Genomic DNA, 55447 nt, shown 5'->3' on the forward strand with positions numbered 1-55447 from the left:
CCGCCGGCACCGCATCCTGTCCGTGGGCCGGCTGGTGCCGCGGAAAGGCGTTGACCTGGTGATCCGGGCCCTGCCGTACCTGCGCGAGGCAGGGTTCGACGACGTCGAGCTGCTGATTGTGGGCGGCGGCGGGGATTCGGGGGCACTGCACGCCGACCCGGAGGTCCGGCGCCTGCTGGACCTGGCCGCCGAGCTGGGAGTCTCGGACCAGGTGTCCCTCCAGGGCCAGGTTTCCCGGGGCGAGATGCCGGGGATCTTCCGCAGCGCCGATGCCGTGGTGTGCGCGCCCTGGTACGAGCCCTTCGGCATCGTCCCCCTGGAGGCCATGGCCTGCGGCGTTCCCGTGGTGGCCGCCGCCGTGGGTGGCCTGCGGGACACGGTGGTGGACCACACCACCGGGCTGCATGTGCCGCCGCGTGACCCGGAAGCCATCGCGTCGGCGCTCACCTTGCTGCTCGGGAACCCGTCCCTGCGCGCTGAGCTCGGCAAGGCTGGCCAGCAACGTGCCCGGACCCGGTATTCCTGGGACCGCGTGGCCGCCGAAACCGAAAAGGCCTACCAGCTGGCAGTGGCGGAGGCCCCGGCCGGCGTGGTTCCCATGGAAGGAGCAGTGCTGTGACTGCTGAATGGTCCTTGAAGGAAGCCGACCTGCGGGCACTGGCCACCCCGCCTGCCCTGCCCGCTGCGATGCCTGGTGCCGCCTTTGTGGACCCGGCCAGCGCCGACGCCGTCCGCATCCACCTGGACAACGTGCTTCCGGCCCTGGATTCCCTGCGCAGCCAGTCCGGCAGGCTCGCCGCCTGGGGCGTGGAGCTGGCCCAGCGCCTGCTCCGCGGCCAGCGGCTCCTCGCTGCCGGCAACGGCGGTTCGGCTGCCGAGGCGCAGCACCTCACCGCCGAACTGGTGGGCCGGTTCGACGGCGAGCGCGTCCCGTTCTCAGCGATCTCCCTGCACGCCGAGTCCTCGGCCGTTACCGCAATCGCCAACGATTACGGCTACGACGACGTCTTTGCCCGGCAGGTGCGGGCTCATGCCCGCTCCGGGGACGTGCTGATGCTGCTGTCCACCAGCGGCAAGAGCCCCAACCTGCTGCGCGCTGCCGAGGTGGCATCCCGCCTCAACGTGACCACCTGGGCACTGACCGGCGCGGGGCCCAACCCCCTGGCCGACGCCTGCGATGAGGCCGTGATGATCGACGCCCTCAACGCCAATGCTCAGGAGGGGCACCTGATCGCGCTGCACGCACTGTGCCGTGCCTTTGACATGGAGGTAGGCCGCCGCAGCCCCGCCGTTCCCGCCGGAGTTCCGACATCGGGAATGCCCAAAGCCGGGCTGCCGGCAACCGGACTGCCCCAGGGAGGTGGCCGGCCATGAGGATCGTGGTGGTGGGCGACGTCATGCTGGATGTGGACCTCTCCGGGGAGGCCACACGGCTCAGCCCGGACGCCCCGGTGCCGGTAGTGGATGTCTCGGACGTCCGGCGTCGCGCAGGGGGCGCCGGGCTGGTGGCCCGGATGCTGGCTGAGGACGGCTGGCCCGTCACGCTGGTGACGGTGCTGGGCGACGACGACGCCGGGCGGCAGCTCCAGGAGCATCTCGCCGGAGTGCGCCTGGTGGCAGGGCCCAGCGGCTACCCGTCGCCGGTCAAGACCAGGGTCAGGGCCGGATCCCATCCCGTGGTCCGCTTTGACCAGGGATGCGAAAAGACGCCTGTTCCCGAGGTCAGCCCCGCCATGCTCCGTGCTGTGGAAGAGGCCGGCGTGATTATCGTCGCCGACTACGGCAGGGGAGTGGCGGCCAACCCCCGCCTGCGGGATCTCCTGGCCCGGCTTGCCGATGAGGTTCCCATCATCTGGGACCCGCACCCTGCCGGGCCGGATCCCGTCCCCGGCGTCGCCGTGGTCACGCCGAACCTGTCCGAAGCCGTCAGGGCCGCCCAGTCCCGGGCGCCGAAAGATGCTCGGACCGTAACGAACAAGCCCGAAGCGCGCAGGCCCGAAGCACACAAGGACCAGGCGCCGCAGGACCAGGCGCCGCAGGACCAGGCCGTCGAGGCCGGCCGGATCCTGTTGGACCACTGGCGCAGCAAGGCAGTCCTGGTCACCAAGGGCGAACAGGGCGCAGTCCTGCTGCGGGACAACAATGCAACACCGCACCCTGTTCCTGCCCCGCGGGTGGAGGCGGGCGATCCGTGCGGAGCCGGCGACCGCCTGGCGGCCGGGCTGGCCGTGCACCTCCTGGCCGGCCGGTCCCTCGAGGAAGCCGCCGAACTGGCAGTCCACGAGGCAGCGGATTTCCTGGCCGCGGGCGGCGTCTCAGCACTCCCGGACCGCACCACAGAGCCTGCCGGCCGGAACAACGAATCCCCGGCGGCAGCCGGGCGCCGCTCCACCGAACCGTTGCTGCTTGCCCGTTCGGTCCGGCAGGGCGGTGGCACGGTGGTGGCCACCGGCGGCTGCTTCGACCTGCTGCACGCCGGGCACGTCCGGTCCCTGACCGCGGCCCGCGAGCTGGGGGACTGCCTGATCGTCTGCCTGAACTCGGATGATTCGGTGAGGCGGCTCAAGGGCCCCGAACGTCCCATCATCGGCCAGCACGACAGGGCCGAGCTGCTGCTCGCCATGGAATGCGTGGACGCGGTGCTGGTTTTCGACGAAGACACCCCGGAAGCCGCCCTAGAGCGGCTGCGCCCGGACATCTGGGTCAAGGGCGGCGATTACAAGGGCGCCCGGCTCCCCGAAACGGAACTCGTGGAAAGCTGGGGCGGCCGCTGCCTCACCGTCCCCTACCACCCGGCACGTTCCACCACCGGACTGGCCGACGCGCTCGCCAAGGTGAGCTGACCTTTTTCCCATCCCGATCGACTTGTATTCCCCATCGAAAGGAACACCATGACTTCAGATTCCACAACACTTGGCCGCGTCCTCGTGACGGGAGGTGCCTCGGGATTGGGCGCCGCCGTCGTCGACGCCGTCCTGCAGGCGGGCGGCACTCCGGTGGTGCTGGACCGCGACATCAGCAGCGTGTCTGCCGTGAAGGCCTTTGAAGTGGACGTTGCCGACCGCCTGGCCGTGGAAAAGGCGGTGCGGGAAGCGGCCGAAACCATGGGTGGCCTGGACGCGGTGGTGACCGCGGCCGGCATCGACCGGTGCGGCAAGCTCGCCGACGTCGAAGCCACGGAATGGGAAAAAGTCATCGGGGTGAACCTGATGGGCACCGTGTCCGTGGTGCGCGCCGCCCTGCCCTACCTCAAGACCAGCCACGGCCGGGTTGTCACCGTAGCCTCCACGCTGGGCAAACGGGCGGTGGCCGACGCAACGGCGTACTGCGCCTCGAAGTTCGGTGTGGTGGGCTTCAGCCACGCGCTCGCCGCGGAGACCGGCGGCGAAATCGGCGTCACCACCATGATCCCCGGCGGCATGAAGACGCGCTTCTTTGACGACCGCACCGAGCAGTACAAGCCGCAGGACGATTCCCGCCTCAACGACCCCGGCAACGTGGCCCAGGCCATTCTGTTCGCGCTGCGGCAGCCCACCGGGTGCGAGGTCCGCGAGATGCTGATCTGCCACGAGGAAGAGGGCTCCTGGCCCTAAGCCCGCAAACGGACTAGAACGGAATCGTCGGGAGGAAAACCATGCCTACAACCGCCACCGAAGTGACCACAAGACGGGACCCAGCAGAAGGCTCCGGCATCACCATCCGCGACCCGCGCACCGGCGAGGTGCTGTGGACCGTACCGGAAGCAGAACCCGGTGCGGTGCACCATGCCGTGGAGGTGGCCCGCCGCGCCGCCGGCGAATGGGCCGCCACGGCACCGGCCGAGCGGGGCGCCGCGCTCCGCACAGCGGCCAAGGCGCTCGAGGCAGCAGCGCAGGAACTGGCGGGGCTCAACGCCAGTGAGACGGGCCGTCCGGTAGGGGAAGCGCTGGCGGGAATCGCCGCCGGTGTGTCCACCCTTGAGCAGTACGCTGAACTGGGCCCCGTCCACCGCGGCCACAGCCTCCGCGGCAACCGGCTTGCCTCTGACTACACGGTGGCCGAACCGCGGGGCGTGGCAGTCCTCCTGACTCCGTGGAATGATCCGGTTGCGGTGGCCTGCGGCCTGATAGGCGCGGCACTGGTCACGGGCAACACGGTCATCCACAAACCCAGCGAGCGGTGCCCGCGCCTGGGTGAAGCGCTGGATGAAGTCCTGGCGCCGGCCTTCCCGCCGGGCGTTTTCCTGACCATTTCGGGCGGAGCGGACGTTGGTGCCCTTCTGTCCGAGGCGGACGTGGATGTGCTGGCGCACGTCGGTTCCAGTGCCTCCGGTGCCCGGATTGCCAGGGCGGGTGCGCTGACGGGTGCCCACGTCATCCGCGAAAACGGCGGCAACGATCCCCTGCTGGTGGACCGCGACGTGGATCCCGTCTGGGCAGCTGAACAGGCTGCCATCGGCGCCTTCAGCAACAGCGGGCAGATCTGCACCTCCGTGGAACGGATCTACGTCCACCAGGACATCGCCGCCGAATTCTGCGCCGCCCTTGAAGCCGAAGCGGCAGCGCGGAACAGCAACGGATCGGTGGCACCGCTGGTGGACCTGCGCATGCGGGACGAGGTGCACGCCCACGTCACGGCCGCCATCAACCAGGGCGCGCAGGCGGTGGAGGGTGGTGTCCTGCCGGACGGTCCGGGCTCCTTCTACCCGGCCACGGTGCTGCTCGGCTGCACGGAGGGGATGCAGGTGATGACGGAGGAGACGTTCGGTCCTGTCGCCCCGGTGCAGGTGGTCGAAACGTTCGACGACGGCCTGCGCCTGGCGTGCAGCGGAAAGTACGGCCTCGCGGCCACAGTCCTGAGCGGCAACATTGCCCATATCCAGCAGGCTGTGGCGTCCCTGCCCGTGGGAACGGTCAAGGTCAACGAAGTGTTCGGCGGCGCCCCCGGCGGCGCTGCCCAGCCGCGCGGCGAGAGCGGCCACGGGTTCGGTTACGGTCCCGAACTGCTGGATGAGTTCAGCCAGGTCAAGGTGGTGCACATCGCGGCGCCGCCCGCCGGTGCCATGCGTTACGCCGGACCGGCTACGGAAGAACGGGCCGCTGAAGAACGCGCCGCTGAAGGGCAGGACCAGCCATGAGCATCTCTCCCGACGCCGTGGACCTCTCCACCCAGCGGGCCCTGTCCGAGTGGCTGCCCGGACGGCTCGCGGCTGAAGAACCGCGCATCCTGGTGATCGGCGACGTGATGCTGGACGGCTGGTGGAGCGGCAGCATCGAGCGGCTGTGCCGGGAGGCCCCGGCCCCGGTGGTGGACCTCCAGGCCCGCGACTCCGCGCCCGGCGGCGCCGCCAACACCGCCATGAACCTGGCCGCCCTGGGCGCCCGGGTTTCCGTGGCCGGGATCATCGGAACAGACGACGCCGGGGTGGACCTGAAAAACCAGCTCGTGGCCGCCGGCATCGACGTCCGGCACCTGCACTCCCACCCGGACATGGTGACCACCACCAAGATCCGGATCAGCAGCGGCGGACAGGTGATGCTCCGCCTCGACGACTCAGCCAAGACCGTCCCGGCCGACGCACTGGCCGCGCTCGCCGCCTCGGTGCGTGCCGCCGTCGAACGCCAGGACGCCGTGCTCGTGTGCGACTACGGCACCGGAGTGCTGGCAGACCCGGTGCGTGCCGGACTGGTGGAGGCGCTCGCCGCCGCGGAACAGGGGGACCGGGAAACGCGCCGGCAGATGGTGGTGGTCGATGCGCACGACCCCCGCCCCTGGGCGCCGCTGCATCCGGACCTGGTCACGCCCAACGCGCAGGAAACCGCGCGGCTGCTGGACCGCCGGCTCCCTGAAGGCCAGGAACGGGTGGACGCCGTGGGCGGGCAGGCGGACGCGCTGCTGGCGGCCACCGGTGCCCGGGCCGTGGTGGTCACGCTGGACCGCGACGGTACTGTGCTCCTGACCCCCGACGGCGTGCGGCACCGGACGTGGGCGCGGCCTGCTGCCGAGAAGCAGGCATCCGGCGCGGGGGACACGTTCGTGGCGGCACTCACGCTGGCCCGCTCAGCCGGCCTGCCGCTCACGGCCAGCCTGGACCTGGCGCAGTCCGCAGCGGACGTTGTGGTGCACCAGCCAGGCACATCGGTTTGCAGCACGGAACAGCTCAGCCGCTATTTGCGGGCATTCGCGGACACGGCGCTGGGCGCGGACGAACTGGAACGCCAGCTCACAGTGCACAGGGCACAGGGCCAGCAGATCGTACTCACCAACGGCTGCTTCGACGTACTGCACAGCGGCCACACCCGCTACCTCAACCAGGCCAAGCAGCTGGGCGACATCCTGGTGGTGGCCCTCAACAGCGACGATTCCGTCCGCCGGCTCAAGGGCGCGGGCCGGCCCATCAACGGCGTTGCCGACCGGGCAGCCGTGGTGGCCGCCCTCAGCTGCGTGGACTACGTGACGGTCTTCGATACCCCCACCGCTGCGCCGCTGATCAAGCAGCTCCGGCCCGAGGTCTACGCCAAGGGCGGGGACTACACCCCCGAGATGCTGGCCGAGACCCCGGCGGTGGAGGAGTACGGCGGCCGGGTGGCAATCCTGGACTACGTGGCGGAGCGCTCCACCACCGCCGTAGTGAAGCGCATCCGCGAAGGCGAAGGAGCGGTGCCTACCAACTAGGGTTGAAGCATGACTGAAGCGGGGCACGGGTAATGGCGAAACGCGGAAGGTCAGGAGGCCGGGGCGGCCGTTCGACGGCGGGAGTCGTGGACGTGCCGAAGGGAACCAGGCCGGACGGTCCCGTGGAGGGCGTCTATTACATCGACACCGGCGACTGCGAGCTGATCGCGGACCAGGACAACTCCACCGGCTGGCTCCTGAAGATCAACGGCGTCATGAGCTCGCACATCGACCTCGCGGACCCGCTGTTCCTGGACTTCGAGTACATGCGCTGGATGGCGGCGCTCATCGAGTCGCGCTGGCAGCCGTCGTCCGCCTCTCCTGCCGGGCCCCCGCGGCTGCGCGGCCTCCACCTGGGCGGCGGCGCCTGCTCCCTGGCGCGCTACTTTGCCGCCGTCTACCCGGACGCGCGGCAAGTGGTGGTGGAGCTCGACGGGAAGCTCGCGGAATACGTGCGCGGCTGGTTCGACCTGCCCAAAGCGCCCCTGCTGCGGCTGCGGGTGGGGGAGGCCCGCGAGGTGACCGAGACCCTCACGGCGGACACCCGGGACTTCATCATCCGGGACGTCTTTGCCGGCGCCCTGACCCCGCGCTCCCTGACCACCACGGAATTCAACCAGCATGTGCGGCGTGTCCTGGCACCGGGCGGACTCTATCTGGTGAACTCCGGCGATGCGCCGGACCTGAAGAACGCCCGCGAGGACGCCGCCACCATCGCGGCCGCGTTCGAACACACCGTGATCATCGCGGACCCCGCCATGCTGAAGGGCCGGCGCTACGGAAACATGGTGATGGCCGGCAGCGACGTTCCCTTCGGGGACGACCCCCAGCTTGCCCGCCGGCTCCTCGGCGGCGCCGTTCCCGCGCACCTGTGGAACGACACCCAGGTCCGCGCCTTCGCCGCCGGATCCCCGGTCCGCCACGATCCCGCGGCACCATCGATTGCTCCATAAACGCCGTTTTCGAGCCCCAAAAAGGCCGTTACGGAGCACTCGATGAGGTTTTGCCCCTCCCCATAAGCGCTTCGTGGTGGGCTGCCATCTGTTCCCGCAGCGCCCCCACAACAGCGGCGACGGCCGGGCGCCGCAGTGAATCCGGCCGGAGCACCATCCAGTAGGGAAGCAGTTCGGCGATCTCGGTGGGCAGCAGCCGGACCAGGTCATCGTGGAGGTCGCCCATAAAGCAGGGCAGGAAGCCGATACCCGCACCGGCCCGGGTTGCCTCCACGTGGACAAAGACGTTGGTGGATGTCAGCCCGTCCCGCATGGCCGGCACCAGCCGCCGCGGCGCATCGAGGTCGTCCACCTGCAGCATCGAGTCCACGAAGTACACCAACGGGTGCTCATTGAGTTCGGCCACCGTTGCCGGGGTACCGTGCTCGGCCAGGTAGGCCCGCGAGGCGTACATGCCCAGCATATAGTCGCCCAGCCGGACGGCCTCGGCGCGGTGCACCTGCGGCTCGCCCACCACCACCTCGATGTCCAGCCCGGAACGCTGCTGCAGTGCCCGCCGGGTCATGGTCACCACTTCCACGCTCAGTCCCGGATGCTCACGCCGCAGCCGGGCCACCGCCGGGGCGGCGATGTAGGCGCTGAAGCCGTCCGTCGCCGTCATGCGCACGACGCCGGCAATGGGGTCCGGTGCCTTGCCCGCCGGTCCCAGCGTGCCCAGCACCTCCTCCACCTGCTCGGCAACACGCACGGCCTGTTCGCCCAGTTCCGTCAGTTCCCAGCCGCCCGTTGCCCGGGCCAGGACCCGTCCGCCCAGCGCCTTCTCCAGCGCGGCGATCCGGCGGGAAACGGTGGTGTGGTTCAGGCCCAAAGCCTGGGCCGCCGTCGTAAATTTGGCGGAGCGGGAGACTGCGAGCAGGACCAGCAGGTCATCGGGGTTGGCGTTCATATCTGCAATTCTGCACACGTTTGGTGCCGGTTTGGTCATTGAAGCCGCAGGTTTGTGCAGCAATACTCAGGGTAGTCGTCAGTGCTGTGGATCACAGCACGTGTCAAGGTGGACACCAAGGAGAAACAGTGAGCGTAGAGCAACGCCCGGCAGGCAACAATGCCGGGTCCGCAGCCAAAGGGTCGGGGCTGAAGAAAATCGTCGCCGCCTCCATGGTGGGCACCGTGGTGGAGTGGTACGAATTCTTCCTCTACGCCACCGCGGCCACCCTGGTGTTCGGAAAGTACTTCTTCCCGGCTACCGGCAACGAGCTGGACGGCATCATCCAGGCCTTCATCACCTACGCCGTCGGCTTCGTGGCCCGTCCGCTCGGTGGCATCGTGTTCGGCCAGATCGGCGACAAGCTGGGCCGCAAGCCCACGCTGCAGCTGACCATCGTCATTGTGGGCGTGGCAACGTTCCTGATGGGCTGCCTGCCCGGATTCGCCGAGATCGGCTACCTGGCACCCACCCTGCTGGTGGCGCTCCGCTTCATCCAGGGCTTCGCGCTGGGCGGCGAATGGGGCGGTGCCGTGCTGCTGGTTGCCGAACACAGCCCCAACAAGTCCCGCGGCTTCTGGTCCAGCTGGCCGCAGGCGGCAGTACCCGTCGGCAACCTGCTGGCCACGCTGGTGCTGTTCATCATGTCCTCCGCCCTGAGCCCCGAGGCGTTCCTGGGCTGGGGCTGGCGCGTGGCGTTCTGGCTGTCCGCGGTGATCGTGTTTGTTGGCTACTACATCCGCACCCACGTCACCGAGGCCCCCATCTTCCTCGAGGCCAAGGCCCTGGTGGAGAAGGAGCAGGCCGTCAGCTACGGCGTGTTTGAAGTGGTCCGCAAGTACCCCAAGGGCATCCTTCAGGCCATGGGCCTGCGCTTCGCCGAGAACATCATGTACTACCTCGTGGTGAGCTTCTCCATCGTCTACCTCAAGAGCGTTCACCAGTACGACACGTCCTCGCTCCTGCTGGCCCTGCTGATCGCGCACGTCATCCACTTCCTGGTCATCCCGCAGGTGGGGCGGCTCGTGGACACGCTGGGGCGCAAGCCTGTGTACCTGATCGGTGCCATCTCCGGTGCTGCATGGCCGTTCTTCGCGTTCCCCATGTTCGACACGCGCAACGCCGTGATCATCGTCGCCGCCGTCACCATCGGCTTGTGCCTGCACGCCTTTATGTATGCCGGCCAGCCCGCCATCATGGCGGAACTGTTCCCCACCCGGATGCGGTACTCCGGTGTGTCGCTCGGTTCCCAGGTGACGTCAATTTTCGCCGGCTCGCTCGCCCCGCTGCTGGCCACGCAGTGGCTGAAGGACACCGGTTCCTGGGTGCCCACCGCCCTGTACCTGGTGGTTGCCTGCATCGTCACCTCCATTGCCGTGCTGAGCCTGAGGGAGACCAAGGGCATTGCACTGGAGGACGTGGACAAGGCCGACGCCGCCCGCGAGGGACTGCTCCCGGCGGCCCGGCGCTGAGCTGCTTGAGCCGTTGGACAGCCAGTTGACTATACATACGATGGGAAAAGTGATGGAACACGATTTGAACGGCCGGAAGGCACTGGTCACAGGCGGGGCCAGCGGCATCGGCGCCGCCTGCGTGCGGGAACTGGCCTCCCGCGGGGCAAAGGTAGTTGTGGCCGACGTCGACTCCGCCGGGGCCGCGGCCCTTGCCGATGAGGTGGGAGGCACGGCCTGGGTGGTGGATCTGCTGGACGTGGACTCGCTGGCCACCCTGAGCCTGGATTGCGACATTTTGGTGAACAACGCCGGGATCCAGCGCGTCAGCCCCATCGAGGAGTTCGAGCCCGCCCAATTCCGGCGGATCCTCACCCTGATGCTGGAGGCACCGTTCCTGCTGATCCGGGCAGCGCTGCCGCACATGTACGCCAACAACTTCGGCCGCATCATCAACGTGTCATCCGTGCACGGCATCCGGGCCTCGCCATTCAAGAGCGCCTATGTTTCGGCGAAGCACGGCCTTGAGGGGCTGAGCAAGGTGACGGCCTTGGAGGGCGGTGAGCACGGCGTGACGTCCAACTGCATCAACCCCGGCTACGTCCGCACCCCGCTGGTGGAGAAGCAGCTTGCGGACCAGGCCCAGGTGCACGGCATCCCCGAGTCTGAAGTCCTGGCCAAGGTGATGCTCACCGAGTCCGCCATCAAGCGCCTGGTGGAGCCTGAAGAGGTGGCCTCCCTGGTGGGATGGCTGGCATCCGGCCATGCCGGCATGGTCACCGGCGCCAGCTACACCATGGATGGCGGCTGGTCTGCCCGCTAGGCACTCTTTGGCAATCCGACAGCTGGACTGGCCGCCTTCAGCGGCTAGTCCAGCTTCTTGAGTTGCCGGTGGTCGTAGAAGAAAACGCCCTCGGCGGTATCCACGCCCGCGGACAAGCCCTGCAGGAACACCACCACTCCCTCGCGGCGGCCCTTGAAGGGATCGTCGGCCACCACGGCGTCGCCGATCCTGTAGGGGGACCGCGGGGCGAAGGGCCTCGCAATGCGGCTCCACGCCTGCGCCGCGACCGAGGCCAGGCTCACCGGTTTACCCATGCTCGACAGGTCCTGGACATATGCTTTCACCATGCGTACCAACTCCTTGCGGCGGCAGTGAGCCGCACACTGTCGGTGCAGGTAACCGGAACGCTCCCAGCGCGAGGACGGCCCTCCAATTCCGGCTGGCACCGTACGCCAAAGCTATTCACTATTCACATCAGTCACATCAGTAACAGGTACTCAGATTAAAAATCGGCACTACTTGCTTTCGCGCCGGCGGCTTGCCCGGCGGTCGACCCAGTCGGCAGTCAGCGTTTGCCGTTGATGATTTCGTCGGCGTTGTCGAACGCCCAGCCCACCAGCGGAACAAGCAGGCCGCTCAGCTCATAACCCTTGTCGGTCAGGCTGTAATCCACCCGCGGCGGTATGACCGGCTGGGCGTTCCTGCTGACCAGGCCGTCCCGTTCAAGCGTCTTCAGCGTCTGGGCGAGCATCTTTTCGCTGATGCCCTCGGCCCGCCGTCGTAATTCGCTCCACCGCTGCTCACCTTCGGACAGGGACAGCAGGATCAGCACGCCCCACTTGCTGGTGATGTGGTCCAGCAGGGTCCGGCTGGGGCACCCGGCCGGGAAGACGCCGTCGGCAAAGCTCATGGGCAGGGGGAGCGGACGCGTAGTTGCTTCCATGCTTCCACCTTACCGCTAGGTCAGTACCTTACTTCAAAGTGCGTACTCTCTTTTGGGAAGTAATCCGTCGGGGCGCTGGTTGTGCCTTTCGACAACCCAGTACTTCCCGAAAGGATTCATCGTGAGCATCGTTGTAACAGGAGCCACAGGACAGCTCGGCCGCTACGTCGTCGAGGCCCTGCTGGAGCGCAACGTTCCTGCAGGGGACATTGTGGCCACCGGACGTTCCATCGAGAAACTGGCGGACTTCGCTGCGCAGGGCGTCGATGTCCGCGCCATCGACTATGCCGACGCCGCCTCGGTGGCTGCTGCCCTCCAGGGTGCCCGCCGTGTGCTGCTGATCTCCGGCAGCGAGGTGGGCCAGCGGGTGGAGCAGCACCGTACTGTCATCGAGGTTGCCAAGGCTGAAGGCGTGGAGCTGTTGGCCTACACCAGCATTGCCAACGCCGACACCACCGGCATGAAGCTGGCGGCGGAGCACAAGGAGACCGAAGCCATCCTCCGCGAATCCGGCGTCCCCTTCGTCCTGCTGCGCAACGGCTGGTACCTGGAAAACTACACCGAGCAGCTGCCCGGGACCCTGGCGCAGGGTGCGATCGCGGGCAGCGCCGGAGACGGCAAGGTCAGTGGCGCGGCGAGGGTCGACTATGCCCACGCTGCCGCGGCGGTGCTGGTAGCTGAGGGCCAGGCCGGCAAGGTCTACGAGTTGGGTGGCGATGAGGCGTTCACCATGGCGGACCTCGCGGCCGAAATCACCGCAGCGACCGGCAAGGACATCAGCTACAACAACCTGCCCGCCGAGGACTACGCCGGACTGCTGAAGGGTGTTGGTGTTCCCGAGGCCTTTGCCGAGATCCTGGCTGATTCGGACCTCGGTATTGCCAGGGGTGATCTCCTGGTCAGCACAGGCGACCTGCGGACGCTGATCGGCCGCCCGGCCACGTCGCTCGCCGAAGCTGTACGGTCCGCCGCGGCTTCTGCCTAGTTTTCATGGAAAGTGCCCGGTTCCCTGGTGGGACCGGGCATTTTCTGTCTCTGGGATCGCCGGCACTGCGGCGGGCTCGGCCCTGAGGGCTGGTTCTCAGGACTTGCTGGCGGTGAGGGCGAGGGTGCCGCCGAGCCCGATCATTAAGGCACCGCCGGTCACCTCCACGGCTGAAACCCGCCCGGGCGAGCGGGCGAACCATCGCCTGGCCGTCCCTGCGGCGATGGCCCACATGCTGTCCGAGACCAGGGCGATCACCAGGAACACCGAACCGAGCAGTCCCAGCTGGAACGGGATGGCACCCGACGCGTAGTCCACGAACTGCGGCAGCACGGCAACAAAGAAAACCACGGACTTCGGGTTGGTGGCTCCAACCACTGCGCCCTCTCCCACCAGCCGCCGCCAGGGCGTGGAATGGGCTGGTTGATTTTCGGCCTCGATGCGGCTGTGGCGGTGCCTGATGGCTTGGATCCCGAGGTAAACGAGGTAAGCGGCACCGGCAAACTTCACCACGCTGAAGAGGATCACGGATTGTGCCACCACAATGCCAAGGCCCAGGGCCACTGCTGCCACCTGGACCAGTTGGCCGGTCGCATTACCCAGGACAGTGAGGACTCCGCCCTTCCAGCCGAGCGCCAGTGAGCGGCCGATCACGAACAGGACGCTCGGCCCGGGCACCGCGATCAGCATCACTGAAGCCAACGAAAACGCCAGCAGGTTGGAGAGGGGAACCATGCCTGATCTTAGCCCCGGAAGGACCGGGCGGGCTGGGTCTGGCCGCAGCCGTCGGATCGGGACCTAATCGCCGCCGCGGACCGCCGTGACCACCGGCAGCGGTGAGGTCTCGTCCACAAGTTCGGCCCGCCGTCGTCCGTCACCCTTGATCCACAGCCGGTAGGCAAGGACCAGGAGAGCCAGCCACGCGCCGCCCACGTAGAGCGCGATCCGCGTGTCCTCAAACGCGCCCAGGACGGCGATGACCAGTGCCATAAAGGCAATGGTGAGGACAGAGGCCGCCGGCCACCAGGGCGAGGGGAATTCCGACGCCGGCAGGCCGGTCCGTGCGATCTCCCGCTTCATTGCCACGTGGGACGCGAGGATCATGATCCACACCCACACGGTGGCGAAGGTGGCGATGGAGGCGATGAGGATGAAGACATCCTTGGGAATGACAGCGTTCAGGACCACGCCCACCAGAAGGATGGCCGTCATCATGACCACCGTCATCCAGGGGACCCCATGCCGGGACACCTTGCCGAAGACGGCCGGGGCGTGGCCCTGCCTGGACAGCCCGAAGAGGATCCGCCCGGCACCGAAGATGTCACTGTTGATGGCGGAAAGGGCGGCTGTAATGACGACGGCGTTGAGGATGTGCGGCGCAGCCGGGATGCCGAGTCCGCTGAAGATCTGCACGAACGGGCTGCCGTTGCTGCCGATCTCGTTCCAGGGGAAGAGGCTCATGAGGACACCCAGGGTCAGGACGTAGAAGAGCAGGACGCGCACTGGCACGGTGTTGACGGCCTTGGGGATGACCTTCTTCGGGTCTGCGGCCTCGCCGGCAGTAATGCCCAGGGTCTCGATCCCGCCGAAGGCGAACATGACCACGGCGAAGGATGCCAGGAGCCCTTCGAAGCCATGCGGGAACATGCCGCCGTGCTCAACGAGGTTTCCCAGTCCTGGCGCGACGCTGGAACCGCCGGCTTGGAAACCGAAGGCGATGATCGCCGCACCGCCCGCGATCATGGCGATAATGGCGGCCACCTTGATCAATGAAAACCAGAACTCCAGCTCCCCGAAGACCTTGACGCTGAGGAGGTTCAGGGCAGCCAGGAAGCAGATGATGGCCAGGATCCAGATCCACCGGTCCACCTGGGGGAACCAGAAGCCCATGTAGATACTGAAGGCTGTCACGTCCGCGATGGCGACAATTGCCATCTCAAAGACGTAGGTCCAGCCGGTGACAAAGCCGGCCAGGGGGCCAAGGTAACGGCTTGCATACTGTCCGAAAGAGCCGGAGACGGGGTGCCTCACGGCCATTTCGCCCAGGGCCCGCATCACCATGAACACGGCGGCGCCGCCGATGATGTAGGCCAGCAGGACGGCCGGTCCGGCTTTTTGGATGGCGGAGGCGGACCCGTAGAAGAGGCCGGTGCCGATGGCCGAGCCCAGGGCCATGAACCGGATGTGGCGGACGTTGAGTCCCCGGTTAAGGACGCTCCCGACGGCGGCTGCTGGGGTTCGCTGTCCGGCCGGACTGTCGTTCCTGGTGGGGTTTGGTGCTGCTTGCATGCAAATACCTTCTCGTCATTGGGAGGGGAACCGGTAACCAGCAGACCACTTTCGAGTGAGGGGTGATGAGCCTCACGGGAGGTTGGTGTCTTTCATCGCAGACTGGCTGGTTTTTCCCTGCGGGCTTTCTGCTCGCTGGTACAGAACTATTGACGCGGTGTCGGGTGTTCTTTAAGTTGGTGACGCCACGCGGGTGGGGGTCACCCGCCAGACAGTCATTGCCATCGAACAGGGCCGGTATTCGCCGTCGCTGGAGATGGCCTTCCAGATCGCCCACGTGCTCGGCGTATCGCTTGAGGACGTGTTCCAGTACCCGCAGCCAGAAGGAGATCAGCCATGAAAGCTATCGTGCAGGACGTTTATGGAGCGGCGGACGTGCTTCAGTTGCGGGAGATTGCGCGGCCAGTGCCGGGTGATGGTGAGGTCCTTATCCGGGTGCGGGCCGCCGGCGTCGACCAGGGGGTCTGGCACCTGATGACGGGGCTGCCTTATCTGATCAGGCTCTTCGGTTACGGACTGGGGAAGCCCAAGACGCCTGTGCGGGGCCGGGAGGTGGCCGGCGTTGTGGAGGCTGTGGGAGCCGGGGTAAGCCGGTTCACGGTGGGCGACGAAGTTTATGGAACCTGCGAGGGGTCCTTTGCGGAATACGTCTGCGCGAGGGAGGACAAGCTGGCGCGGAAGCCCGTGAACCTCTCATTCGAGGAGGCGGCGGCAGCTCCCATTTCCGGTGTTACGGCCCTTCAGGCTGTCCGCGACGCCGGCGAGGTCACCGTTGGGCAAAAGGTGCTGATCATTGGGGCGGGCGGGGGAGTGGGCTCCTTCGCCGTGCAACTGGCCAAGGCCTTCGGGGCGGAGGTCACCGGGGTCTGCAGTACCGGCAAGATGGACCTCGTCCGGTCCCTCGGGGCCGATGCAGTTATCGACTATACGAATTCTGAGATCACCAGTGGTGGAAAGCTGTACGACGTCATCCTGGATACCGCCGGCAACCGGCCGCTGTCCGTCCTCCGGCGGGTGCTCGGGCCACAGGGAACGCTGGTGATCGTTGGAGGCGAAGGGGGTGGCAAGCTGACCGGCGGCTTTGAGCGGTCGATTGGGGCGCCCTTTGCTTCGCTTTTCTCCCGGCAGAAATTCAGGGGGCTTGTCTCGAAGGAGACACACCTGGACCTGGAAGCACTCTCATCGCTCATTGAAGCCGGCAGCGTGAAGCCTGCCGTCGACAAGGTCTTCCCCCTTGAGGAAGCTCCGGCCGCTGTCAGATACCTGCACGAGGGGCGGAGCCGGGGCAAGGTGGTGGTCGGGGTTTCATAACGCCAGAAATCCCGCGCTCTGACCCGGTCAAGGCACCGGGCCTGGTCCTGGCTGTCCAGGAGACGCATTGTGCCGTCAGACGTCTCGGCACTATCTGGTATCCCGGACAGTGCCTAGGCTTACGTAGTGCTTCCGGGGGAACGAAGGGCGCAAGGTTAAGTACGGGATCCCGGATAGCGTGGGGGCCGCACATGAGAAATGGAGGAGTTCCGGTGTTAGTTACGGAAGCGAGGCCGCTGGCCGGCAGCACATCAAGGGCGGCATCCAAGGTCCCCGCCGCCGAAAACACCCTGCGCATCCTCAAACTGCTGGCCTCCCGCCGCGGTCCCATGGCAGCCTCGCAAATTGCTTCGTCACTGGGCCTGCCGCGGTCCAGCGTTTACCATCTGCTGGGAGTGATGGAGGCCAACGGGTTTGTGCTCCACCTCCATGAAGAACAGCGGTACGGTCTGGGGATCAGCGCCTTTGAGCTCAGTTCCGCGTATTCGAGGCAGGAACCGTTGTCGCGGCTGGGCCGCCCTCTTCTTGCTTCCCTCGTGGATGCGCTGGGGGAGAGCGCGCACCTGGCCGTTCTGCACGGGCGGGATGTCCTCTACATTGTCGAGGAGCGAGCCAAGAACCGCCCGTCGCTGGTGACCGACGTCGGCGTCCGGCTCCCCAGCCACCTCACCGCCAGCGGGCGCGCCATCCTTGCCGCCCTGCCCAAATCCCAGGTCCGCGCGCTGTACCCGAATGCAGCCGCATTCACGGCCCGGCACGAGACCGAGTCGCCCATCATGAAGTACTCCGCCTTGTCCTCACACCTGGACCGGGTCCGGCAAAGGGGTTACGCCACGGAACACGGCGAGGTGACCCCCGGCTTCGGCTCCATCGCCGCCGCCGTGACCGACCACCTTGGCTGGCCCACCGCGGCCGTGGCGGTCACATTCCTTGAGGACAAATTGCAGCCGGAAGAGTGGCCCGTCCTGGCGGCGCGTGTCCAAAAGGCCGCAGACGAGCTCTCGGTCCGCATCCACGGCCGACCAGTCAAATAAAGCTCGTTGCTCCATCACCTACGGCTGCTAAAACACCGGAATGGGAGCCTTGAGTGATAGAGCAACCCGGCCAGCCGGGCTTGTCTGGAATGCCGGACAGCACCCACCCAAAACCCCTATAAAGCCTCTTCATAACGGGCTTTAGTAGATACAGAACTTCTTCCACGACGCACAATGAAAAGGAGCCACCATGGCACCCGCCGATTTCACCACCGGTGCCCGCCCGGTCAAAGCAGCCCGCGGCACCGAGCTCACCGCCAAGAGCTGGCAGACCGAAGCGCCGCTGCGCATGCTCATGAACAACCTGGACCCCGAGGTGGCCGAGCGTCCGGACGACCTGGTGGTCTACGGCGGCACCGGCCGGGCCGTGCGCTCCTGGGCAGCGTTCGACGCCATCACCCGCACCCTCGAAACCATGGAGAAGGACGAGACCCTCCTGGTCCAGTCCGGCAAGCCCGTGGGCGTCTTCCGCACCAACGAATGGGCACCCCGGGTGCTCCTGGCCAACTCCAACCTGGTGGGCGACTGGGCCAACTGGCCCGAGTTCCGCCGGCTCGAGGCCGAGGGCCTGATGATGTACGGCCAGATGACGGCCGGGTCCTGGATCTACATCGGCACCCAGGGCATCCTGCAGGGCACCTTCGAGACGTTCGCGGCGATCGCCCGCAAGCTCACCAAAGACGAGAACGGCACCCTCGCCGGGACACTCACCCTGACCGGCGGCTGCGGCGGCATGGGCGGCGCGCAGCCGCTCGCGGTCACGCTGAACGAGGGCGCCTGCCTGATCGTCGACGTCGACGAGACCCGCCTGCGCCGCCGTGCCGGCAAGCGGTACCTGGACGAGGTGGAAACGGACCTCGACGCCGCCATCGCCAAGGTGCTCAAGGCCAAGGAAGAGCGCCGCGGCTGGTCCGTGGGCTACGTGGGCAACGCAGCGGAAGTTTTCCCGGAGATCCTGCGCCGCCACAAAGCCGGTGAGTTCACCGTGGACATCGTCACCGACCAGACCTCCGCCCACGATCCGCTGAGCTACCTCCCCGAGGGCATCTCGGTGAGCGAATGGCACCGCGAAGCCGAAGCTGACCCGGAAGGCTTCACCAAAAAGGCCCAGGCCTCGATGGCCCGCCACGTGCAGGCCATGGTGGAATTCCAGGACGCCGGCGCCGAGGTGTTCGACTACGGCAACTCCATCCGCGACGAGGCCCGCAAGGGCGGCTACACCCGCGCGTTCGAGTTCCCGGGCTTCGTCCCCGCCTACATCCGCCCGCTGTTCTGCGAGGGCCTCGGCCCGTTCCGCTGGGTGGCGCTCTCCGGAGACCCCGAAGACATCCGCGTCACCGACGAGGCCATCAAGGAACTCTTCCCCGGGAACAAGCACCTGCACCGCTGGATCGACGCGGCGCAGGAACGCGTCGAATTCGAAGGACTGCCGGCACGGATCTGCTGGCTGGGCTACGGCGAGCGCGCGAAAGCCGGGCTGCTGTTCAACCAGCTCGTCAAGGAAGGCAAGGTCAAGGCACCTATCGTGATCGGCCGCGACCACCTGGACTCCGGCTCCGTCGCCTCCCCCTACCGCGAAACCGAGGCCATGGCCGACGGCTCGGACGCGATCGCCGACTGGCCCATGCTCAACGCCCTGCTCAACACCGCTTCCGGCGCCACCTGGGTGTCACTGCACCACGGCGGCGGCGTGGGTATCGGCCGATCCATCCACGCCGGCCAGGTCTCCGTCGCCGACGGCACCGACCTCGCCGCCGAAAAGCTCGAACGCCTCCTCACCAACGACCCCGGCATGGGCGTCATCCGCCACGCCGACGCCGGCTACGAACGCGCCCTCGACGTCGCCCAGGAGCGCGGCGTCCGCATCCCCATGAACGAGTCTTCAGGGACCAACTAGTCCATCGACTGCTCCGTAACTGTCGTTTAGAGCCCCGAAAACGACAGTTACGGAGCAATCGATCCCCGCACACCACAAAAAGTAGGAATCATGACATTGATAACCCACGAACCGCTGACCATCACCCTTGGCTCCAGCGGCGTCACGCCCGAGGATGTTGTCGCCGTCGCGCGCCACGACGCCAAGGTGGCCATCGCGCCGGAAGCCCTCGAAACAGTCGCCAAGGTCCGCGCCCACATCGACGGCCTCGCCTCCAGCGACGTCCCGGCCTACGGCATCTCCACCGGCTTCGGGGCCCTCGCCAACCGCCACATCCCCACCGAGCTGCGCACCCAGCTCCAGAAGAGCTTGATCCGCAGCCACGCCGCGGGCATGGGGCCCGCGGTGGAGCGCGAGGTGGTGCGCGGCATCATGTTCCTGCGCGCCAAGACCCTGGCGTCGGGCCGCACCGGGGTCCGGCCCGTGGTCCTGCAGACCATGGTGGACGTCCTCAACGCCGGCATCACGCCGGTGGTGCGCGAATTCGGCTCGCTCGGCTGCTCCGGCGATCTCGCCCCGCTGTCGCACTGCGCGCTGGTGCTCATGGGTGAGGGCGAGGCGGAAGGGCCCGACGGCGAACTGGTTGGCGCCGCCGGGCAGCGCACCGTCGCGGAGCTGCTCGCCGATCACGGCATCGAGCCGGTCACCCTCGCCGAAAAGGAAGGCCTGGCCCTGGTCAACGGCACCGAGGGCATGCTGGGCATGCTCCTGATGGCCATCGCTGACCTTCGCCGGCTGCTGACGACGGCGGACATCACCGCGGCGCTCAGCGTCGAGGCGCTGCTGGGCACCGACCAGGTGTTCCTGCCGGAGCTCCATGCCGCGCTGCGCCCGCACCCCGGCCAGGCTGCCAGCGCGGACAACATGCTCCGCGTCCTGTCCAACTCGCCCATCGTTGCCTCCCACCGGGTGGGCGATTCACGCGTCCAGGACGCCTACTCCCTCCGCTGTGCACCGCAGGTGGCCGGCGCCGTCAGGGACACCATCGACCATGCTGAACTGGTGGCGTCGCGCGAGCTGGCCGCTGCCATCGACAACCCCGTGGTGCTGCCGGATGGCCGGGTCAGCTCCAACGGGAACTTCCATGGCGCCCCGGTGGCTTACGTGCTGGACTTCCTGGCCATCGCCGTCGCGGACCTGAGTTCCATTGCGGAGCGCCGGACGGACCGGATGCTGGATCCTGCCCGCTCGCACGGCCTCCCCGCTTTCCTCGCGGCGGATCCCGGTGTGGACTCCGGGCTTATGATCGCCCAGTACACGCAGGCAGGCCTGGTGTCCGACAACAAGCGGCTGGCGGTCCCCGCATCCGTGGACTCGATCCCCAGCTCGGCGATGCAGGAAGACCATGTGTCCATGGGCTGGCATGCGGCCCGGAAGCTGCGCAAGGCCGTCGAAAACCTCCGCCGCGTCCTGGCCATCGAACTGGTTACCTCGGCCCGGGCACTGGACATCCGGAGCCAGCTTTCCGGCGGCGTCCTGACGCCGGGACCGGCGGGCACCGCCGTCGTCGCTGCCCTGCGGGAAGTGGTCGAGGGGCCGGGAACGGACCGCTTCCTCTCGCCAGAGCTGGAAGCGGCGGACCGGCTGGTGGCGTCCGGGGAGGTGCGGAGGGCGGCCGAATCGGCAGTAGGCTCTCTTGTCTGACACCGAAGAATCTTCAGTATGCGGACAGCTCCTGTCCAAGGGGCGGAATTTTCGGCGACACGGTCAACCGTGGGCGGAAGAGTGTAGTAGAACTGAAGGTGTAGTGAAAGTCACATCAACGAGGCTGTGGCGTAGAACGTATACAAAGGGGTAGAAGTTCAAATGAAAGCACGTGGGGCAGTCTTATCGAGGCGCAACGCCCATTCCGCTGTGGTATCCAACTGGAAGAGCCTTCAGGTTGGTGACCATGTCGAGATCATCAAGCATGCGCATGTGGTAGCGGCCGGGGAGGTGGAAGAGGTGTCGCAGAGCGGAAACGTCCTGTGGCTTGTGCCGGCCGGTCCGGCCGAAAAACAGCTCTTCCTGAAGTCCGACGGCGTGCAGGTCCGCCGCGGCTAGAAGCCCCAGCAGATACAACAAATCCCCGCACTGCCGAAAGGCTGGGCGGGGATTTGTGCTTCCCGCTTCCGGGAGGGGGAATCAGGCTGCGAACGCCTCGTAGGTTTCCCCGAACGGTACTGATTCGTCAAGGGCTACGGTGTAGCGTCCCGGGTGGAGCCTCGTCACCAGGATGCCGCAGGCTGCATCCTTTGCCGCCACCTCGATCAGCTCTGCAACGGCCTCTTCCAGGCCGGCGTGTACTTCGCGGGCGCTGGAAAATTCCAGGTCGATGGACCGGCTCGCCTGTGCTTCTGCGGAGTCCGCGGCGTCCGGGCGGCGCTCCAACGTGGCTGTAGTCATGTGCTGAACTTTCTGTGTTTCCTGCCTGAGGGCCCACCCAGTCTACCGGCCGCTACCGGAGATGTCAGATGACTGCTGAATCCCCAGCACTCTATGGCCGCCGGACGAGCGAGCACGGAGGGTTGCACGGAGCCTGGCTCCAGTCACAATCGGTGCGTTTTGCGGCCGGAGGTGCCGCCGCGCCACGATAGGAAACAGTCCTCCCACTCATCCCGGATCAAAGGAGATTCACCATGAAAATCATGCGCCTGGGCGAGGCCGGGAAGGAACAGCCGGCCGTGATGGTTCCTGCCGGCGATGGTTCCTCCCGGTACTTCAGCCTGCTGCCCCTGACGCGGGATGTGGACGGCGCCTTCCTGGCATCAGGAGGCCTCGACCGGGCGCGGGAGGCACTGGCAGCCGGAAGCCTTCCCGTCCTTGAGAACGCAGAAACCTTGCGCGTGGGAGCTCCCGTGGCCCGGCCAGGAACAGTGGTGGGCATCGGCATGAATTATGCGGCCCATGCAGCGGAGTCCGGTTCTGCGCCGCCGGAGATCCCTGTCGTGTTCCTCAAGCCCAGCAACACAGTGGCCGGTCCCTACGACGCCGCCCCCGTTCCGCCCCTCTCCAGCAAGTATGACTGGGAGGTGGAATTGGGCATCGTCATCGGCCGGGAAGCCAGCTACCTCGCAACCACAGATGAAGCGGCCGCCTGCATCGCCGGGTACGTCGCGGCGAACGACCTATCGGAGCGTGAGTACCAGCTGCCCGGGGCCGCCGGGCAGTGGACAAAGGGCAAAACGCTGCCAGGGTCAACACCCCTGGGCCCGTGGCTTGTCCCTGCGGAAGACGTCGACGGCGGGAACCTTCGGCTGCGCAGCTGGGTCAATGGGGAACCGCGGCAGGACTCCACCACATCGGAGCTCATTTTCGATGCTGCCACCCTGATCCACCACTGCAGCCAATACATGCGGCTGGAGCCCGGTGATGTCATCATCACCGGGACTCCGGAAGGGGTGGCCCTCAGCGGCCGCTTCCCCTACCTCCAGCCGGGCGATGTGGTGGAGGTAGAGGTGGAGGGGCTGGGCCGCCAGCGCCAGGAACTGTACCGCGCAGGATCCGGCGTACTAGCCGGCCTTCACCGCCAGGACGGGGCAGTCGGCCTCCAGCAGGATGCGCTGTGACACGCTGCCCATGATGAGCTTGCCTACCGGGGTGCGGCGCCGCAGGCCGATCACGATCAGCTCGGCGTTGTTCTCCTCCGCGGCGTCCAGGACCTCGGCGGCGGCATCGTGGCCACGGACCGGCTGCTTGATCACATGGTCGATGCCCTGGGTGGCCAGGCGGTCCTCGATGCTCTGGATGTCCGAATCCTGGGCGTAGCGGTTGTCCACCAAAGCGTCGCCCTTGGACGAGTTGATGACCAACAGTTGGGTGTTGCTCTTCCGGGCTTCGTGGATGGCCTGGGTCAGGGCTGCTTCGCCCTCGGGTGTAGGGACGTATCCCACCACAATGGTCATGGTCGCTCCTTAATTGTGATGAATGTCGGTTAGTGATGGGCGGGCGGCGGCCCGGGGAGGTTGTCCTAGCCGTCGCCCTCGCCGTCGGCCATTCCGTCGGCGCGGTGGCTGCCGTGGCTCACGCTGCCACCGGCCTCCCTCGGTACCGTTGCGCCGGAGTTGGCGGGGATCGCGGTGGTGGACGCCGGACGGTTGCGCCGGATGAGTTTGAAGATGAACGGCCAGACCAGGATGATGGCCACGATGATGTAGATGACGACGGCGATCGGCTCGCTGAACAGGCCGGCCGGGTCACCTGCGCTGAGCTGCAGCGTCTGCCGCAGTTGCTTCTCGATGCGCGGGCCCAGGATGACGCCGAGGATCAGCGGCAGGACCGGAAGGCCGAAACGCCGCATCATGAAGCCCAGCGCGCCGAGCGCCAGCAGGAGCACCAGGTCAAACGCCTGCAGGTTCACCGAGTAGGCGCCCAGGGTGGCGAAGAACAGGATGCCGGCGTACAGGTACGGGCGCGGGATCTGCAGGAGCTTCGCCCACATCGGTGCCAGCGGCAGGTTGATCAGCAGCAGCAGCAGGTTGCCGATGAAGAGGCTGGCGATCAGCGCCCACACCAGGGGGCCCTGGCTCGAGAAGAGCTGGGGACCGGGCTGGATGCCGTAGCTGGTGAACGCTGCGAGCATCACCGCGGCGGTGGCGTTGGTGGGCAGGCCCAGGGCAAGCATGGGGGTCAGGGTGCCGGCAGCTGCAGCGTTGTTGGCAGCTTCCGGACCGGCCACGCCTTCGATGGCGCCCTTGCCGAACTCCTCGGGGTGCTTGCTCAGGCGTTTCTCGGTGACGTAGGAGAGGAACGTGGGGATCTCGGCGCCGCCGGCGGGCAGTGCACCGAAGGGGAAGCCGTAGGCGGTCCCGCGGAGCCAGGGCTTCCAGGACCGCTTCCAGTCCTGCTTACCCATCCACGGGCGGCCCACGGGAATGATCTGCAGGGGGTTGCGGCGCAGGTGGGCGGCCACCCAGAGGGCTTCACCGACGGCGAAGATCGCCACCGCCACCACCACAATGTCCAGACCGTCGGCCAGGAGCGGCACGCCGAACGTGAGCCGGGCCTGGCCCGTGACCACGTCCAGGCCTACCAGGCCGATGGCGAGGCCAAGGCCCAGCGATGCGAAGCCGCGAAGGCGGGAGGAACCGAGGACCGCGGTGACGGCCAGCAGGGCCAGCACCATGATCGAGAAGTAGCTCGGCGCGCCCAGGCTGACGGCGAATTCCACCACGACCGGGGCGCAGACTGCCAGGAGGGCGGTACCGATGGTGCCGGCAACGAAGGAGCCGATGGCCGCCGTCGCAAGCGCCTGTGCCGCACGCCCCGCCTTGGCCATTTTGTTGCCTTCGATCGCCGTCACCACCGACGACGACTCGCCGGGTGTGTTCAGCAGGATCGAGGTGGTGGAGCCGCCGTACATGCCGCCGTAGTAGATGCCGGCGAACATAATGAAGGCGCTGGTGGGTTCCAGGGCGTAGGTGACCGGGAGCAGCAGGGCAACGGTCATGGCCGGGCCCAGGCCCGGAAGGACGCCGACGGCGGTGCCCAGGAGTACGCCGATCACGGCGTAGAGGAAGTTCATGGGGGTCAGGGCGGTGGCGAAACCGTCCATCAGTGAGGACCAGACGTCCATCAGAGGATTCCTTCCAGGAGTCCGGCCGGCAGTGCGATGCCGAGGCCGAGGTAGAAGCCGTAGAAGGTGAGCAGGGCCAGGGCCAGGGAAATGATCCCGTCACGGATGTAGTGGCGGCTGCCCAGGGCCAGGACGCTGCCCCAGAACAGTACCGTTCCGGAGATGACCCAGCCGGCCCAGTCGATGAGCAGGATGTTAAGGATGAAGGCGCCTGCCAGGGGCAGGACCGTCTTCCAGTCGGCGGGGTGGGTAAGGTCCACGTCCTCGCCGCCTTCCGCCTCGCCCTGGCCGCCGCGGAGGACGTTGACGGCCAGCAGGACGGCGCAGACCAGCAGCATGGCGCCCACGATGAACGGGAGGGTCTTTGGTCCTACTGGATCAGACTGGGAGTACGGGGTGGAGATGCGGGCCGCGTCCCAGATGACCAGGGCGCCGGCCGCGCCGAGCAGGAGGGCAACCCCCAGCTCGGCGCGGCCTTTCAGCCGTGAGGCAAGTGTTGGGGAGGAGCTCACGCCAAGCCAAGCTTCGTGAGGACGTCCGCCACCCGCTTGTCCTGCTCGGCGAGGAAGGTCTCGAACTCGTCGCCGGTGATGAAGGCGTCGGTCCAGCTGTTGGTCTTCAATGCTTCCTTCCACCCTTCGGTGGCGTGCATCTTCTCAAGGGCGGCGATCAGGGATGCCTTGTCCTCGTCGCTGATGCCCGGAGGGGCGACGATGCCGCGCCAGTTGGTGAAGACCAGGTCGATGTTGGATTCCTTCAGCGTGGGGGCGTCAACGCCTTCCAGCCGCTCTTCGCCGCTCGTGGCCAGGACGCGGACTTCGCCGGATTCGATCTGCTTGAGGTACTCACCGGCACCGGAGGCCGCGAAGCCCACCTTGTTGCCGAGGATGGCCGGGAGGAGGTCCCCGCCACCGTCGTAGGAAACGAAGTTCACCTTGGTGGCGTCGATGCCCAGGGCACCGGCGAGTTGCATGGGCAGCAGGTGGTCCGGGCCGCCCGGGGAGGAGCCGCCGCCCACGCTGATGGAACCGGGATCAGCCTTCCAGGCGGCAACCAGGTCATCGATGGTCTTGTAGGGCGAATCCTTGCTGACCATGATGGCGCCGGGCTCTTCGATGAGCCGTGCCAGGGGAGTGGTGGCCGTGAGCTTGGACTCGGACTTGTTGGTGTAGCTTGCGCCCACCACGCCCAGGCCCATGAGCATGGTGAGGTCGCCGTTGCCCTTTTCGTTCACGATGCGGGCCAGGCCCACGGTCCCGCCGGCACCGGCGAGGTTGAAGACTTCGGTGTTGGTGGCAACCTTCTCGTCGTCGAGGACCTTGGCGGCCACGCGGGCGGTGGTGTCATAGCCGCCGCCCGGAGTGTTGGGGACCATGATCTGCAGGCCGGAGATGGGCCCGGCGGCAGCGCCGGAGCTTTCCGTGCCCGTGGAGCTTTTGCCGGTGGCACCGCAGCCGGTGGCCATCAGGGCGATGCCGGCGGCGACGGCGGCGATTCGCAATGCGCGGATCTGGCGCATGGTGTTCCTCTTCTCATGAAAAATGATCAGCAAGACTGACTTGTGCTTCGATGCTAGGTTCCCCCGTGATACCGGTCACTCTTATGTACGCAGAGAAAGTTAAGTTCATTTCGTTCACGTTTCGGGAATCCCTCACCGCCGGGCGCCTCCGGGGGTGGAAGGCCCTGCCAGCCGTGCACCTGCTCCGCCTGCGGTATAGTTCCCGTACCTCCGCCGGTGGCCGCAGGACCAGTGGCCCGGCCGGACATATTTGCTGAAACTTAAGGACCAACCACCGTGACTCGACGAAGAGGGATGTCCCTCGCGGGGCAATACCTCGTGCTGCAGTTGCTGATTGTGTTGGCAGTCCTGGTGGCCGTGGTGGCCATCTCCCTGGCCCAGTCTGCGGCCGCCTTCGAGCGCGTCGAAGGCCGCCGTGCGCTGTCCGCCGCCGAAGCGCTCGGCAACAACCCCGCCGTCCGTGAATTGCTTCCCGCCGCCGAACCCCGCGTGGGCGCAGCACTCCCGGCAGTGGCCGAGTCCGTCCGGACAGTCTCCGGGGCGTCCCAGGTGGCGCTGGCGAAGCTGGACCGGACGGTGGTGGCCTCGTCAGACCCCGGGCTCCTGGGCCAGCACCTGGAACTGGGGGAGAGCCGGGTGATGGACGGCCGCGCCTGGACCGGAGTGGTGGCCGGGAGCGGCGCAGCCCTCCTGTCCGCCCACGTCCCGGTGCTGGACGATGCCGGGATAATGATCGGCATCGCCTCGGTCAGCAGGAACTATCCCACCACGCTGGAGCGGCTGGGCGACGCCGTCCCCAACCTGCTCACGTACGTCGGGGTGGCCAGCGTGCTGGGCGTCGCGGGCTCCCTCCTGTTGTCCCGCCGCGTCAAGCGGCAGACCCTGGGCATGGAACCCAGCGAGATTACCAACCTGGTGGAAAACCGTGAGGCCATGCTGCACGGGCTCAAGGAAGGCGTGGTGGCCCTCGATCCGAACGAGCGCATCACCGTGGCCAATGACAGCGCCCGGGAACTCCTGGGCCTGCCGGCGGACTGCGTGGGCAAGAAGCTTGCATCACTTCCCGTGGATCCCGCACTGAAAGTAGTGCTGACCCGCGACCAGCCGGACCCTGACCAGCTGGTCCTGGTGGGCGAGCGGCTGGTGGTGCTGAACCGGGTTCCCATCCGTTCCCGCGGCCGCGGGATTGGCTCCGTCACCACCCTGCGCGACAGGACCGAGCTGTCCTCCCTGGAAAAGGAATTGGGCGCCACCCGCACCGCCACGGACACCCTCCGCGCACAGGCACACGAGTTCGCCAACCAGCTGCATGTCATCTCCGGCCTGATCCAGATCGGCGACTACGATTCGGTGGTGCAGTTCGTGAACGGGGCAACGGTGGACCGGACCCGGCTCAGTGACGAGGTCACGGCCAGGATCCATGACCCTGCGCTGGCCGCGCTGCTCATAGCCAAGTCCAGCCTGGCGGCGGAACGCGGCGTGGCGCTCCAGCTGGATCCCGAATCATCGCTGCGTCCGGTCAATGATGAGCTTTCGCGCGACCTTGCCACCGTGGCGGGAAACCTGGTGGACAACGCGTTCGACGCCGTTGCCGGGGTTGGGCAGGCCTCCGTCCGGGTGCTTGTGGAGGACACGGGCGGCGAGGTCACCGTCACCGTTCGTGACAACGGGCCCGGCGTTCCGGCGGACAAGGCGGAGGACATTTTCCGGCAGGGATTCACCACCAAGGATTCCAGGCGGGAGGGCGGGCGCGGGTTTGGCCTGGCACTCTCCCGCGTGGTCTGCCGCCGGTCGGGCGGCGACCTGACGGTGGCCAACAGCAACGGGGCGGTTTTTACCGCCCGCTTCAAAAGAGGTGCAGAAGCATGATCAAGGTCCTGATAGTCGATGACGACTTTATGGTGGCCAAGGTCCACGCCGGGTTCATCCAGCGGACGCCCGGTTTCAAGGTCGTTGGTGCGGCCCATACCGGCGCCCAGGCGGTGATCGAAACCGAACGGCTGCAGCCGGACCTGGTGCTGCTGGACATCCATCTGCCGGACATTAACGGCCTAGACCTGATGCAGCAACTGCGTGAGGTGGCCCCGGAACTGGACGTGCTGGTGATCAGCGCTGCCCGCGAAGTGGAGACCGTCCGGAAGGCGCTCCGGGGAGGCATCGTCCACTACCTCATCAAGCCTTTTTCCCAATCGGACCTGCAGGAGCGGCTGGAGCATTACCGCAGTGCCTACCAGAGCCTCGATGCGTCCAAGGACATTGCGGAGCAGTCGGACGTCAACCGGGTCTTCGGCCTGGACCGCAGCGAGCGGCCGCTGCCCAAAGGCTGCAGCGTGGAGACGCTGAAGCTGGTGGAGGCTGCCCTGGGCGCAGCCCCCGGTGACCTTTCGGCCGCCGAACTGGCAGAGGAACTCGGCACGTCCCGCGTCAGTGCCCGCCGCTACCTCGAGTACCTGCACGATGAAGGCACCCTGGACGTCCGGCTCAAGTACGGTGTGGGACGCCCCGAGCGCCGCTACGTCATGAAGGGCAAGTAGCCGGCACGCCGGGAACCCGGAGCCAGTCCTAGTGTTCGCCGCCAGGCGTGGGGCCCGGAAGGAATTCCGAGGGCAGTTCAGCCACCGGGACAATCACCATGTCCTGGACCTTCCAGTCCATGGCTACGCAGGCTTCGCGTGCCGCCTCAATTTGGTCCAGGGTGGGCATGGTGCCTCGCGCCGGAACCACGAACGATTCCACGTGGAACACGTGCCCCTCGTCCCGGATGCGTGACTTGGCCGTCTCTGCCCACGGGAGGCCGCGGAGGTAGGTGTCCAGCTGCCGCCCCAGGGGGTGGGGCGCGTCGTCGTCGTAGGTCATGGCGCGTTTGTCCATGAGGGCCGAGACTGCTGCGCGGGTGTTCCGGACGCCGTCGTGCAGGATGCTCCCGGAAATGACCAGGGCGGCGGCATAGTCCGCCCACCACCAGCCAATCCCAATGCCTGCCACTCCGACGGCAGCAGCAAAGGCGGTCATCCAGTCCGCCTTGTTCATGTCAGCGTCGGCGTACAGCACTTTGTCATGCAGCTTCTCTGCAAGCTTCATCTTGACCCGGCCCAGCCAGATGGGAGGCCCTGCCGTGAGGACCATTGCCGTGATCATCAGCCAACCAAGCCAGATGGTCTGGCCAAAAAAGTTGAAGCCGCCGATCGTGGGATGTTCCGCGCTCAACAGCCCAATGGCTGAATCCACGATGAGATAGGCGCCCATGACGGTGAGGGCCACCGCCGCCACCACATGCGCAATGCCCACCGCCCGGTGGTAGCCGTAGGGGTGGTCCTCGCTGGGGTGTCTGCGGATGACGCGTGTGGCGAAAAGGAAGGCAATGGGCGGCAGGAAGGACAGGACGTCCTCCACCCATGCGGCCTTCATCGCCTGGGAGTTGCCGAGCAACCCGAACACGAGGGCCGTGGAGGCAGCCAGGAATCCGATGGTGATCCACTCGTACTTTTTGGCTTTGCGCAGGGCGTCCTGCTGTTCCTGCGGCAGTTCCGTGTGGCCGAACCGCACGTCAGTCCCGCTGCCGGGCGCGCTCATGCCTGGGCCGCCGCACTCTTCAGGAAGGTGTCCAGCTCCAGCAGGAACGCGTTTTCGCCCATCGGAACCAGCATGATGTGCTTGTGCAGTGATCCCCGCCCGTCCCTGGATTCCGCGTAGGGGAGCGTCAGGCCCGCGTGGGTGGACCACGGCGTCTTGTCATCCAGGCCGCCGATCACCAGGTCCAGCCCGCCATGCTTGAGCGCCTCAGCCAGGACCTGCTCAGTCCCGATGGTCCACTCGACGTCCGCCCCCAGCGTCTGCGCGAATTGCCGCACCAGTTCCGCCTCGGAGCCCTGGACAGCCTCTGTTCCAGAGGTGTCCTGCCCGGAAATCCGCACCCAGTCACCGTTCGGGCTGGCGCCCACGCGAAGGGTACCGCCGCGTACTTTCTCCAGGGTGCCCTGCGGGTCCGCCGGGTACGTCCCGCAGCCGGCAACAAGCATCATCCCGGCCAGCAGGACGGCCACTAACATGTGACGCCACATCGGCACTCTCCTTCCAGCAGGTTCGTTCACCTTCATGATAGACAGCATGCTTACCATTCGATGAAATCAGTGGATACCGCGGCCGCATTCAGCCCAGCAGAAATGGACCGGCGCAGCAGGAATGAACCCAGACGGGCAGAAAACGAACAGCGCGGCAGAAATGAATTCAGCGCAGCAAAGTATCCAGCAGCCGCGCCGCAACCTTCGCTGTCCGGCCGTCGACGTCGAACGCGGGGTTGAGCTCCGCAACGTCCAGGTGGAGCAGTTTGCGGCTCCACGCCACCTGGCGGCAGACGGCACTGATGACGGGCAGCGGCACGCCATATGCGGCGGGGGCACTGACCCCCGGAGCCACCGCCGCGGGAAGCACATCCAGGTCGATGGTCAGGTACAGGACGTCGATGTCCGCCAGGAAGGAGGCCACGAAAGCCCGGACCCGCTCCGCTTCGCAGTCCTCGTCCAGCAGGTAGCGCACGCCCAGCCGCCCTGCGGTGTCGAAAAGAGCCCTGGTGTTGTTGGCTTCGGAGATACCCACCACGGCGTACCGGAAGTCCCGCCCTGCGTCAGCTTCCGCCTTTGCCATCTGGAGGAATGGTGTCCCGGAGCTGGGAACCGGCTCGTCCCGAAGGTCAAAGTGGGCATCGAGGTTCAGCACGCCCAGCCGCTGGCCGCCCTGGACTGCCTGGGAAGCGCTGACGCCGAGGTAGCTTGCGTAGGCCGTTTCGTGGCCGCCGCCCAGCACCACGGTCAAGTGCCCGGCGTCGAGCAACTCCGTCACCGCATGGCCTGCGCGTTCCTGGCCGTCTTCCAGGTCGCGCCCGGACACCACAACGTCACCTGCGTCCGCGATGGTGCGGTCCAGGTGGAACGCCAGGGGACCCAAAGCCTTCCGCAGGGCGGCGGGTGCCGCGGACGCGCCGGTGCGGCCCTTGTTCCGGCGCACCCCTTCGTCGCTGGCAAAGCCCAGCAGCGCCACGGGCTTGGGAGTATCACTGGTACCTTGGCCGCCGCCGCCGGCATTCCCGGGGACTGCCCCTGGTCCTGCTTGGCCGTACTCTGCCACGGCCTGCCACCAGCGGCGGTGCTCCGGCCCGTCCCCGTCGAACCTTCCCGTCCAGGGCTGGGACGGGACATCGACGGCGGGGCTCACGGCAGGCATGCCTCAAGCTCACCGCATGAAGGCGGCGAAAACCAGCAGCGCCGCCGTCGTCGTGTCTGGAATCCAAGAACCACGTCCAAAACGGCAGGGGCTATGGTGGAGCAATCCCGTTTGGGACCGCAGAACGTTTGCCTGCGCCGGACGGGCGCAATGAACAGTCCGGAGAGCACGCATGTTTGAAGCCCCCAACCTCCTGTTTGCCGCCGCCGGCGTGGCGGTGTTCATCGCCGCGGTGCTGCCCAAGCTGTTGCGCAACATGCCGTTTTCGATGCCCATGGTCTTCCTCGGAGCCGGAATGGGGGTGTTCGCCCTGATCCCCACGCTTCCCGATCCGGACCCGGTGGCGCACGGCGACTTCGTCCTGCACCTCGCCGAAATCTGCGTCATCATCTCCCTGATGGGCGCGGGGCTGGCCCTGGACCGGCCGGTGGGGCGCAAGGAGTGGTCCACCACGTGGCGGCTCCTGGGGATTGCCATGCCGCTGTGCATTGTGGCGTTGACCGTGCTGGGGCTGTGGTTCCTGGGCCTGGGCCTCGGCGCTGCACTGCTGGTGGCCTCCAGCCTGGCTCCCACGGACCCCGTCCTGGCGTCGGAGGTGCAGGTGGGGGAGCCGGCAGACCACGACGACGGCGCCAACAAGGAGGATGAGGTGCGGTTCGGCCTCACCTCGGAGGCCGGCCTCAATGACGGACTGGCGTTCCCTTTCGTCTACCTGGCCATCGCCATCAGCATTGCTGGATCGTCCCCGTCCTCGTGGTTTCTGGAATGGTTCGGGGTGGACGTCCTGTGGCGGCTGGCCATCGGCCTGCTGTTGGGCTTCCTGATGGGCAAACTGCTGGGCCGGCTCTTCTTCTCGGCCCGGAAAGAAAGCCTCCGGCTGTCCAACCACTCGGAGGGCTTCGTGGCCCTCGCCGCGACGTTCCTGGCGTACGGGCTGACGGAGATGGTGGAGGGCTACGGCTTCATCGCGGTGTTCGTCTGCGCCGTCACCATCCGGGCCGCAGAGCATACGCACGGCTACCACCGCGTGCTCCATTCCTACGTGGAGCAGCTGGAGCGGCTCCTGACCGTGGTGATTCTGGTGCTGCTCGGCGGCGCCATTGCCCGCGGGCTGCTGGCCGGCATCGGACTGGCCGAGGTGCTTGTGGCGCTGGCATTCCTGCTGGTGGTGCGCCCGCTGGCCGGGTGGGTGGGGCTGCTGGGCGGGAAGACCGGCCCGCGTGAGCGGATCGCCCTGTCCTTCTTCGGCATCCGCGGGATCGGGTCACTGTACTACCTCGCCTACGCCCTCGGAAAAGGGCAGTTCGGCGGCCAGGCAGAGTGGCTGTGGGCCTTCGTGGGACTGGTGGTGGCGCTGTCCATCGTGATCCACGGCGCCACCACCTCGCCCCTGATGAACCGGCTGGACCGGCTTCGCGAAAGGAAGGCCCGTGCCGTTTCAGGGGACGAAGGGCTGGCCCCCAACACCCCGGTATAGGCCGGGAACGGGCTACATCCCCAGGGCAGCCTCGATGGGACCCACCGCGAAGAACAGCAGGAAGGCTCCTGCCACGGCCCACATCAGCGGATGGATGTCCCTGACCCTGCCCTGGACAGTGCGGATCAGCACGTAAGCGATGAACCCGGCGCCCAGGCCGTTGGCGATGGAGTAGGTGAAAGGCATGAGGGTGAAGGTGAGGAAGGCCGGGATGGCGATGCCCCAGTCCTGCCAGTCGATCTTGCCTACCTGGGACACCATCATGAAGCCCACCACCACAAGGGCGGGGGCGACGGCTTCGAACGGGACCAGGTTGATGAGCGGGGTGAAGAACATGGCCACCAGGAACAGCAGCCCGGTCACGATCGAGGCGATGCCGGTGCGTGCACCTTCGCCGATGCCGGCGCCGGCTTCCACGTAAATCTGGTTGGAGGACACGGAGGCGCCGCCGCCCACGATCGCGCCCAGCGCGTCCACCTGGAGGACCCGGTCCACGTTGGGAATGTTGCCGTGCTCGTCCACGGTTCCTGCCTCGTTCGCCAGGCCCACCATGGTGCCCATCGCGTCAAAGAAGATGCTGAGGAGGATGACGAAGGCCAGCAGGGTGGCGGCCACGAAGCCCAGGTTGTCGAAGGCGCCGAACGGGTTTGCCTTGCCGATCAGGGACAGGTCAGGTGCGGCCCATTCCGAGAACGCGGGGGCCACCAGGGACCAGCCCTGCGGGTTGAATTCCTTGCCGGGAACCACGCTGGGTCCGATGTGCAGGGTGAGTTCGAGGATCACCGAGATGACCGTGGAGGTGATGATGCCGATCAGGATGGCGCCTTTGACCTTGCGCACCACCAGGGCGATGGTCAGGACCAGGCCGAACACAAAGACGGCGGTGGGCCAGCCCAGGAGCTTGCCGTCGAAACCCAGGCCCACCGGAACGGTGGTGCCGGCAACGTCGGGGATGCGCCGGACAAAGCCGGCGTTCACGAGCCCGATCAGCGCGATGAACAGGCCGATGCCCACCACGATGGCGGTCTTGATCCCGTCCGGCACGGCCTTAAAGACAGCCGTCCGGAACCCGGTGAGGACCAGGATCAGCATGGTGACGCCGGATAGGACCACCAGGCCCATCATGTCCGGCCACGTCAGTCCGGGGTTGGTGGCCACGGTGACGGCAACAAAGGCGTTAACGCCAAGGCCGGTGGCCAGCGCGAAAGGATGCTTTGCCCACGCGCCCATCAGGATGGTGAGGATGCCCGCCACGAACGCCGTGACCGCCGCAACCGCGGGAAAGCCGAGGGTGTTGCCGCTTGAGTCCGGGCCGGAAAGGATCAGGGGGTTCAGCACCACGATGTAGCTCATGGCGAAGAACGTGGCGAAGCCGCCCCGGATCTCGCGGGAGAGGTTGGAGCCGCGCTCGGTGATCTTGAAATACCGGTCCAGGGCAGAGCCTTGCTTAAGCATTAGTCCTCCGGGGAAGTCTGTGGGGATACGTGCATCCTATGGGTGTGACGGTGGGAGGGCCGGCAAATTCCCCTAGTCTGTAAGGAAGCCAACACAAGGAGCAGTCCCGCATGCGTTCCATCCGCCGCCAAATGCTGAGCCTCGTGCTCGGGTCCCTCGTTTTTGCTGCAGCCCTGCTGGGCTTTGCCGGCCCGGCCGCTGCCCACGACGCCGCCGAGTCCAGCAGCCCCGCCCAGGGCGCGTCCGTGCCCAGCCCGCCCGCGCAGGTGTCGGTCACCTTCGGCAACAAACCGCTCGGCATCGGCGCCTCCTTCTCGGTCAAGGATGCCTCCGGTGCCGAATGGGCCGACGGGCCGGTTGAGATCGTGGACAACGTCGCGTCGCAGAAACTCCGGGCGGGCGGCCCGGCCGGTGAATACACGGTGTCCTGGCGGGTGGTCAGCTCCGATTCGCATCCCATCGAAGGCACGTTCGGCTTCACCGCGGCCGGCGCCGCGGAGGGAACGGGCCAGGCAACGGCCCCGGCAACGGGTTCGACGGCGGCCGCAACAGTTCCGGGGATGGGCACCGCTGAGCCTGGCGTTACGGCGGAACCGTCCGTACCCGCAAACTCCGGGGAGCCGTTCCAATGGAGCATCGTCATTTTCGCCGCGGTGGCCGTGGGCCTGCTCGCGGTGCTGGCCATCCTGGCGAAGCGCCGCCTGTCCGCCGGCGGCGAAGAGCAGCCGGACGGGAAATAGCCGTACCGGCAGGGCAGGATCACTAGCAGGGCAGGATTGCAAAGCTTCCCGTCGGCGGGAAGGCGGTGCTGTCCGGGTGGACCTTGGCGGAGATGGCCTGGCCAACGGTCTTTGCCTGGCGGAGGACTTCCTTGGGTGACGGCGTGATGAGCTCGCCAACGCCCACCAGGTAGATGCCGATGGCCCGCATGGCGGCGGCAAGGTTGCGGCCGACGGCGATCCCGAAGTCATTGATCATCCGCCGGAGCTGGCTGTGGGCGCAGCGGGTGAGGACGATGTGGTCTGCCACCAGGATGCCGGTGGGGGTGTGGACTTCCCACTGTGGGCCGGCAGCGTCAGCCGGGGCGGGCTCCACCATGGTCAGCTGGACGGCGCGGGTGGTGTTCCGCACGTCCACGTGGTGGCTGGCGGCGTAGTTGCGCAGGTGCCGGAGGATCTCGTTCCGTTCCCGGAGGGTGGCGGAGTCCGCTGCATCGCAGCGCTGCAGTGAAGCTGTGTTGGCAGGCTGGGCCGCGCCCAGTATGTCGAGCCCGTCCACCACGATGGAGTCAATGCCGCGGCGGCGCAGTTCGGCGGCAACGGCCAGGCCGGAGAGCCCCGTGCCAATGATCACGGTGGTGGTCTGTTCGGTCCCGGCACTCCCAGGCATGCTTGACACTACAGTTTCCCTCCTTCGAAAGTTTCGGCAGGTGCCGGCGTCCTCGCCGGCGCGCGTTCCGTATCCCCCAAAGTCCGGCCGCAGCACGTTGGCGGGCAGCCCTGACAAGAAGTGGCAGTAGGCGTCCCGGACCAACAATGTCCTGAAGACTACAGAACAATCCGGGTCAGGCATAGCCCAAAACGCAAACATTCTTCTGCAGGTGAACGCGCTTTCCGCGGCACTGCCGTGAGCCTGTGGAAATCTTGTGGATAACCTCGCTTCCGTGGCCTGAACAGGCTTGCTATGGCACAGCGGACGGAGAATAGTGAGAAGTGGAGGCGCGTTGTTTCCCGGGCGGCTGCGGCTGCCGGCCGGGTGCTTGGGGAACGCCGGGCTTCTGGCAGAATAGCCGCAATATCAGGCAGTAGCGCAAGGAGGCGGCCCCATGGGCGCACGAGAGTTGCATCCGGACCCGGCACGGGACGGTGGTGGCACTTCTGCCGCGCCCGATGGAATCGTTGTGGGCGTTGATGGTTCGGACCATGGCCAGTGCGCCCTGGTGTGGGCAGCACGCGAGGCCCAGCGCCGGCGTCGTCCGTTGCACATCGTCACGGCATACTCCGTGCCCATCTTCGCTGCGTCCGGCCTTGACGGCGGCTACGCCACCGTGGATGACTCCGTGATCCGCGAGGGTGCAGAGGCCATCGTGAAGCAAGCATTGGCAAAAGTTGCCGGGTACGACATCCAGGTGAGCTCCTCCGTGGAGAACGGCGATGCCTCCGGAGTATTGCTGGAAATGTCCGAAACCGCGGAACTGCTGGTGTTCGGCACCAGGGGCCGGGGCGGCTTCGTGGGCCGGCTTCTTGGCTCGGTAAGCAGCGCCCTGCCCGCGCACGCCAAATGCCCCACGGTGACGGTGCCGCTGATCTGTTCGGACCGGTTGGGCGAAACAACCGAGGACCGGCGCATCAAGGCTGAACAGGCCAAGGCGGGGCACCAGCGCGTGGAGAACGTGGTGGTGGTGGGCGTTGACGGCTCGGAACAGGCACGGGTTGCCGTGCTGGAAGCTGCAGACCAGGCTGAACGGCTGGGCGCGGCGTTGCGTGTGGTGTGCGCGGTGCCCCAGTACAGCGGATCGCTGGCCTGGGTTCCCGCTCCGATGGACCGCAAGGCCCTCTTCGCGGACATCCAGGTAACGCTGGACGCCGGTATGTCCTGGCTGCGGAGCCATTACCCCGGCCTTCCGGCGGAGTCGGAATTGCGGGACGGCTCGCCCGTGGACGTGCTGGTTGGGGAAAGCAGGCACGTTGAGCTTGTGGTGGTGGGCACCCGCGGCCGCGGCGGGTTCACCGGGATGCTCCTGGGGTCAACGTCCGACGGCGTGCTCCACCATGCCAAGGGCCCGGTGATGGTGGTTCCGGACCGCGAAGACCCCCGCCTCGCCGACCGCGCCCGCTTCGGGCCGATCCTCGGCGACGCCGCCTAAGACGGCAAGCACCCGGCCACCAGGGAAGGCACGCACATGCAACGGCCGGAGGAGGCTGAGGAGAGCGCCGGTGACGGCCTGGTCCGGAACCTGCGCTCCCTTGATGGTGGAATGCTCGCCCTCGTGGGAGGCAAGGCCGCCAACCTGGGCGAGCTGATGGCAGCCGGGCTGCCGGTGCCGGACGGCTTTTGCCTCACCACTGATGCCTACCGGCACATCACCGGGGCCCCGCACAACCTGCTCCCGGCGCTCGCCGGGATCCATGCCGCCCTGAAGCCGGGCTCCGGAAGTGGTGCTCCTGAGCCGCATGCGCTTGCCGGCCTGGCCGCTGCTGCGCGCAGCGCCATCCAGGAGGCACCCATTCCGTCCGGCATAGCCGCCGCAGTGGAACAGGCCTACAACAGCCTTGGGCCGGAGGTGCCCGTGGCGGTAAGGTCCTCGGCCACGGCGGAAGACCTTCCCTTCGCGAGCTTTGCCGGGCAGCAGGACACCTACCTCAACGTGGTGGGCGCGGGTCCCGTCCTGGAAGCAGTCCGGAAGTGCTGGGCTTCGCTGTGGACGGACCGGGCCACCGCCTACCGGGCCAGCCTCGGGATTGATCCTGACGACGTCGCCCTGGCAGTGGTTGTCCAGCAGATGGTGGACGTGGAAGCGGCAGGGGTCCTGTTTACTGCCAATCCTGTGACCGGACGCAGGGGGCACGCCGTCATCGATGCCAGCCCGGGCCTGGGCGAAGCGGTGGTTTCGGGGGCGGTCAATCCGGACCATTACGTCGTGGACGCCGCTGCCGGCCGGGTTGTCGAGCGGAAACTGGGTGACAAACGGGTGGCTGTCCTGGCCCTTCCCGGCGGCGGGACCGAGACCGTTGACCTGCCACCCGCGCCGGATTCTTCCTGCCTTTCCGACGCCCAGGCGACCGGACTGGCCCGCCTGGGACAGCAGGCAGAGCAGTATTTCGGTGCGCCGCAGGACATCGAGTGGGCCATCGACCATAACGGCGCCCTGTGGCTGACGCAGTCAAGGCCCATCACCACGCTGTATCCGGTACCTGCACGCAACGGAACCACCCAGGCCAACGGCAACGGCAACGCCGGCGGCACCAGGGCGTACCTCTGCTTCAGCCTTGCCCAGGGCCTGACCCGTCCCCTGACGCCGATGGGACGCGCCGCCCTGCGGCTCATCGCTTCCTCGATCGCCGGAGCGGCAGGCTTCCGGGTTCCCGACCCGAGGCGCGGACCGTCCCCGTATGCCGAAGCCGGGCAGCGCATCTACATCGATGCAACCACTCCACTGCGGAGCACGGTGGGCCGGCAGATCCTGCCCCGCGTCTTCGACATCATGGAGGCCCGCTCCGCCACCGTCCTGCGGCAACTTTTCGACGATCCGGCCTTTTCCGTGACGCGCAGGACCCCCTGGGGACTGCTCCGCCACGTCGTACCCGCAGCGGCCCGTGCCAAAGCTCCGGAATCGGTCCTCCGCGGACTGGTCCGGCCTGCTGCTGCCCTCCGGCGGATGGAGAGGTTCACGGCCGAATTCGACGCCGCGCTGGCCCTGCCGGGTGACGCCGGACCCGGGGAACGCCTCGACCACGCCGAACGGCTCCTGCAGACGCGCTTGTTCGCGATCGTTCCCGCCATCCTGCCGTTGCCGGCGCTGGGATTCGCCATGCTGGCAGTGGCAGGCAAACTGCTGGGCGGGAGACGGTGGGACGAACTCCAGCCGGTGCTCCGCGGCCTACCCAACAACGTGACCACCGAAATGGACCTTGAGCTGTGGCACCTTGCCGCGGCCATCAGGGACGACGCCGAATCCAGCGCGGCCCTGTTGACCCAGGACCCGTCCCGCCTTGCCCGGGAGTTCCTGGCCGGGCGCGTGCCGCCACGCCTGGAGGCCGGCCTCACCAGGTTCCTGGACCGTTACGGGCACCGCGCCGTTGCCGAGATCGACGTCGGGATGCCCCGCTGGTCCGATGACCCTGTCCACATCCTTGGGGTCCTGGCCAACTATCTCCGCCTGGAGGATGCCGGGCTTGCCCCCGACGTCCAGTTCAGTAAGGCCGCAGAGGCTGCCGATGCGCAGGTGGAACGCCTCGTCGCCCAGGCCAGGGCCCGCAGCGCCGTCCACGCCGTGCTGGTCCGCGGAGCCCTGCGCAGGGCGCGGCTGTTCGCCGGGCTAAGGGAGCTGCCCAAGTACCAGCTGGTGCTGGGCCTCGCCGAGGTCCGCCGGCAACTCGTGCACGTGGGCAGCGCGCTCACCGCGGCCGGCGTCCTCGGGCAGCCGGACGACATCTTCTTCCTCGACTTCGGCGAAGCCCGGACGGCAGTCACCCGGCAGGCGGGCACGGGCGAAACTGGCGGCACGGGCGCAACAGCCGAAGCCGGAAACATCCTGAACCTTGTGGCGGAACGGCGCGAGGCGTACGCCCGGGAGCTCGGGCGGCGGCACATTCCCCGGGTGCTGCTTTCGGACGGCACGGAACCCGAGGCGCTGCGGCCTGCGGCCGAAAGCACCGTTGCCGGCGCGCTGGCGGGAAGCCCTGCGTCGGCCGGGTCCGTTACCGCTGCCGCCCGGGTCATCCTGGACCCGGTGGGCGCCCACCTGGAACCCGGCGAAATCCTGGTTGCCCCGTCCACGGACCCCGGCTGGACGCCGCTGTTCCTGACGGCGGGCGGGCTGGTGATGGAAATGGGCGGTCCGAATTCCCATGGTGCCGTGGTGGCGCGTGAATACGGCATTCCTGCCGTGGTGGGGGTGCCGGATGCCACGGCCAGGATCACCACCGGTGAGAGAATAACGGTCGACGGCGGGGCGGGCACAGTAGCGCCTGAGTGACCTTCCGGAAGCCCTGAAGGTGGGGGATTGGCCCGCGTGTCTACCCGCCGTTGCAGGCGTACCCTTGAGCTATGGGCTCCGACATCATGGGCTCCGGCGGCAGGTTCAACCGGCGGAGTACGCCCGGCACCAGGCGTGCCTGGCTGCGGTGGGTGCCTGCCGTGGCAGCACCTGCAGTAATCGCCGCCGGCGTCCTGGCGGGGACTATTCCGGCGCGGGCCGGTGATCCCCTGCCCGCCAAGACTCCCGCTGAAGTCCTGGCGCTGGTGGGCGGGCACGACGGAGGGCAGAAACCGCACTCGTTCTCGGGCACCATCGAGCAGTCCTCCAGCCTTGGCCTGCCGGAGCTGCCCCCAGCCGGGCCCAGCTCAGGACCCGCATCTGCCGGCGGCGCAGCCTCGGTGTTCGAGTTGCTCTCCGGACAGCACACCGCACGGGTCTACATGGACGGTAAAACCAAGGTCCGCATCCAGGTCATGGACCGGCTGGCTGAACGCGACATCATCCGCCGGGACAGCGACCTGTGGTTCTACTCCTCCAGGGACAACTCCGCAGCGCACCTGACCCTGCCGGCATTCGCCCGCGACCTGCCGCTTGTTGATCCCGGACTTCCGGGAAGTCCGCCCCCGGACCAGTCTGTACCGGACGGCGCCATGCCGGCCACGCCCCAAGAACTCGCCGAGCACCTGCTGGCCAAGGTGGACCCCACCACCGCGGTGCGGGTTGGGGACGACGTGGAAGTGGCCGGACGCGCGGCCTACAACCTGGTACTTGAGCCGCGCACGGACGCCACCCTGGTGGGCAACGTGGCCATCGCGGTGGACGGGGAAACCGGAATGCCGCTGTCCGTCCAGGTCACCGCACGCGGTGCGGACTCGCCGTCCTTCCGGGCCGGGTTCACCAGCCTTTCCCTTGAAGCTCCGGACGATTCGCTCTTCACCTTCGTCCCGCCACCGGGCAGCAGCGTGGAGGAACTGCAGGTTCCGGCCACCGGGTGGCCGCCCGGCATCCGCAACCCTGGCATGATGATCACCCCGGACCAACTGGGTGCCATCCACCAGCGCCCGGACGGTGTCCACCAGCATCGGGCCCCGTTCACAGTGACGGGGAAGGGGTGGGAAACTGTGGTGGAAATCCCTGCCGCGGCAGCGGGCGGCAGTCCCGCCGACACCCTGCTGAAGGATCCGCTCCTGTCCCAGGCCGCCGTCGTCGTACCGGGCGGGCGGCTGCTGTCCACCACGCTCTTCAACGTTCTGATCACCGACGACGGCCGCATCTTTGCGGGCATGGTACCGCCGGACAGGCTGCAGGCAGCCGCGTCGGCGGTTCCGTGAATCCTGCGGGCGGAAGCTCCCGCCCCGGGACTGACGGATTGGCCATTGAGACGCAGGGCCTGACGAAGCGTTTCGGCCAGCAGGTTGCGGTGGACGCCGTGGATCTGGCCGTGCCGCCCGGCTCCGTGTTCGGCTTCCTGGGCCCCAACGGGTCCGGCAAGACCACCACTATCCGGATGCTGCTGGGCCTGGCGGCGGCGTCGGCGGGAACGGTTAATCTGCTGGGGATGGACATGCCGCGCCGGTTCCAGGACGTGCTCCCCCGGGTGGGCGCGCTGGTGGAGGGGCCGGCGTTCTACCCCTTTCTGTCCGGCGCGGCCAACCTCCACCGCCTGGACGCCGCCGGCCGCCACACCGTGCCGTCCACCCGCAAGGCCAGGGTGGACCGGGCGCTGGAACGCGTGGGGTTGTCGCATGCAGCAGGAAAAAAGGTCCACGCCTACTCGCTGGGCATGAAGCAGCGGCTGGGCATCGCCAATGCCCTGCTGTCCCACCGGGACCTGCTGGTCCTGGACGAGCCGACCAACGGGCTGGACCCGCAGGGCACCCGCGAAGTACGCAACCTGGTCCGGTCACTGGCCCACGACGGCGCCACTGTCTTTGTCTCCAGCCACCTGTTGGCGGAGGTGGAGCAGATGTGCACGCATGCCGCCATCATGAGTGCCGGCAGGTTGGTGGCGCAGGGCCCCCTGGCCGACCTGCGAAGGGCGGGCAGCGCCCGGATCAGGCTGCTGACGCCGGACGCCGGGGCAGCCCGTCAGGTCCTAGCCGGGTTTGGCCTGGAAGTGGAGGCAGGCGGCGTCCAGGGCGACGGCGAGATCCTCCTGGCTGACCTGGCCTCCCCTGGAGGTGGTGCCGACGGCCGCCTTCCGGAGGACATTGTGGCGCACCTGGTGGCGGCGGGGGCCCGGGTCAGGGGATTCGCCGTCGAACGCGAAAGCCTGGAAGACCGCTTTGTTGCCTTGACGGGGGAGGGGTTCGACGTTGCCCAGTAGTGTCCCGGCGGACGTCCCGGGAGTGGCCTTGCGACCGGCAAGGGTGCCCCCCGGGTCCGGCTTTTCGCTGATGCTGTCTGAACTGAGGGTGTTGTTTGCGCGCCGCCGCACCTGGGCGCTGTTGCTGGCGCTCGCGGCCATACCTGTGCTGGTGGCCGTCGCGGTGCGGGTGTCCTCCTCCGTCCCGCCGGGCCGCGGCCCTGCTTTCCTTGACCGGATCAGCCAGAACGGCCTGTTCGTCGCCTTTACCGCGATGCTGGTTTCGGTCCCGTTGTTCCTGCCGCTTACGGTGGGGGTGGTTGCCGGGGACACGATTGCGGGCGAGGCGAACCTGGGAACACTGAGGTACCTGCTGGTCGCACCTGCCGGACGGGTGCGGCTGTTGCTGGTCAAGTACGCGGGGGCGCTCGCATTCTGTCTGGTGGCACCCCTCACCGTGGCCGTTGCCGGTGCGGCCATCGGCGCGGCGCTATTTCCGGTAGGGCCGGTGACACTGCTGTCCGGAGACGTGATCGAGCCGCCGGAAGCTGCCGTCCGCATTCTCCTGATTGCCGCCTACCTTGCCGTGTCCCTGGCAGGGCTGTCCGCCATCGGGCTGTTCCTCTCGACCCTGACCGTCGTCCCGGTGGGCGCGATGGCCGCCACCGTGGTGGTCTCGGTGGTGTCCCAGGTCCTGGACCAGCTGCCCCAACTGGAGTGGCTGCACCCATGGCTGTTCAGCCATTACTGGTTCGGCTTTGGCGATATGCTCCGCCAGCCCGTTCTATGGGACACGTTCGCCAGCAACGCACTGCTCCAGGCCGGTTACATCACGGTGTTCGGGGCGCTCGCGTACGGTCGGATGGTCACCAAGGACGTCCTGAGCTGAGCCGCACCATCTGTTTTGCCGCATCAGCCGTTTTGAAGAACTAGGCGTGCTGGTGCGCCTCGTGCTCGGAATGGCTGGCAGGTTCCAGCTGGAAGGTGCAATGGTCGGTGTCGAAATGCGAGCCCAGGCAGGTGATGAGCTTGTCCAGCAGCTGGTCGGCGCCGCGGGCATTGAGCACCCCGTCCTCCACCACCACATGGGCGGAAAAGACCGGCACGCCGGACGTGATGGTCCAGATGTGGATATCGTGCACGTCGGTGACCCCGTCCACGGACAGGATGTGCTCGCGGATCATCTGCACCTCCACGCCCTTGGGGCTGGCTTCCAGCAGCACATCCACCACGTCGCGCAGCAGGCTCCAGGCCCGGGGCAGGATCAGCAGGGCGATCACCACGGACGCGATGGTATCCGCGGCGTTGAACCCGGTCAGCATGATCACCACGGCAGCGGCGATGACGGCGAAGGAACCCAGCAGGTCGCCCAGGACCTCCAGGTAGGCGCCGCGCACGTTCAGGCTTTCATGGTGGGCGCCATGCAGGATCAGCAGTGACACGATGTTCGCGATGGCGCCGAGGATGGCCGCGAACAGCATGATGTCGGTCTGCACTTCCGGCGCGGACCCGATCCGCCGGATTGCCTCCGAAAAGATGACCACGGAGATCACGATCAGGATCAGCGCGTTGGCCAGCGCAGCGAGGACTTCGGCCCGCTGGTACCCGTAGGTGCGCTGGTCGCTGGCGGGCCGGCCGGCAATCCAGGATGCCAGCAGGGCAATGGTCACCCCGGCCGCGTCCGACAGCATGTGCCCGGCGTCAGCAAGCAGGGACAGTGAACCGGACAGGATGGCACCGGCAACCTGGACCACCACCACGGACAGCGTGATCACAAGGACGGCCACGAGCCGTCTGCGGTGCCGCCCGGTGGCGGTGATGCCGTGTGTGTGGCTGTGGTCGTGTCCCATGCCTACAAGGCTAGCCCCAGCCCAGCTCATGCAGCCGGTCATCCGAAATGCCGAAGTGGTGGGCGATTTCATGGACCACTGTCACCGCCACTTCGTGGATGACGTCCTCCCGGGACGCACAGATCTCCAGGATGGGTTCGCGGAAGATGGTGATCCGGTCCGGCAGTGAGCCGGCGTCCCACCAGGAGTCCCGTTCGGTGAGGGGCACGCCTTCATAAACTCCCAGCAGGACTGTGTCCGGGTCCTCACCCGGCCCCGGCACGTAGTCGTCCTCGATGAACACGGCCACGTTGTCCATGGCACGGGCCAGCTTGTCCGGGATGCTGTCCAGGGCATCTGACACCGCGGCTTCGAACTCGTCTGCGGACATCCTGAAGCCGAGCGGTTCGTGGGGACCCTCGGGAACAATGGGGAGGCCGGGCGGGAGGCTGGCAGGCATACCTCGACTTTAGTCCCGAACGTGCCCCTGCCGGAGCCGCGCCTTGTGCCCGCTTCCCGGGCGTGAACGGTGCCTGGTGAGGCTGACTCCCGCCAGGCAGATGAGGCCGCCCACCAGGCCCAGGGCGGTGGGAATTTCTCCCAGCAGTAGCCACGAAATCAGCACCGTGGTGCCGGGCACCAGGTAGGTGGTGGCGGCGAGCTTGCCCGCGTCGATGAGCGAGAGGGCGTAGGCCCACGTGGTAAAAGCGATGGCGGTGGGGAAGATCCCCAGATACACCAGCCCGGCAATCGCCCCGGGCGGGGCGGCCTGCACCTCGGCCGCCAGTTGCCCTGCGAAGGGCAGGCAGCAGACCGCGCCCACCAGGATCCCGAAGCAGGTGGCCTGCGCCGCGGGGAACTTCCGCAGGACGGGCTTCTGGATGATGACGCTGACCGCGGCGAGTACGGCGGCCAGGAGGCAAAGCGCCACACCCGCCATTTCCGCCGTCGTGCTTTCCCCTCCGCCGGACGCCGGCACGGATCCCAGCCCGGGCGCCGTCCCCTGCCCGGACCCCACGGCGATCAGCGCAACCCCGGCGAACGCCACGGTGCTTCCGATCAGCAGCCACCTGGGGAAGCCCTCCTTCAGGAAGATGCCGGCCATGATGGCCACCAGGATGGGGTTGACGTTGATCAGCAAAGCGCTGGTGCCGGCGTCCAGGACATGTTCGGCGGCGTTCAGCGCCACGTTGTACCCGCCGAACCACATCACGCCATAGGCAAGGATGGGCCACCACTCGCGGCCCCTGGGCAGGTGCCGGCTCTTCAGGAGCTGTGGCAGGACCAGCAGGGACAGTACGACGGCGGCAATCGCCAGCCTGCCAAGCGTCAGGGAGCCTGGGGAGAAGTGCGGGCCGATGGCCCGGATTCCCACAAAGGCGGATGCCCACAGCACCACGGTAACCACCATCGCTGCCACGCCCAGCGCCTTCAGCGGGGCGGCCTGGCCGGCAGGTGCGGGAACGGATGTGCTGGCGGGGGTGGTTGACGGCATGAAGCCAATGTATCCGGGCGCAGGAGCTGCAGGCTGGCGGAAATCGGCCACGTCTGGTCAACTTCCTGCCAAAGTTCCACGGCGCTTGCGCAAGGGCAGCTGCCGGCCTCGGTTAGGATGCGGGTTATGGTCTCAAACCCTGCTCCTCCCCGTGATGCCGCACGCCTCGTCAGGACAATCATCTGGATCGTCCTGGCCCTCGTCGTGGCAGGCGGCGTCGCCTGGTATGCCTTCTTTGGAGCCGGGAAGCCGCAACAGGCCGCCCCGCCGGCCCCCGGCTCGGAGCAGCTGGTCCGGGCGGACAGCCACCGGCTTACCACGCCGTCGGTGGAGAAGGCCCAGTTGGTGGAGTTCCTCGACTTCGAGTGCCCGTCCTGCGGCTCCATCCATCCTGTGGTGGAGCAGCTCAAGGCGGAGTTCGGAGACCGGATCACGTTCGTCCACCGGCATTTCCCGTTGTCGATGCATCCGAATTCCGGGCAGGCTGCCCTGGCCGCCGAGGCCGCGGGGCAGCAGGGCCAGTACCAGCAGATGGCCAACCGGCTGTTTGAAACGCAGTCCCAGTGGGCGGGGAGCCAGCAGTCGCAGGCGCCGTTGTTCCGCACTTATGCCCAGGAGCTGGGGCTGGATCTTGCCCTGTTCGACGCCGCGGTGGCCGACCAGAAGACCGAGGACCGGATCCTGGCCGACATCGCCGACGGCAAGGCGCTGGGCGTGAGCGGTACCCCCACCTTTTTCCTGAACGGGGAAAAGCTGACGCTGTCCACGCAGGCGGACTTCCGGCAGAAGCTGGCTGACGCGGCGAAGTAGCGTTCCTGTTCAGCGCCCGGTCACCTTGGGAAGCAGGTTACGTCGCCGCTGCCCAATCCAGTAGACGGTCCACCGGCCAGGTGGTGATGATGCGCTCCGCCGGGACCTCGTTCCGTGCGGCCCGCTCCGCGCCGTATTGCAGGAAGTCCAGCTGTCCCGGCGCGTGGGCGTCGCTGTCGATCGAGAACAGGCACCCGGCTTCCAGCGCGAGCTGGATCAGTGCATCCGGCGGGTCCTGCCGTTCCGGCCGGGAATTGATCTCCACCGCCACGTTGTATTCGGCGCAGGCGGCAAAGACCTCCTTGGCGTCGAACTCGGACGGCGGGCGGGTTCCCCGCGAACCCTCAACCAGGCGTCCCGTGCAGTGGCCCAGGACATTGGTGTGCCGTGCCTGGATGCCTCCGAGCATCCGCCGGGTCATGGTCTTCCGGTCCGCCCGGAGCTTGGAATGGACGCTGGCCACCACGATGTCGAGGCGGTCCAGCAGGCCGGGATCCTGGTCCAGCTCGCCCGACTCGAGGATGTCCACTTCAATGCCGGTCAGCAGCCGCACCCTGCTGTCCGGGTTCCCGCTGCCGGACTGCCCGTCGGCATTGATCTCCGCCACCACGTCCAGCTGCCGGGTGAGCCGTTCCGGCGAGAGCCCGTTGGCGATGGTGAGGTTCGGTGAGTGGTCCGTGAGCGCCAGGTATTCCCGCCCCAGCACCCCGGCGGCCGCCACCATCAGCTCAATGGGGGAGCCGCCGTCGGACCAGTCGCTGTGGCTGTGCAGGTCCCCGCGCAGTTCGTTCCGGATCGCGGCGCCGCCGGTTGCCAGGGGTTGGGCGCCCTTCTCCCGGAGGTCGGCCAGGTAGTCCGGGACCCCGCCGCCCACTGCCTGCTGGATGACCTGGTAGGTCCGGTCACCGATGCCCTTCATGGATTTCAGCCGCCCGGTGCGGGCACGCTCCGCCACTTCCTCCGGCGGCAGCGGGCTGATGGCCGCGGCGGCCTTGCGGAAGGCCTGGACCTTGAAGGTGGCGGCGCGTCCGCGCTCCAGCCAGAAAGCAATCTCGTTGAGTGCTGCAACGGCATCCATCAGTCCATCTTCACCTGTTCTCCCTGTTCAGGCACGGTGTTTTAGGCCGATTTTGGAATATCCCGGACTAGGCCCTATAGTTTTAGAGTCCAGTTCGGAGAAACGCAAAGGACAAAGACGGAAAGCCTCGCTTTACGCCTTTTATTTTGTTCCGAACGGGTTCTGGCCCCCATCGTCTAGCGGCCTAGGACACCGCCCTTTCACGGCGGCGGCACGGGTTCGAATCCCGTTGGGGGTACGCAAGGAACTGGTCAAACAGGCTAAAAAAGTCTGGTAGGCTGGAAGCCTTGAAAAAAGCAGTAGAGATACTGCAAATGCAAGAAACGCAAGGCCCTGTAGCGCAGTTGGTTAGCGCGCCGCCCTGTCACGGCGGAGGTCGCGGGTTCAAGTCCCGTCAGGGTCGCTCTGATTGTTGGAAGTAATTCCGGCTGTCATGGTGACTAGTCACCTAGGCTCTGTAGCTCAGTTGGTAGAGCGTTCGACTGAAAATCGAAAGGTCACCGGATCGACGCCGGTCGGAGCCACCACTGGGAAGCACCAGTTCTTCGGAACTGGTGCTTTTCTTCATTTAACGCACCCCCTCTTATCGGATGAGCAACCTTCCTAACGAGGGTTATAGGACAAAACGTGTGTAAATCCCAGGTGTGTCATGTGCGGCCTTCCCAATAACGAGGCAGGGGCAGGAGCCTGGTGCTGCGTCCTTCCGGTGCTGGCAACCGGACCCCTGGTACCGGCACGGCAGCTAAATCCCCCCTACACAGACAAATCCCCCCGGCGTTTCCGGGGGAGATGTCCATATGTGGGGGTATTTCGCTGCGTAGCGGATTTCCGTGGAGCAAACTCCTGTGAAGTGCCCCACAGAACCCCGCGTGGCATGAACCACACGGTCCAGACCAGCCCAAAAAAGATTTGACTGACCTTTGAAACATTTGACTCCTGCAAAACCGTTGTGGCACGCGCGCGCCTTGGAATGCGTAAGCGCTTGCACCCGACCCGGCAGGCGTGGAATCCGGAGCTTGCAACACGGTTTGGAGCGGGCCCCGCACCGTGCCTAGCGTGGACAGCGGCCCGGGATCTCCCCAGATAGCGGGCCCGCATTGGGACCGCACCCAGGTCCCTCCCCTCGATACAACGGCGTCCTCGATGACGCCAACAGGGTTATCGAGGACTCCGGAGTGTGAGGAACAGGGCACCCGCCCGTCTTCCACGAACAGCTACAACTCCGCGAGAAGAGCAACAATGCACAAGCACCCCCAAACCCGCCGGCCGCTGCGGTGGCGTCCCGCCGCCGCGGCACTGGCGACGGCCGTAGCGGCCTCGGCCTTCCTGGCCGTGCCATCGGCGCAGGCGAACGAGCCCGCGGACCCGCCGGCCGTTGAGCAGATGCCCGCGCCCACCCCTGGCTTCCCCCTCCCCACGGAACACACCCAGCAGGCCCACGACCCGGCGTCGGACTTCACCTCCAAGTGGACCCGCGCGGATGCCAAGCAGATCATGGCGCAGAGTGACTCCACCGTGGCTGCCGGCGAAAACTCCATGAGCCCCGACGTCACCATGCCGGAGATCCCCGAGGACTTCCCCGCCATGAATGACGACGTCTGGGTTTGGGACACCTGGTCCCTGACGGACGAGAACGCGAACCAGATCAGCTACAAGGGCTGGGACGTCGTCTTCTCCCTGGTCGCCGACCGGCACGCCGGCTACGGCTTCGACCAGCGGCACTGGAACGCCCGCATCGGCTACTTCTTCCGCAAGACCAACGCCGACCCGGCCAAGGACAAGTGGAACTACGGCGGACACGTCTTCGCTGACGGCGCGTCCATCGGAAACACTGAATGGTCCGGTTCCACCCGCCTCATGCAGGGCAACCAGGTCAACGTGTTCTACACCGCCACCACCTTCTACGACGTGGCCGAGCGGAACGCAGGCGGCGGCGGCATTGCCCCTGATGCTGCCATCGCCAAGGCCCTGGGAAAGATCCACGCCGACGAGAACGGCGTGACGTTCGACGGCTTCCAGCACACCAAGCTGCTGGAACCGGACGGCACGATGTACCAGACCAAGGAACAGAACCCGGGCTTCGCCTTCCGCGACCCCTACACGTTCGCCGACCCGGCCCACCCCGGCAAGACCTTCATGGTCTTCGAAGGCAACACCGGCGGAACCCGCGGGGAATACGAGTGCAAGCCCGAAGACCTTGGGTACCGTCCCGGCGACGCCAATGCCGAGTCCGTGGATGAGGTCAACAGCAGCGGGGCCTACTACCAGACCGCCAACGTCGGCCTGGCAGTGGCGGACAACAAGGACCTCACCAAGTGGTCCTTCCTGCCGCCCATCCTTTCGGCGAACTGCGTCAACGACCAGACTGAGCGTCCCCAGATCTTCATCCAGAACGAAGGCGGCAAGAACAAGTACTACCTGTTCACCATCAGCCACCAGTTCACCTATGCAGCGGGCATGCGCGGCCCCGACGGCGTCTACGGCTTCGTGGGCGACGGCGTCCGTTCCGATTACCAGCCAATGAACAACAGCGGCCTGGCGCTCGGCTCGCCGACGGACCTGAACCTGCCGTCCGAATCACCGGAGGCACCCACGCCCAACCAGAACGGTCGCCAGTTCCAGGCCTACTCGCACTACGTGCAGCCCGGCGGCCTGGTGCAGTCCTTCATCGACAACGTCAACGGCGTCCGGGGCGGCTCGCTCTCGCCCACGGTGAAGATCAACTTCCGTAATGGTGTGTCCCAGGTGGACCGCAGCTTCGGCCAGAACGGCCTTGGGCCGTTCGGCTACCTGCCCACCAACGTCCGCGTCGGCGGGGAAGGACACTACAAATAGACTGCGGCACCAGCCGCAACCGCCGCTGCTGAGCCAGCGGCACCGCTCAGGCGGGGATGTCCTTGGGGGCCTCCCCGCCTGGGTTCTTTTAACCTGGGCTCTTGGCGGTGCGCCGGCCAGCCGGCCAGGGAGCGCGGCAAAAAGGCCGGCTGACAGGCATAACAGCACATCAGCGCCGGCTGGGGATAGGGTTGGAACAACAGAAGGGGGAGTGCCTGATGGAATACCAGAACCCACAACCCGGCCAGGGCAGCCACAGTGCCGCCGTGCCGGTTCCCGTCCCGGTCCCGGGACTGGGCCGGACAGTGATTTCCGAAACGGCGGTGGCCAAGGTTGCCGGTATCGCCGCCCGCGCCGTCCCCGGTGTCCACTCCCTGGGGTCGGGCTCCCGCGCGCTGGGGGCCATCCGCGATGCCGTAGGCAGCAGCACGGACCATGCTGCGGGGGTCCATGCCGAGGTGGGCGAAACGCAGGTAGCTGTGGATATCAGCCTGGTGGCCAGCTACGGCACGCCCCTGCACGCCCTCGCAAATCAGGTGCGCGCGGCCGTTTACCGGGCCGTCGAGGAACTGGTGGGACTGCAGGTCATCGAGGTGAACGTCGAAGTCACCGACGTCTTCGTTCCGCCTCCTGTTAAACCGACAACACCGGGCACTGCCGACAGGGAGGCGCTGCTGTGAATCTCACTGTTGCAGGAATCGCGATGGGGGCCTTTGTTGCCTTCATGTCCCTCCAGTTCGGGCTGTGGGGCTTCCTGATCTCCCTGCTCTTTATGGCCATCGGGGCATTCCTGGGCCGCGCCGCCGAGGGGAAGCTGGACCTGCGCGGCGTCCTGGACGCCATCACCGGCCGGCGCTCATCCTCATGAGCACGCCTGCGCCGGCTGTGCGGGGGCAGGCGCGCAGCGGCCACAACCGGATCAGCACGCAGGCACTGACAAGCCTCGCCAAAGCGGCGGCCGCCCATGCCCTGGGCGTCGATGCCCAGGATGTCCGGGCGGATTGGACGGACGACGACGGCCTGCTGGCTTTGTCCCTCGTCACGCCCATTAGCATTCCGCCTTTAAAGGATGTGTCCCTGGACCCGGCACGGGTGGAGGTTTTTGGCGGTTCCATCTGGGACCGCACCGTCCGGGCCAAGGCCCGCATCCTGGAAACTGTCACCGACCTCAGCGGTGCACGACTGAGCCGGGTGGATATCCGGATCAGCGGCGCCAGGATCAGTGAAGGAGGGCGCGTCCAGTGAGCAGCAGGGTGGAGGCCGGGGACCGCAGGTCCCGGAGTCCGGAGGGCCGTGACGACGGACGGCGTCCTGACATGCGCCGCGTGGTGTACCGCGAAACCCACTCAACACGGGCGGCTGTTGCGATCGCCGCTGCCGTCCTGGTCACGGTGTTTGCCGCCTACGGCCTCCTGGAAGCCGCCGTACACGCCATCGGCCAACCGGCCTGGCTCATCGAACCGCAGGTGGCAGCGCAGCGTATCGTCGCGTTGCCCGCCGGCATGACCCCGCTTCTGCTTGGCGCCATCGGGGCCGTGGTTGCCATGGTTGGCCTGGTCTTTCTCCTCAACGGGATACTTCCCGGACGGCGGGCCCGGCACCTTCTCTCCGGCCACGCCGCCGGAAGGCCCGCCGTCGTGGTTGACGACGAAGTCATCGCCTCGTCGCTGGCCCGCCGCGCCAGGCTGGCGGCAAACGTCACCCCCGAACAGGTCATGGTGGTGGTCTCGCAACGGCAGGTCCTGGTGAACGTCAGGCCCACGTCCGGTGTACCCGTCGACGAGGGAACAGTACTCGCCGCCATCCAGGACGAGCTGGACCAGATGGCGCTGGATCCGTCACCTGCCGCCCGTGTCAACGTGGCACCGTCAGGAGTGGTGGGCGCATGAACAGCACTCCAACCCTCCTCAACCGGATCCTGCTCACCGTCCTGGGCCTGAAGCTCCTGGCGATCGGTCTCCTGCTGATGCTGCTGGCCACCGTGCCCGCAGTCGCGGCGTGGTGGCACTCCTGGTCCCCGGGCGTGTGGAACGGGATCAACCAGATGTTCAACGCCACCAGGTTCCCGGGCCGGACCCAAAGCTGGCTGTGGATCATAGTGGCGCTGGTCCTGCTGCTGCTGATCGGGCTCATGGTGGCCTGGATCGCCCAGCAGGGGAAAGGACGGTCCAACCTTCTGGCCTCCGAGTACGATCCCGGTGAGGTTCCCGGTGACGTGCGGATTGGCGGGGGAGTGGCCGAGCAGGCCCTCAAGCACGCCCTTGCCGGACGCCCGGACCTGGCCGGAGCCACCGTAACCACCTACGACGTCAAAGGAACCCCTGCCCTGAAGGTACGGCTCCTGCCGCGCCAGGGGGTGGCGCCGCATCTGTTGGCCGCCGAAATCTCCGGGCTGCTGGCTGCACTCGAAACCGTCGTAGGCAGGGAAACGCCCGTCCTCATTCATATCGGCGCCGGTGCGCGGACCCGCTTCGGCAGGGCCGAGCGGGTCCGCTGACAGGTCACTTCCTGAGAAGGTAGACGGCGTAGTCCACGGGAACCTCCCGCATCGCTGCCCACTCTTCGGCGGGTTCAGGCCCGCTGGAGAGGGCTACGGCGTACCCCTCAGGAACCGGTGCGGAGGCGAATCCCATGTTGGCGAGGACCAGGACGTCCCCATTATGGAAGGCCAGCAGGCCGCTGTCCGGCGCATGGACGTCAGCCCATGACACGGTCCCCCGGCCAAGTTTGTGGGCGGAACGGAAGGCAAGGGCGGCCCGGTAAAGCTCAAGCGTGGAGCCCTCCACGCCGTCCTGCCGGTCGGCAGCCAGGGGCCCGAAGCTCTCGGGTTGGGGGAGCCACGGCTGCGCCGCCTTGCCGTTGTGCCGGTCCGAGAACCCGTAGCCCGGCAGGTCGCCGGACCAGGGGAGCGGCACCCGGCAGCCGTCCCGCCCGGTTTCAGCACAGCACCGCGTGTCCGGAAAAAAGTGGGGTTCTGCCGGGCGGCGGCCGGCAGCGTGGTGTGTTCCGGCAGGCCCAGTTCCTCGCCCTGGTACAGGTAGGCGGAGCCGGGCAAGGCCAGCGAAACCAGCGTGGCAGCGCGGGCACGGGCCAGTCCCAGGGCGGCATCCGGCTGCTCGTCATCCGCCGCGATGCCCTTGGGAAAGATTGTGGGATCGGACAGCCCGAAACGGGTGGGATGGCGGACGGTGTCATGGTTGCTGAGGACCCAGGTGCAGGGCGCGCCGACCGACGCTGCGGCCGCAAGGGAGGCTTCCACAGCCTCGGCCAGGCGTTCAGCGTCCCAGCCGGCCAGCAGGAAATCGAAATTGAATGCCTGCTGCATCTCGTCGGGCCGGACGTAGAGTGCCAGCCGTTCCGCCGGCTCCACCCAGGCTTCCGCCAACATCATCCGGTCGCTGCCGTACTCTGCCAGGACCCGGTGCCAGTCACGGTAGATTTCGTGCACCCCGTCCTGGTCGAAAAACGGCGACGGCGGGTACACCGGAGACACAGCACGGTGCGGTTCTTCGGCGTCGGTATGGGCGCCGGGCGCGTCGCCGGGTGGTGTTGGACCAGGGCGCGTGCCGGCGGTGCCTTCCACCATGGCAGCCACGCCGTCCCAGTCGGGCAGGCCTTTTTCCTTGACCATGCCATGGGCTACATCCACCCTGAAGCCGTCCACGCCCCGGTCCAGCCAGAAACGGAGAACCGACCGCATCTCTTCCTGTACCTCCGGGTTTTCCCAGTTCAGGTCCGGCTGCTTGGTATCAAACAGGTGCAGGTACCAGTCGCCGGGGGAGCCGTCAGCGGCGGGGACCCTGCTCCAGGCAGGCCCGCCGAAGATCGACCGCCAGTTGTTCGGTGCCCGGTTGCCGTCCCCTGACCCGGGAACCTCGTCCCTGCCGGGGCGGAAGATGTAGCGCTCCCGTTCCGGTGACCCCGGCAGCGAAGCCAGGGCCTCCTGGAACCACACGTGTTCATCGGAGGTGTGGTTGGGAACCAGGTCCACAATGACTTTCATGCCCCTGCTGTGAGCATCCTGCAACATGGCGTCGAAGTCGGCCAGCGAGCCGAACAGCGGGTCCACCTGGCGGTAGTCCGCGACGTCATACCCGCCGTCGGCCTGCGGCGACTTGTAGAACGGGGACAGCCAGATCGCGTCTACCCCCAGGCGCTCCAGGTAGGGAAGGCGGGCCACTATGCCGCGCAGATCGCCCATGCCGTCGCCGTTTCCATCGGCGAAGGAGCGGGGGTAAATCTGGTAGACAACAGCGTCCGCCCACCATTCGGAACGGGCCGGGGCGGCGGCAGGAACGCTCAGGTTGGACATTTGGTTCCTCTCAGATAACTTTTTGATGTAAACGCTTGCATTACCCGCAGTCACATTACTAGTGTGATGGTCACCACAACAACCTCACCAAACAAGCGCACTGTCGACTTACTTGTCACTCAGCGAGGAGCTTCAAGCTAATGAAAACCCCTAGATTCCTTCTTCCGGCTGCCACTGCCGGTGTCCTTGCCCTGACCTTGTCTGCCTGTGGCGGCGGAGGCGGCGGCGGGACCACGGGCGGCGGTGGGACCGACGCCGAAGCAAACCTGGACAGCCGGGGCCCCATCACCTACGTACAGGGCAAGGACAACAGCAACGTGGTGCGTCCGCTGATCGAAAAGTGGAACGCTGCCCACCCTGACGAGAAGGTCACGTTCAAGGAACAGACCGACCAGGCCGACCAGCAGCACGATGACCTCGTGCAGAACTTCCAGGCCAAGAACGCGGATTACGACGTTGCCAGCGTGGATGTTGTGTGGACTGCTGAATTCGCAGCCAAGGGGTGGCTGCAGCCGCTCAAGGACAAGATGGC

Annotated in this window: 52 protein-coding genes, 3 tRNA genes and 2 pseudogenes (2 of these 57 only partly in view); 37 read left to right on the top strand and 20 right to left on the bottom strand. The window is 67.0% G+C overall.

Annotation, left to right across the window (positions count from 1 at the left end; all coding sequences use genetic code 11):
* The 7 genes in view from AC5RWA_RS05965 to AC5RWA_RS05995 are tightly spaced (at most 48 nt apart) and all read left to right on the top strand, a layout consistent with a single transcriptional unit that may run on beyond the window.
* Positions 1-619, top strand: the end of a protein-coding gene (locus AC5RWA_RS05965; RefSeq protein ID WP_079598354.1) for a glycosyltransferase. Its footprint begins 635 nt before the window's first position; the window shows 619 of its 1254 coding nt (coding positions 636-1254); the start codon falls outside the window, past its left edge; it ends in the stop codon at positions 617-619.
* Positions 616-1374, top strand: a complete 759-nt coding sequence (locus tag AC5RWA_RS05970; RefSeq protein WP_494056918.1) for a D-sedoheptulose-7-phosphate isomerase — start codon at positions 616-618, stop codon at positions 1372-1374. Before AC5RWA_RS05965 ends, AC5RWA_RS05970 begins: the two co-directional genes overlap by 4 nt.
* Positions 1371-2843 carry a PfkB family carbohydrate kinase gene (locus tag AC5RWA_RS05975; RefSeq protein WP_494056919.1) on the top strand — a complete coding sequence of 491 codons (1473 nt, stop codon included), beginning with the start codon at positions 1371-1373 and terminating at the stop codon, positions 2841-2843. Before AC5RWA_RS05970 ends, AC5RWA_RS05975 begins: the two co-directional genes overlap by 4 nt.
* 48 nt (positions 2844-2891) lie before the next feature.
* A complete protein-coding gene (locus AC5RWA_RS05980) occupies positions 2892-3593 on the top strand; it encodes an SDR family oxidoreductase (protein WP_079598357.1) in 702 nt (233 codons plus the stop codon).
* Positions 3594-3634: 41 nt separating this feature from the next.
* Positions 3635-5116 (top strand): aldehyde dehydrogenase family protein, encoded by a 1482-nt coding sequence (locus AC5RWA_RS05985; RefSeq protein WP_494056920.1) that lies wholly within the window; start codon positions 3635-3637, stop codon positions 5114-5116.
* On the top strand, positions 5113-6654 hold the full coding sequence (rfaE2, locus tag AC5RWA_RS05990; RefSeq protein WP_494056921.1) for a D-glycero-beta-D-manno-heptose 1-phosphate adenylyltransferase: 1542 nt from the start codon (positions 5113-5115) through the stop codon (positions 6652-6654). The genes AC5RWA_RS05985 and rfaE2 overlap by 4 nt, the downstream gene beginning before the upstream one ends.
* A 32-nt stretch (positions 6655-6686) precedes the next feature.
* Positions 6687-7607, top strand: a complete 921-nt coding sequence (locus tag AC5RWA_RS05995) for a spermidine synthase (RefSeq protein WP_494056922.1) — start codon at positions 6687-6689, stop codon at positions 7605-7607.
* Between the two features lie 28 nt (positions 7608-7635).
* Here the strand turns inward: AC5RWA_RS05995 and AC5RWA_RS06000 are convergent, their stop codons facing one another.
* Positions 7636-8553 carry a LysR family transcriptional regulator gene (locus tag AC5RWA_RS06000; protein ID WP_275730731.1) on the bottom strand — a complete coding sequence of 306 codons (918 nt, stop codon included), beginning with the start codon at positions 8551-8553 and terminating at the stop codon, positions 7636-7638.
* A 128-nt stretch (positions 8554-8681) separates the two neighbouring features.
* Between AC5RWA_RS06000 and AC5RWA_RS06005 the strand changes: the two genes are divergently transcribed.
* On the top strand, positions 8682-10064 hold the full coding sequence (locus AC5RWA_RS06005; RefSeq protein ID WP_494056923.1) for an MFS transporter: 1383 nt from the start codon (positions 8682-8684) through the stop codon (positions 10062-10064).
* 52 nt (positions 10065-10116) lie between these two features.
* Positions 10117-10866: a 3-hydroxybutyrate dehydrogenase gene (locus AC5RWA_RS06010; protein ID WP_494056924.1), complete on the top strand. Its 750-nt coding sequence runs from the start codon at positions 10117-10119 to the stop codon at positions 10864-10866.
* Between the two features lie 44 nt (positions 10867-10910).
* Here AC5RWA_RS06010 and AC5RWA_RS06015 read toward each other — a convergent pair whose 3' ends face one another.
* Together AC5RWA_RS06015 and AC5RWA_RS06020 are read right to left on the bottom strand one after the other, a co-directional pair.
* The gene (locus tag AC5RWA_RS06015; protein WP_494056925.1) at positions 10911-11174 is read right to left on the bottom strand and encodes a hypothetical protein; all 264 of its coding nucleotides are present in this window, start codon (positions 11172-11174) and stop codon (positions 10911-10913) included.
* A 218-nt stretch (positions 11175-11392) separates the two neighbouring features.
* Entirely contained in the window at positions 11393-11770 is a 378-nt protein-coding gene (locus tag AC5RWA_RS06020) for a winged helix-turn-helix transcriptional regulator (RefSeq protein ID WP_494056926.1), read from the bottom strand.
* A 121-nt stretch (positions 11771-11891) separates the two neighbouring features.
* Here AC5RWA_RS06020 and AC5RWA_RS06025 point away from each other — a divergent pair, with 121 nt between their 5' ends.
* Positions 11892-12755 carry an SDR family oxidoreductase gene (locus AC5RWA_RS06025; protein WP_494056927.1) on the top strand — a complete coding sequence of 288 codons (864 nt, stop codon included), beginning with the start codon at positions 11892-11894 and terminating at the stop codon, positions 12753-12755.
* Between the two features lie 96 nt (positions 12756-12851).
* Here the strand turns inward: AC5RWA_RS06025 and AC5RWA_RS06030 are convergent, their stop codons facing one another.
* Positions 12852-13490, bottom strand: coding sequence for a LysE family translocator (locus AC5RWA_RS06030; RefSeq protein WP_494056928.1), 639 nt, complete (start codon positions 13488-13490; stop codon positions 12852-12854).
* A gap of 63 nt (positions 13491-13553) precedes the next feature.
* Positions 13554-15044, bottom strand: coding sequence for an amino acid permease (locus AC5RWA_RS06035; protein WP_494056929.1), 1491 nt, complete (start codon positions 15042-15044; stop codon positions 13554-13556).
* A 184-nt stretch (positions 15045-15228) separates the two neighbouring features.
* Between AC5RWA_RS06035 and AC5RWA_RS06040 the strand changes: the two are divergent.
* From AC5RWA_RS06040 to AC5RWA_RS06065, 6 genes and pseudogenes are all read left to right on the top strand, one after another.
* A pseudogene (locus AC5RWA_RS06040) lies at positions 15229-15384 on the top strand (helix-turn-helix transcriptional regulator); the annotation flags it as partial.
* Positions 15381-16355, top strand: coding sequence for an NAD(P)-dependent alcohol dehydrogenase (locus AC5RWA_RS06045; RefSeq protein WP_494056930.1), 975 nt, complete (start codon positions 15381-15383; stop codon positions 16353-16355). The pseudogene AC5RWA_RS06040 and the gene AC5RWA_RS06045, both read left to right, overlap by 4 nt.
* Positions 16356-16546: 191 nt before the next feature.
* Positions 16547-17389 (top strand): IclR family transcriptional regulator, encoded by an 843-nt coding sequence (locus tag AC5RWA_RS06050; protein WP_494056931.1) that lies wholly within the window; start codon positions 16547-16549, stop codon positions 17387-17389.
* A gap of 190 nt (positions 17390-17579) precedes the next feature.
* The gene (gene hutU, locus AC5RWA_RS06055) at positions 17580-19286 is read left to right on the top strand and encodes a urocanate hydratase (RefSeq protein WP_494056932.1); all 1707 of its coding nucleotides are present in this window, start codon (positions 17580-17582) and stop codon (positions 19284-19286) included.
* 90 nt (positions 19287-19376) lie between these two features.
* Entirely contained in the window at positions 19377-20969 is a 1593-nt protein-coding gene (gene hutH / locus AC5RWA_RS06060; protein WP_494056933.1) for a histidine ammonia-lyase, read from the top strand.
* Positions 20970-21131: 162 nt separating this feature from the next.
* Complete coding sequence (locus tag AC5RWA_RS06065) at positions 21132-21368, top strand: hypothetical protein (protein WP_494056934.1); 237 nt, start codon at positions 21132-21134, stop codon at positions 21366-21368.
* Between the two features lie 81 nt (positions 21369-21449).
* On the opposite strand, the gene AC5RWA_RS06070 is transcribed toward AC5RWA_RS06065, so the two are convergent.
* Positions 21450-21710 (bottom strand): hypothetical protein, encoded by a 261-nt coding sequence (locus AC5RWA_RS06070; RefSeq protein WP_494056935.1) that lies wholly within the window; start codon positions 21708-21710, stop codon positions 21450-21452.
* A 233-nt stretch (positions 21711-21943) separates the two neighbouring features.
* On the opposite strand from AC5RWA_RS06070, the gene AC5RWA_RS06075 reads away from it, so the two are divergent.
* Positions 21944-22873, top strand: coding sequence for a fumarylacetoacetate hydrolase family protein (locus AC5RWA_RS06075; RefSeq protein ID WP_494056936.1), 930 nt, complete (start codon positions 21944-21946; stop codon positions 22871-22873).
* Here the strand turns inward: AC5RWA_RS06075 and AC5RWA_RS06080 are convergent.
* The 4 genes from AC5RWA_RS06080 to AC5RWA_RS06095 all read right to left on the bottom strand — a co-directional run bounded on the left by AC5RWA_RS06080 (position 22817) and on the right by AC5RWA_RS06095 (position 26398).
* Positions 22817-23209 (bottom strand): universal stress protein, encoded by a 393-nt coding sequence (locus tag AC5RWA_RS06080; protein ID WP_275730675.1) that lies wholly within the window; start codon positions 23207-23209, stop codon positions 22817-22819. The genes AC5RWA_RS06075 and AC5RWA_RS06080 overlap by 57 nt on opposite strands.
* A 65-nt stretch (positions 23210-23274) precedes the next feature.
* Positions 23275-24879 (bottom strand): tripartite tricarboxylate transporter permease, encoded by a 1605-nt coding sequence (locus tag AC5RWA_RS06085; RefSeq protein ID WP_115526283.1) that lies wholly within the window; start codon positions 24877-24879, stop codon positions 23275-23277.
* On the bottom strand, positions 24879-25391 hold the full coding sequence (locus AC5RWA_RS06090) for a tripartite tricarboxylate transporter TctB family protein (protein WP_079598378.1): 513 nt from the start codon (positions 25389-25391) through the stop codon (positions 24879-24881). Before AC5RWA_RS06090 ends, AC5RWA_RS06085 begins: the two co-directional genes overlap by 1 nt.
* On the bottom strand, positions 25388-26398 hold the full coding sequence (locus AC5RWA_RS06095) for a Bug family tripartite tricarboxylate transporter substrate binding protein (protein WP_115526282.1): 1011 nt from the start codon (positions 26396-26398) through the stop codon (positions 25388-25390). Before AC5RWA_RS06095 ends, AC5RWA_RS06090 begins: the two co-directional genes overlap by 4 nt.
* Before the next feature lie 294 nt (positions 26399-26692).
* Between AC5RWA_RS06095 and AC5RWA_RS06100 the strand changes: the two genes are divergently transcribed.
* Together AC5RWA_RS06100 and AC5RWA_RS06105 are read left to right on the top strand one after the other, a co-directional pair.
* Positions 26693-28267 (top strand): sensor histidine kinase, encoded by a 1575-nt coding sequence (locus tag AC5RWA_RS06100; protein ID WP_275730695.1) that lies wholly within the window; start codon positions 26693-26695, stop codon positions 28265-28267.
* Entirely contained in the window at positions 28264-28932 is a 669-nt protein-coding gene (locus AC5RWA_RS06105) for a response regulator (protein ID WP_275730668.1), read from the top strand. Before AC5RWA_RS06100 ends, AC5RWA_RS06105 begins: the two co-directional genes overlap by 4 nt.
* A gap of 28 nt (positions 28933-28960) precedes the next feature.
* Here the strand turns inward: AC5RWA_RS06105 and AC5RWA_RS06110 are convergent, their stop codons facing one another.
* The 3 genes from AC5RWA_RS06110 to hutG all read right to left on the bottom strand — a co-directional run bounded on the left by AC5RWA_RS06110 (position 28961) and on the right by hutG (position 31618).
* Positions 28961-29971, bottom strand: coding sequence for a cation diffusion facilitator family transporter (locus tag AC5RWA_RS06110; protein WP_494056937.1), 1011 nt, complete (start codon positions 29969-29971; stop codon positions 28961-28963).
* Positions 29968-30459, bottom strand: coding sequence for a transporter substrate-binding domain-containing protein (locus AC5RWA_RS06115; RefSeq protein ID WP_494056938.1), 492 nt, complete (start codon positions 30457-30459; stop codon positions 29968-29970). Before AC5RWA_RS06115 ends, AC5RWA_RS06110 begins: the two co-directional genes overlap by 4 nt.
* Before the next feature lie 166 nt (positions 30460-30625).
* Complete coding sequence (gene hutG / locus AC5RWA_RS06120) at positions 30626-31618, bottom strand: formimidoylglutamase (protein WP_494056939.1); 993 nt, start codon at positions 31616-31618, stop codon at positions 30626-30628.
* A 172-nt stretch (positions 31619-31790) separates the two neighbouring features.
* On the opposite strand from hutG, the gene AC5RWA_RS06125 reads away from it, so the two are divergent.
* The gene (locus tag AC5RWA_RS06125; protein ID WP_494056940.1) at positions 31791-33095 is read left to right on the top strand and encodes a cation:proton antiporter; all 1305 of its coding nucleotides are present in this window, start codon (positions 31791-31793) and stop codon (positions 33093-33095) included.
* Positions 33096-33107: 12 nt separating this feature from the next.
* On the opposite strand, the gene AC5RWA_RS06130 is transcribed toward AC5RWA_RS06125, so the two are convergent.
* On the bottom strand, positions 33108-34550 hold the full coding sequence (locus tag AC5RWA_RS06130) for an NCS2 family permease (protein ID WP_079598386.1): 1443 nt from the start codon (positions 34548-34550) through the stop codon (positions 33108-33110).
* Positions 34551-34660: 110 nt separating this feature from the next.
* Between AC5RWA_RS06130 and AC5RWA_RS06135 the strand changes: the two genes are divergently transcribed.
* Positions 34661-35290, top strand: coding sequence for a copper resistance CopC family protein (locus tag AC5RWA_RS06135; protein WP_494056941.1), 630 nt, complete (start codon positions 34661-34663; stop codon positions 35288-35290).
* Positions 35291-35312: 22 nt separating this feature from the next.
* On the opposite strand, the gene AC5RWA_RS06140 is transcribed toward AC5RWA_RS06135, so the two are convergent.
* On the bottom strand, positions 35313-35939 hold the full coding sequence (locus AC5RWA_RS06140) for an NAD(P)-binding protein (protein WP_079598388.1): 627 nt from the start codon (positions 35937-35939) through the stop codon (positions 35313-35315).
* 436 nt (positions 35940-36375) lie between these two features.
* Here AC5RWA_RS06140 and AC5RWA_RS06145 point away from each other — a divergent pair, with 436 nt between their 5' ends.
* From AC5RWA_RS06145 to AC5RWA_RS06165, 5 genes are all read left to right on the top strand, one after another.
* Complete coding sequence (locus AC5RWA_RS06145) at positions 36376-37416, top strand: universal stress protein (RefSeq protein ID WP_079598389.1); 1041 nt, start codon at positions 36376-36378, stop codon at positions 37414-37416.
* A gap of 36 nt (positions 37417-37452) precedes the next feature.
* Positions 37453-40248 (top strand): PEP/pyruvate-binding domain-containing protein, encoded by a 2796-nt coding sequence (locus AC5RWA_RS06150; protein WP_494056942.1) that lies wholly within the window; start codon positions 37453-37455, stop codon positions 40246-40248.
* A 71-nt stretch (positions 40249-40319) separates the two neighbouring features.
* The gene (locus tag AC5RWA_RS06155) at positions 40320-41582 is read left to right on the top strand and encodes a LolA family protein (protein WP_494056943.1); all 1263 of its coding nucleotides are present in this window, start codon (positions 40320-40322) and stop codon (positions 41580-41582) included.
* 38 nt (positions 41583-41620) lie between these two features.
* Positions 41621-42577: an ABC transporter ATP-binding protein gene (locus AC5RWA_RS06160; protein WP_494056944.1), complete on the top strand. Its 957-nt coding sequence runs from the start codon at positions 41621-41623 to the stop codon at positions 42575-42577.
* 70 nt (positions 42578-42647) lie between these two features.
* A complete protein-coding gene (locus AC5RWA_RS06165) occupies positions 42648-43445 on the top strand; it encodes an ABC transporter permease (RefSeq protein WP_494056945.1) in 798 nt (265 codons plus the stop codon).
* 40 nt (positions 43446-43485) lie between these two features.
* Here the strand turns inward: AC5RWA_RS06165 and AC5RWA_RS06170 are convergent, their stop codons facing one another.
* Genes AC5RWA_RS06170 through AC5RWA_RS06180 form a run of 3 tightly spaced genes read right to left on the bottom strand, consistent with a single transcriptional unit; the run spans position 43486 to position 45880 of the window.
* Positions 43486-44406 (bottom strand): cation diffusion facilitator family transporter, encoded by a 921-nt coding sequence (locus AC5RWA_RS06170; RefSeq protein ID WP_079598393.1) that lies wholly within the window; start codon positions 44404-44406, stop codon positions 43486-43488.
* A gap of 10 nt (positions 44407-44416) precedes the next feature.
* Positions 44417-44845, bottom strand: coding sequence for a metallopeptidase family protein (locus AC5RWA_RS06175; RefSeq protein ID WP_494056946.1), 429 nt, complete (start codon positions 44843-44845; stop codon positions 44417-44419).
* A gap of 9 nt (positions 44846-44854) precedes the next feature.
* On the bottom strand, positions 44855-45880 hold the full coding sequence (locus AC5RWA_RS06180; RefSeq protein ID WP_494056947.1) for a DMT family transporter: 1026 nt from the start codon (positions 45878-45880) through the stop codon (positions 44855-44857).
* 126 nt (positions 45881-46006) lie between these two features.
* On the opposite strand from AC5RWA_RS06180, the gene AC5RWA_RS06185 reads away from it, so the two are divergent.
* Entirely contained in the window at positions 46007-46690 is a 684-nt protein-coding gene (locus AC5RWA_RS06185; protein WP_494056948.1) for a DsbA family protein, read from the top strand.
* Between the two features lie 37 nt (positions 46691-46727).
* Here AC5RWA_RS06185 and AC5RWA_RS06190 read toward each other — a convergent pair whose 3' ends face one another.
* A complete protein-coding gene (locus AC5RWA_RS06190) occupies positions 46728-47768 on the bottom strand; it encodes a PHP domain-containing protein (RefSeq protein ID WP_494056949.1) in 1041 nt (346 codons plus the stop codon).
* Between the two features lie 165 nt (positions 47769-47933).
* On the opposite strand from AC5RWA_RS06190, the gene AC5RWA_RS06195 reads away from it, so the two are divergent.
* The 9 genes from AC5RWA_RS06195 (at position 47934) to AC5RWA_RS06235 (ending at position 53100) form a co-directional block, all read left to right on the top strand.
* Positions 47934-48006, top strand: a tRNA-Glu gene (locus AC5RWA_RS06195).
* A gap of 91 nt (positions 48007-48097) precedes the next feature.
* Positions 48098-48171 (top strand) — tRNA-Asp (locus tag AC5RWA_RS06200).
* 48 nt (positions 48172-48219) lie between these two features.
* A tRNA-Phe gene (locus AC5RWA_RS06205) sits at positions 48220-48295 on the top strand.
* A gap of 712 nt (positions 48296-49007) precedes the next feature.
* On the top strand, positions 49008-50603 hold the full coding sequence (locus tag AC5RWA_RS06210) for a glycoside hydrolase family 68 protein (RefSeq protein WP_275728645.1): 1596 nt from the start codon (positions 49008-49010) through the stop codon (positions 50601-50603).
* A 218-nt stretch (positions 50604-50821) separates the two neighbouring features.
* Entirely contained in the window at positions 50822-51283 is a 462-nt protein-coding gene (locus AC5RWA_RS06215; protein WP_115526266.1) for an Asp23/Gls24 family envelope stress response protein, read from the top strand.
* The gene (locus AC5RWA_RS06220; protein WP_079598399.1) at positions 51280-51471 is read left to right on the top strand and encodes a hypothetical protein; all 192 of its coding nucleotides are present in this window, start codon (positions 51280-51282) and stop codon (positions 51469-51471) included. The genes AC5RWA_RS06215 and AC5RWA_RS06220 overlap by 4 nt, the downstream gene beginning before the upstream one ends.
* A complete protein-coding gene (locus AC5RWA_RS06225) occupies positions 51468-51848 on the top strand; it encodes a hypothetical protein (RefSeq protein WP_494056950.1) in 381 nt (126 codons plus the stop codon). Before AC5RWA_RS06220 ends, AC5RWA_RS06225 begins: the two co-directional genes overlap by 4 nt.
* Entirely contained in the window at positions 51845-52492 is a 648-nt protein-coding gene (locus tag AC5RWA_RS06230) for a hypothetical protein (RefSeq protein ID WP_494056951.1), read from the top strand. The genes AC5RWA_RS06225 and AC5RWA_RS06230 overlap by 4 nt, the downstream gene beginning before the upstream one ends.
* A complete protein-coding gene (locus tag AC5RWA_RS06235) occupies positions 52489-53100 on the top strand; it encodes a hypothetical protein (RefSeq protein ID WP_494056952.1) in 612 nt (203 codons plus the stop codon). Before AC5RWA_RS06230 ends, AC5RWA_RS06235 begins: the two co-directional genes overlap by 4 nt.
* 4 nt (positions 53101-53104) lie before the next feature.
* Here the strand turns inward: AC5RWA_RS06235 and AC5RWA_RS06240 are convergent.
* Positions 53105-54915: pseudogene (locus AC5RWA_RS06240) on the bottom strand (glycoside hydrolase family 13 protein).
* A 140-nt stretch (positions 54916-55055) separates the two neighbouring features.
* On the opposite strand from AC5RWA_RS06240, the gene AC5RWA_RS06245 reads away from it, so the two are divergent.
* Positions 55056-55447: the beginning of an ABC transporter substrate-binding protein gene (locus tag AC5RWA_RS06245; protein ID WP_079598404.1), read on the top strand. It continues 898 nt past the right edge of the window; the window shows 392 of its 1290 coding nt (coding positions 1-392); it begins with the start codon at positions 55056-55058; its stop codon lies beyond the right edge, outside the window.

It is taken from the genome of Arthrobacter sp. 210 2 (assembly GCF_059093025.1).

Coding starts and splice junctions, on each gene's coding strand:
- AC5RWA_RS05975 (WP_494056919.1), top strand. CDS start 1,371: ATGAGGATCGTGGTGGTGGGCGACGTCATGCTGGATGTGGACCTCTCC.
- AC5RWA_RS05980 (WP_079598357.1), top strand. CDS start 2,892: ATGACTTCAGATTCCACAACACTTGGCCGCGTCCTCGTGACGGGAGGT.
- AC5RWA_RS05985 (WP_494056920.1), top strand. CDS start 3,635: ATGCCTACAACCGCCACCGAAGTGACCACAAGACGGGACCCAGCAGAA.
- rfaE2 (WP_494056921.1), top strand. CDS start 5,113: ATGAGCATCTCTCCCGACGCCGTGGACCTCTCCACCCAGCGGGCCCTG.
- AC5RWA_RS05995 (WP_494056922.1), top strand. CDS start 6,687: ATGGCGAAACGCGGAAGGTCAGGAGGCCGGGGCGGCCGTTCGACGGCG.
- AC5RWA_RS06000 (WP_275730731.1), bottom strand. CDS start 8,553: ATGAACGCCAACCCCGATGACCTGCTGGTCCTGCTCGCAGTCTCCCGC.
- AC5RWA_RS06010 (WP_494056924.1), top strand. CDS start 10,117: ATGGAACACGATTTGAACGGCCGGAAGGCACTGGTCACAGGCGGGGCC.
- AC5RWA_RS06015 (WP_494056925.1), bottom strand. CDS start 11,174: ATGGTGAAAGCATATGTCCAGGACCTGTCGAGCATGGGTAAACCGGTG.
- AC5RWA_RS06020 (WP_494056926.1), bottom strand. CDS start 11,770: ATGGAAGCAACTACGCGTCCGCTCCCCCTGCCCATGAGCTTTGCCGAC.
- AC5RWA_RS06030 (WP_494056928.1), bottom strand. CDS start 13,490: ATGGTTCCCCTCTCCAACCTGCTGGCGTTTTCGTTGGCTTCAGTGATG.
- AC5RWA_RS06035 (WP_494056929.1), bottom strand. CDS start 15,044: ATGCAAGCAGCACCAAACCCCACCAGGAACGACAGTCCGGCCGGACAG.
- AC5RWA_RS06045 (WP_494056930.1), top strand. CDS start 15,381: ATGAAAGCTATCGTGCAGGACGTTTATGGAGCGGCGGACGTGCTTCAG.
- AC5RWA_RS06050 (WP_494056931.1), top strand. CDS start 16,547: ATGAGAAATGGAGGAGTTCCGGTGTTAGTTACGGAAGCGAGGCCGCTG.
- hutU (WP_494056932.1), top strand. CDS start 17,580: ATGGCACCCGCCGATTTCACCACCGGTGCCCGCCCGGTCAAAGCAGCC.
- hutH (WP_494056933.1), top strand. CDS start 19,377: ATGACATTGATAACCCACGAACCGCTGACCATCACCCTTGGCTCCAGC.
- AC5RWA_RS06065 (WP_494056934.1), top strand. CDS start 21,132: ATGAAAGCACGTGGGGCAGTCTTATCGAGGCGCAACGCCCATTCCGCT.
- AC5RWA_RS06070 (WP_494056935.1), bottom strand. CDS start 21,710: ATGACTACAGCCACGTTGGAGCGCCGCCCGGACGCCGCGGACTCCGCA.
- AC5RWA_RS06075 (WP_494056936.1), top strand. CDS start 21,944: ATGAAAATCATGCGCCTGGGCGAGGCCGGGAAGGAACAGCCGGCCGTG.
- AC5RWA_RS06080 (WP_275730675.1), bottom strand. CDS start 23,209: ATGACCATTGTGGTGGGATACGTCCCTACACCCGAGGGCGAAGCAGCC.
- AC5RWA_RS06085 (WP_115526283.1), bottom strand. CDS start 24,879: ATGGACGTCTGGTCCTCACTGATGGACGGTTTCGCCACCGCCCTGACC.
- AC5RWA_RS06095 (WP_115526282.1), bottom strand. CDS start 26,398: ATGCGCCAGATCCGCGCATTGCGAATCGCCGCCGTCGCCGCCGGCATC.
- AC5RWA_RS06100 (WP_275730695.1), top strand. CDS start 26,693: ATGTCCCTCGCGGGGCAATACCTCGTGCTGCAGTTGCTGATTGTGTTG.
- AC5RWA_RS06105 (WP_275730668.1), top strand. CDS start 28,264: ATGATCAAGGTCCTGATAGTCGATGACGACTTTATGGTGGCCAAGGTC.
- AC5RWA_RS06110 (WP_494056937.1), bottom strand. CDS start 29,971: ATGAGCGCGCCCGGCAGCGGGACTGACGTGCGGTTCGGCCACACGGAA.
- AC5RWA_RS06115 (WP_494056938.1), bottom strand. CDS start 30,459: ATGTGGCGTCACATGTTAGTGGCCGTCCTGCTGGCCGGGATGATGCTT.
- hutG (WP_494056939.1), bottom strand. CDS start 31,618: ATGCCTGCCGTGAGCCCCGCCGTCGATGTCCCGTCCCAGCCCTGGACG.
- AC5RWA_RS06125 (WP_494056940.1), top strand. CDS start 31,791: ATGTTTGAAGCCCCCAACCTCCTGTTTGCCGCCGCCGGCGTGGCGGTG.
- AC5RWA_RS06130 (WP_079598386.1), bottom strand. CDS start 34,550: ATGCTTAAGCAAGGCTCTGCCCTGGACCGGTATTTCAAGATCACCGAG.
- AC5RWA_RS06135 (WP_494056941.1), top strand. CDS start 34,661: ATGCGTTCCATCCGCCGCCAAATGCTGAGCCTCGTGCTCGGGTCCCTC.
- AC5RWA_RS06140 (WP_079598388.1), bottom strand. CDS start 35,939: ATGCCTGGGAGTGCCGGGACCGAACAGACCACCACCGTGATCATTGGC.
- AC5RWA_RS06145 (WP_079598389.1), top strand. CDS start 36,376: ATGGGCGCACGAGAGTTGCATCCGGACCCGGCACGGGACGGTGGTGGC.
- AC5RWA_RS06150 (WP_494056942.1), top strand. CDS start 37,453: ATGCAACGGCCGGAGGAGGCTGAGGAGAGCGCCGGTGACGGCCTGGTC.
- AC5RWA_RS06155 (WP_494056943.1), top strand. CDS start 40,320: ATGGGCTCCGACATCATGGGCTCCGGCGGCAGGTTCAACCGGCGGAGT.
- AC5RWA_RS06165 (WP_494056945.1), top strand. CDS start 42,648: ATGCTGTCTGAACTGAGGGTGTTGTTTGCGCGCCGCCGCACCTGGGCG.
- AC5RWA_RS06170 (WP_079598393.1), bottom strand. CDS start 44,406: ATGGGACACGACCACAGCCACACACACGGCATCACCGCCACCGGGCGG.
- AC5RWA_RS06175 (WP_494056946.1), bottom strand. CDS start 44,845: ATGCCTGCCAGCCTCCCGCCCGGCCTCCCCATTGTTCCCGAGGGTCCC.
- AC5RWA_RS06180 (WP_494056947.1), bottom strand. CDS start 45,880: ATGCCGTCAACCACCCCCGCCAGCACATCCGTTCCCGCACCTGCCGGC.
- AC5RWA_RS06185 (WP_494056948.1), top strand. CDS start 46,007: ATGGTCTCAAACCCTGCTCCTCCCCGTGATGCCGCACGCCTCGTCAGG.
- AC5RWA_RS06190 (WP_494056949.1), bottom strand. CDS start 47,768: ATGGATGCCGTTGCAGCACTCAACGAGATTGCTTTCTGGCTGGAGCGC.
- AC5RWA_RS06210 (WP_275728645.1), top strand. CDS start 49,008: ATGCACAAGCACCCCCAAACCCGCCGGCCGCTGCGGTGGCGTCCCGCC.
- AC5RWA_RS06215 (WP_115526266.1), top strand. CDS start 50,822: ATGGAATACCAGAACCCACAACCCGGCCAGGGCAGCCACAGTGCCGCC.
- AC5RWA_RS06225 (WP_494056950.1), top strand. CDS start 51,468: ATGAGCACGCCTGCGCCGGCTGTGCGGGGGCAGGCGCGCAGCGGCCAC.
- AC5RWA_RS06235 (WP_494056952.1), top strand. CDS start 52,489: ATGAACAGCACTCCAACCCTCCTCAACCGGATCCTGCTCACCGTCCTG.